This is a genomic window from Gilliamella sp. ESL0232, assembly GCF_013346885.1.
In the GTDB taxonomy this organism is placed as follows: domain Bacteria; phylum Pseudomonadota; class Gammaproteobacteria; order Enterobacterales; family Orbaceae; genus Gilliamella; species Gilliamella bombi.
Genome location: NZ_JAAEDW010000007.1, coordinates 57,672 through 115,342 on the forward strand (window position 1 = coordinate 57,672; position 57,671 = coordinate 115,342).

Genomic DNA, 57,671 nt, shown 5'->3' on the forward strand with positions numbered 1-57,671 from the left:
AATAATCGACAACATGCCATTGCTAGAGCTCGCCGTGCTTTGGCTGAGTTTTCTATTGAAGGGGTAGCTAGTGTGTTGCCATTTGCTCGTGCGGTTATTGAACATTCTGATTTTTGTGATGATTTTAAATTACATACACGTTGGATTGAAACTGAATTTACTACAACAATAGCACCAGCCAAAAGGCAAATACCACAAAAAGAAGCAGCGTTGACACGCACATTTATTGAGATTGACGGTAAACGTTGTAAACTCGGTTTACCTGCACAACTCCTTGCAGGGTTATCCTTGCAAACGGAAGCTAATTTAGATACATCCTCAAGCGTGAAAGAAGAATTATCTGAATTGATTGTCCAGTCACCTGTTTCTGGTAGTCTTTTTAAATGGGTGATCAATGATAATCAAAGCGTAAACGCAGGCGATGTCATTGCTATTATGGAAGCCATGAAAATGGAAGTTCAAGTTATTGCACATCGAAATGGTGTGCTAAAACAAATACTCAAAGAAGGCAATTATGTTAATGCAGGATCACCTGTTGCAGAAATCATTTAGATAACGCTGATAAAACAAGAATGTTTTTCATCAAAATAGCAAAAAAACATCAAATATAGACAATATATTTTGCTTATTTTATACTCATGAGCATGATATTTTGTCTATTTTTAATGTGTTAGGATGATTTATATTGAAGTTTTCTCAGCAATCAAAACTCACTAATGGCGCATTAGCCTTAGCGTTATCGCCAGCCTTAACACCAGATGGAATTATTGACAACCCTCAATTTTTTGCTGGTTATGCACTTTACCCACAGATTCTTGCTAGATCTTTACTGGTTCTAGCTGATATTACTGCGACCCGATATTTTAAACCGGTGCCGGTGACTTTGCGTGATCCTGTTTTATCTGCGCAAGGGAATCAATTAAGAGCAGAAGTTTTTTCTGCCTGCAATAGTGTTTATGCTCGTTTAGATTTGTTACAACAAGGGTTTGATGGACAAATATTACGAGGCACAACCAATGTAGATATTGGTATTAGCTTAAGGCAAGCGCTAACTCAGGTTAATTATAAAGATAAACTTCATCTTAATATTGGCAATCAAGGTTTGGCAACGCACCATATCCAAAAACAAGATGAAGATGTAATTGGAATAAAGGCCATTATTGAGCGCCCTGTTGCAATGCCAGATAGGTGGATTCGAGCACTTGGTAATGTAGCTGAAATTCATACCAAAATGGTCGCTGTTTTTACGGTAACGGGAATACAAGCACAAACCTTTATTGCAGGATTGCCAACCGTGACTAGTAAACATCAATCAAGCTGGCTAGTGCCATCTAATACTGGTATTAAATTGATGGCTCAAGGCGGTCTCGATAGTGTGTATATTTCTGGGCTACATCGGTTAAGTGCACTTAAGCGATTAACGACCAATGTTAAGCGTTTAACTTTTTATCAGCTAGCAAGTGGCGAACAAGGACCCTGCATGGTTGAAGTTGAACTCGACGGTGCAAGACTTACTTTGAGCTTAACTGCACAGCCATGGCAAGGCTATTCTGGCGAAGGTGCCTTACTTGAGCTGCTTGCACCAAAACAGCAATTACAAAATGCTCAACTTGTTCAATCTATTTTACAATTTGATTCGCTGATCGATCTGACTCAGCTAGCGATAAAAACAGGTTTAGATACTCAGCGCATTAATAGTTCGCTGGCGTATCTAGCTGTTTCAGGTAAGTTGGGTTTTGATGTACACCAGAATGGCTATTTTCATCGTCAATTGCCTGAAGATCCTAATCGACTTATCAAAGATAATCCGCGTTTAAAATCGGCCTATAAATTGATTGAATGTATTGATCGGGTTGATGAAAACACATGGATGGTTCACTCGAATAACGAAGACTATCGTGTCCGTTTTGTTAGGCAGAATAGTAAAATGACATCACAATGTACTTGCTCATGGTATCTGAATTATCAACTCAAAAAAGGACCATGTAAACATATTTTAGCAGTACAAATTAAGGAAAATATTTATGAATGCTAACTTAGCGAAAGCCGAAGCGATTTTTACTTCTTTGAATTGGAACAATGTCACAGCTGACAATATTTTACAACAACCGCTAGGTAGCAAAGAGCAGCAAAAGATTGCACTTTTAGGATTAAAAAATGGCAAATGGGGTGACTATGTCAAAGTTGGTAACGCTTTTCAATGGCAAGATTATGTTAAGTGTAATAAAGCATATTTAGCTTTGTACGCCATTCGGATTGGGGTATCAGTGAGCCGAGCGTTAAAACTTGCTCATTATACTTATTCATCTTTGTTATTGCCGGTTATTATTGAACGAGGTGAAAATTACGCACAAAATTTTGTGCAACAAGCATCTGCACCAACAGATCTTGCTGTTCAGTTGGTTGATCGTTTAAATTTGGTTATTCCTAAAAATCAGAATTATATCGGCGGTTGGACGTTGTATGCGGCGGTTGCTATGCGTGGTGATGATGTTGTAAAGCATTTTTCAGTTGCTACTCATGATGCAGATGTTGTCAACCCTTTTTACGATAAAATTCCTCCAAATATAGCTCAATGTCAGCGTCGATTTATCGAACATATTCATATTGCTATAGCGATAAATACACCTGCTACACGGTCATTTATCGAGGTGTTTTGCTTGGGGGTAACATTAGGTTGGCTTGACCGAGAGCAAGCAAAAGAGTTACTTTTTTTAGCTTTAGATATCGCTATTCGTCCTATAGATCGTAAAGTATGGTTAGATACACTTTATGATTTAGGTATTACCGATGCTGAATTGTGCCAGCGAGTACCTGCTTTAATTCCATTACTAGCCATGGGTGAATCTGCAATAATTAATCGATTAGCACCTGTTTTAATTCCCTTTGTTGATGATGAATTATTAATCGAAGTGATGACGGCATGTTTATCATCTAAAATAAAATCGGTCAAAAAATTAGTGTTAAAGATAGCCCTAAATCGCAAAGCGCCCCAAAATACTGATTTGTTTATGCCTTTGTTAAACCTATTACTTGACCAAACTGATGAATCAATTGTGGCTTTAACTAGCAAGCTAATTACACAGTGGCATCTTGATGATCATACCGTACAATCTAATTCCTCCGAATTACAACAACTTTGGCAACCAACACCGCCACTTTGGCAATTGCCGCCTTTTGAATTAGAGCCTATTTCCCCTGATGTATTAACTGAGTTAGCCTCTGAATTAGTAAAAAGAAACATATCTGGTCATGATAGTGTGACGGAAAGATTTTTAGCTGTAGCTAATATTATTGCTTATCACGATCCTCAAGCAGCAAAAGCGAGTTTAGCGGGTATAAAATTACGGGTTGATCAGCTTCTTGGTTTTCTATTTTATTGGCGTAAAGGCGAAGAGATTCCGTATCATAAATATTTGTCTGATTTATTAACAGCACGCGATTATATTGTTTGTAAAAATTTAGGCAAAATACCTTGTTTACTGTCGACACCAAGCATGAGTGATCTTTCAATAACAGTGGATGATCTTAGTCAACGATTAGCGATTTATCAACAGTTGAAAATTGATGCATTAGAGGCGGATCTGTTTTTAGCCTTGACTCGTCTTGATGTTTCGACACAAACATCATCAACGATAGAAAAACTCAAGAAGTTAAATGTTGCAGTCGTTTTGCAATCAGGACAAAAAATGCCAATTGATGCAGGCTCTTTAGTATTACAGTATCTGGACGATCCAGTAATCGAACCTAAATTAGCGTTAAATACTTATATTGAAGACGTACTGTCCCTGCCACAATCATTAAATTATTTTCCTAAACGTATTGGAAATAACGGGTTTACAAAAATTCTTGCTATTTTCCCGTTATGGAACGATAGTGCAATACCGTCAGATATTGATTGGGCAACATATTACCATCAAGGTTTTGAGTTCCAGCAAATTGTTAACAGACGTTCTCCTTTTGATGCACGTTCTGCAATGACATTGTTAGCTATGCAACGCGCTAATTCGCCTTATGTGGCTAGCAATATGGCTCAAGCCGTGAATGATGCATGGCAAAGAGGTTTGCTTATTCCTGGTGTGGCGGATGTTTTGTTACTGGAGCGATTTAGTCAGGTTCCTTGTCGTATAGCTAGTTTGGTGTCAGTATTAACCGATATTGCAAAACAAGGCATTCTTTCGGTGGTTTGGCCTATTTTGGATCAATTAATCATCGCATCATGTAAAGCGCCGAGACTGTTATCTGGCACGCTTGAAACTGTTGATGCGATAGCTGAATTTTTACCAGAAGTGCAATATGCTGTCGATCAAGGCATAGCCGATGCCAATCAATTGCAATTACTTGGCATCAGAATATTAGCCAGTAAAGAGGGTAGTGCTAATGCGATTAAGAAAGCAAAAGCCATAGTTGAAAAACTTCCTAAAATAGCCCTTTTAACACAAGACGTATCGATGCGAGCTCCTGATGATTTTGAACAAGTATGGTCAAAACCGCAAAAGGCTAAAGTTGTGCCTGAAGATAATGTTTCAATTACTATTAGTAAGCCTGTAATAGATCAATCATCACGATTTTCTAAAGCATTGGCTAAATCACTAATGTTTACTTTAAAACTCCCCAATGTGTCTAATCAAGTTTTCCACATAGTAAAAAATGATTGGTATTATGATTTAGAATACGAATTCCAATGCGAAGCTTACCCTCCATTATCAAAAGATCAACAAGTTATACCTAATTTTCAATCAAGAGTTTGGTTACATTGGTGTATTAACAAACAGTTACTTGTTGTTGAAAAAACACGTAATTGGCAAGAAAATAACGATGGACCATTATCAAGTAAATATAATTTGATTTTTTTAAACACAGATAATCTGATTTTTTCAAAATCGTTAGTGACAGTGATTATCGGATTGTTGGCTCAAGACAGTGATACTTATAAAGCAAATTTTATTTTTGAAAAAAATGTTAAAAAAGGAATCATTGATGCAGATACCATGCGCAAAGCTATTATCTTGTTTCTCGATTATCCTGATTTAAGCCCCGCTAAATTAATTCGATTACTAGAAAAAAAGCCAAGTTTATTGCCAATATTTTGTCCAGTATTAATTGAATGCATTAAGTTTGTTGGAAATCAAGTAAAACAAGGTGAAAAAATACCTGCTTGGATTAATCGGATTTTAGATATGTCATTAAACTATGCTCCTTATTTGAAAGAGGCAACTAGGCGCGGTTATCTAACTGAACCTGATTCTAAATGGCAAGGCTTAGCGGATATTGCCCAAGCAAAAGCAAAATCAGTAGCAGTAAACAAAGCAAAACAACTACTTGAATTACTTAAGTAAGATGGTTATTTTTGGGAAATGATTAGAACACTTAAAATAGGTCTAATATAAAAGCAATAAATAATTAAATTTAATCATCATGTAAAGTGATATATAAAAAAACATTATAATGATGTTTATTTTCTATAAACACAATGTTGAATTATGTTATTGTTTTACCTTTATTTTAATAAGAAAGGAATATTATGACTCATTCTTCACATCCTTTGGTGCGTTTTTATTTTAAAATAGGGCTGATACCGCAGATTTTGTTGGGTTTAATATTTGGTATTATTCTCGCTGCGGTGTCGAAAGATACCGCATTAGCGATGTCACTTATAGGTGGGCTATTTATTAATGCTTTAAAATCAGTTGCTCCTATACTAGTACTCATTTTGGTAATTGCATCAATATCAAATCATCAACATGGCAAACAAGCCAATATGAGACCGTTAATTACTCTTTATTTTGCCGGAATGATGTTAGCCGCATTATTAGCAACCATTGCTAGTTTTTTATTCCCATCACAGATTTCATTTGGTGATACGTTAAATAACCTTGAACTTACACCGCCTAGTGGTATTGCTGCTGTTTTAAAAACCTTATTAGAAAAAATGATCGACAATCCGATAAATGCACTAATTAATGCAAACTATATTGGTCTTATCATTTGGGGTGTTGGTATCGGTTTGGCATTAAGACACTCTAGCCAAAGTACTAAAACAATGATGAATGATCTGTCTTATGCTATTTCTTTTATTGTAAGAATTATTATCCGCTTTGCTCCTTTAGGGGTATTTGGATTAGTTGCCTCAACGCTAGCTGAAACGGGTTTTGGTGAATTACTGAAATATGCACATCTATTGGTTGTGTTAGTTTCTTGTATGCTGTTTGTTGCATTGGTGATTAATCCATTATTAGCTTATTTAGTTATGCACAAAAACCCTTATCCATTAGTATTTACCTCTTTAAAAGAGAGTGCGATCCCAGCCTTCTTTACCCGAAGTTCAGCAGCAAATATTCCCGTTAATATGGAGATCTGTAAAAAATATAAAATGGATGAAGATACTTATTCGGTTGCTGTACCGCTAGGTGCTGCAATTAATATGTCAGGTGCTGCCGTTACTATAACAGTTTTAACTCTAGCCACCGTCAACTCAATGCCAGCTAGTGCTGGTATACATGTTGATATCTATTCTGCGGTATTACTTTGTATTGTAACTTCAGTATGTGCTTGTGGGGCATCAGGGATTGCGGGTGGATCGTTACTGCTTATTCCTGTCGCATGTAGTATGTTTGGTATACCTAACGAAATTTCAGCCAAAGTGATTGGCATTGGAATTGCAATTGGCGTTATTCAAGATTCGGTTGAAACCGCATTGAACTCATCAAGTGATGTTGTGTTTATTGGTGCGGTTTCATCAGCCGCGCAGAAGAAGAAAAATAATACGACTAAAAATTAAGTATTCAAGCCTATTTAATTGGTAACTCTGATTTATAACTGAGCATGGTAATTTGTTATTATCAGCTCAGTTTTTATTTATCCCTCACAACCAAACATATCACATTGCTTTTTCTCGAATGACTCTTTATTATTAAAAAAACATCTAATATTTAAGTGGATTATTATATTATTTAGATGTTCCGATACTATATGTGATGAGGAGACACTATGCCATTTAATGCCATTGTTTTATCGAAAGAAGAAAAAACGGGGTTTTCATGCTCCTTAAAGAGTATTAGTAAACAGCAGTTATTAGCGCAAGAAGGTGATACCTTAATCCAAATAACCTATTCAAGTATTAACTATAAAGATGCGCTAGCTTTAACTAATAAAAGTCCTGTTGTTAGACAGTGGCCAATGGTACCAGGTATTGATGGTGTTGGTATTGTGCTAGAGTGTCGTAGTGGTTGCTATCAAAAAGGCGATATAGTTATATTAAATGGGTGGGGGTGTGGCGAGACTCATTGGGGATGTTTGTCACAATATGCTTATTTAAAATCTGATTGGCTAATACCCTTGCCCAACAAACTTACAGATTATCAAGCAATGGCAATTGGTACGGCAGGTTATACAGCAGGCCTTTGTGTCCAACGTATTGTTGATTTAGGTGTAAAACCACAAGATGGTATGGTTTTGGTAACAGGTGCTAGTGGTGGAGTTGGCTCAATTGCCGTTGCATTACTTACTAAACTTGGTTATCAAGTCACCGCATCAACGAGTAAAATTGAAGAAGATCATTATTTACGACAACTTGGCGCAGTTAATATTATTGATGGTCAAACCTTAAAAGAAACGGGTAAACCATTACAAAAAGAACTGTGGTCAGCTGTTGTCGATGCGGTTGGTTCGCACACTTTAGCAAATGCTTGTGCCCAAACTCAATATGGCGGAATTGTGGCGTGTTGTGGTCTTGCTCAAGGCATGGACTTACCAGCAACGGTTGCGCCGTTTATTTTAAGAGGTGTTTCGTTAGCTGGGGTGGATAGTGTGATGGCAAATTATGATAAACGTGTGGCAGCATGGAATTTATTGGCACACAATCTGGATGAAAAAGTGTTATCTCATATTAGTAATACAATCACACTAAATGATTGTGTTGAGGTGGCAAATAAAATGATTGCAGGGCAAATAAAAGGGCGTTTTGTTGTTGATGTAAACAAATGAATCTAGGTTTGACTAAACAGTAGTATTTTGATAATTACTGTTAATTACTTGTCCTACTCATTTGCTATAAAGTTAAAAAAAACAGCGATGTAATATTACACCGCTTTTATTTATACCACTATTTATTGTCATTGATAATGACTAAAATGTTAGCAATGAAACGATGTTTATCTATTTTTAATTGATTACTTGATTATAGCCTTTAATTACACTTTTAAGTTCCCCATTCAAAGAATCAACTTCTCTTTCTACAGTATTGGTCTGTAAATTTTTTAAAACTACTTTCATTTGATTAATCAATCCAGGTAAACAATCAACAAAACCGTCATAATACATATCGTTTAAACCTTGTTGTTTAATCAATTTATTTTTGCCTTTATTCGTCATTAATTCATTAGCTATGGATTCTATTTGTTGAATTTTTTGTTCAAGGGCTGATTTATCGAGATTTTTAAACTGGTTGTCTTCGTTAAAGCTTTCATTGATTAAATCGATAACATCTTCAGATAAATCCATGATTTCCATGCAATTGTAGTTAAGTGTTAACCCTTTGTTTTTTATTTCTGATTTTTGAAATGCATGGATTTCTTTGTATAATTTACCATAATCCGCTAAAGCCACACTTTTTGCTTCAATATATTGGTTATAAAGCGTGTTCAAATTATTTAACAGTTCAGGTAATTTGGCAAAGTCATCCAATTTATACTCATTATCTAAATAATATTTAGCTATCTGATCATAAGCTAATCCTATTTCAATATATTTATCACTTAATGCTTTGCCTGCGGCATCAAGTTCGGGTAACTCTGGTTTAAATGCTAATAACTCAGTAATCAATTGTTTATATTCATCAAGCTCTTTTGGTCCTGGGTGATAACCGATAAAAAGTTTCGTTGGATTTTTTTTCACATAATTGACATCAATTTTACCGTTTTTATCACTGATACCTCTTAAAAAACCCTCAACACTGCTATCAAGATGATAAAGAGAAGAAGTCATCCTGCCATGTCCATTCCCTCTTAATTTATCTGCAGCTTGGGAGACATTAGCATTAAAAACATCTAGCCATATATTACCTTTACGTGCTTTCAGTGCAAATTGCCGTGAAACATCTTCAGTAGTTTTAGACTTAGAAGATTTAACTTCTGAAGCTGCTGTTGGTTGTTGCGTTTTGTTTTCAGTTGGTTTGTCATCACAGCCAATCATCAAAAATCCAGCAATCAATACGCTTAAAAAATTTTTTTTCATTGTTTATCCCTTCATTTTTGTGTTCTAAATTCATTGAATTAATACTTTATTATCTTTTAAAGATTATTTCTAATAAAATATGAAATGAAATAAAAATTGTGATATTGGGGCTTAATTTTGTAATAAGCCTTATATTGTAGGAAAACACCGAGTTGCTTATATTTCATGGTTAAAATGATTCTTTAAAAACTCATAAGGCATTTTGTTGGAAATTATTTAACCTTTTGTTTTTTATCTTTGAATGGTGAACTATTTGCTGATCATTCCATTAAGGTATGTATTATTTTTTTGATTAACCCATTTATTTGAGGAATACCTGTTTCGTGAGTTTTTAATTGATATGATGGTGATCACACGCTTTACTAAGAAGGATTCTGAGAAGTTTTAATTATCAAATGATATTGACTCCTGAATCTGTTTACAAAAATATAATCTAAAAAGTGAATATTTTTGTAAATACCCTATAGTGCTTATCTGGAAAATTACGCTTACGCTGTTTGTTTTAGTGTTTTATATTTTATAGAAGTTGTGGTATTCAATATTTAACAGCACATTTCAGCGCTTAAATGGTTGTAAGGTTAACTATAATTTTTAGTCAAATTAGTGACAGTTATTTTTTGATAAAATTGAATTTATATTTTTTAAATTGTAGTTTATTGATTTATATTTAAAAAAGATGGAGGAAGCGCAGGAAAAGTAAAATTCGAGCAACTCAATTGTTAGGATTAATTACTCTCTAGGTCTTTTAGCTGGAAGAAATCTTTTTTATTAACTAATTCTTTTTGTAATAGTGCTATAAAACTTATACTCCACTAAACGGTTATCATCTTGCAAATGTTGTTCAATGGTTCGTGTTTACATTAGGATTCATCATTTCAGCCTTTACAGTCATAATAATAGAAAAATTAAAATACAATATTAAAATAAATAGTCTATTTTTCATGTCCAGTTGACCTTATTAATTGATTCAAAAGTTGCTCTTGTAGATAGTGTAGCACGTTGTCTAAACTAAAAAAGTTATTACACTCTGTATTAATCGCTTTGATATATCCAATTTTATTCCTTGATTTGACACTATCAAGCTAACTTATTCACATAGTGCTTTGTTTACACTTTTATATTTTTTTACACTAAAATCTGTTGAAGTTCGCATTATATGCTGTATATTTATCCATGTTCGTTTTTTGCCACGATAACTAAAAAAACAGTGGTGATGTTCTTTCGTTTAGTTTTTAGGAGTATTTTCTTGCACAAATTCAGTTGTATTGTGCTTGGCTGTGTTGATACATCTATTATTAATCAACTACCGTTGGTGGATATACCAGTTAGAGCTGGTTTCCCTTCGCCAGCTGATGATTATTTAGAAGCGAAACTCGATTTAACTGAGCATTTAGTCAAACACCCTAGTGCGACCTATTATATCAAGGCAATGGGTGATTCAATGGTGGATTATGGTGTTTTTAGTGGTGATTTATTAATTGTTGATCGCTCTTTAGAACCAGTAGTCGGTGATGTGGTCATTGCAGCCATTGATGGAGAGTTAACCTGTAAATGCCTTGGCGTAATTAATGGTCAATATCATTTATTAGCTGGTAATGCGCTTTATCCACCGATCTCATTAGCTGGTAAAGAAGTGCATATTTGGGGAATAGTGATTCATACGATCCACTCTCTCAGAGGTCGTGGCTATTTGTGATTGGGTTAGTGGATTGTAATAATTTTTACGCATCTTGTGAGCGAGTATTTAATCCTAAGCTTGAAGGACAACCGATTGGTATTTTATCCAATAATGACGGCTGTGTCATTGCGCGATCGAATGAGTTGAAACCACTTGTTCCGATGGGTATGCCTGCTTATCAAATTTCCCCGAGTGTTCGTAAAAAAATCACCTTGTTGAGTTCTAATTATGAGCTATACGGTGATATGAGTCAGCGTGTTTTTAATACAGTGCGTGATTATACAGCAGATGTAGAACTGTATTCGATTGATGAAGCCTTTATTTCCTTAACAGGGTTCTCAGATGTTATTTCGCACTGTCAAACAATAAGAACCAAAGTCAAACGTGATACAGGTATCCCCGTCAGTATCGGTATTGCGTCAACACGAACTTTAGCCAAAATAGCCAATTATGTTGCTAAAAAACAACCCACTTATCAAGGAGTTTGTTATTTACCGAATAATAAACCTTTATTGAGTCGAGTCTTGCAGCAGTTTCCTGTGAGTAAAGTGTGGGGTGTTGGAAGGCGTATTTCAGAGAAACTACAATCGTTAGGCATCCAGACTGCATGGGATTTGCGGCAAGCAAACACTAAACAAATTAGACAGCAATTTTCCGTGATGCTTGAACGGACGGTGTTAGAGCTACTAGGTACACCTTGTATCGAATTGGATGATTTATCTATTCCTAAACAGAATATTATGGTTTCGCGTAGCTTTGGTCAGTTAACTGGTGAGCTATTTGATGTGCAAGAAGCTATTCGCGTTCATGCTAGTCGAGGAGCTGAAAAGCTCAGAAAGCAAAGTTCTGTGACTAGTGCCGTACAGGTCTTTTTAAAAACTAATCGATTTCGTGAGGATATCGTGCAATATCATCCTTCTATCGTGGTTCCACTGCATTTGCCTACAGATGATTCACGGCTCATTATTCAAGCCGCACAAAAGGGATTACAGGCTATTTATAAACAAGGTTTTTTGTTTATGAAGGCCGGCGTGGTGTTACTTGACTTACAGGTTAAGCACACCGATACGCAGTATGAGTTATTTGAAACGTTCAATAATATAGAGCAAAAGCAAAAAAGTGATAAGTTGATGCAAGCACTGGATTCCATCAACCAGAAGATGGGTAAACATACGGTGCAATTAGGTACCGTAAGAAAGCAAGCCCCTTGGCAGATTAAACGTGAATTACTGACTCCGCGTTATACTACTCGGTGGGAAGAGTTGTTAATCGTTAAATGATTATTTTTTAGTTTGATTTAGTAAAACTATGATATTATCGATATAAATGTTTGAATTTAAGTCATTAAAGCAAACACAATTATTCTTATCTCGATTTGGCAATATCTATGATCATTTCAATTGTGTAAGGTGCTTGTGCTCTGCTAAAACCTTTCGAGTTTTAGTCACATGTCAATTTACCGAATGGTCTCTATTACCCGAGTTTCACCCAAAATTATAAATAAAAAATTAGTTATCAAATTTAAACTCATATTAGAAAGTTAATTTGACAGTACCTTTGGAATTTATATACACAATTAATCACCTCTTGAATTTTTTTAACAACGTAGACGTAATGTACTAACAACTGATGATATTGCAGCAATCACACAAGCAATAGAAAAAATATATACACCAAATTCTGCGTTGGTACTCTCCATTAATCCATTTAATAGCGCAATTACCATAGCTACCAAAGCAGCACCGATTGACTGCCCAGTCGTTCTGGCTGTAGATAATACTCCAGACGCTGTGACTGTTCGATTTTTTGAAACATTGCTAAACATTTCCTTATTATTTGGCGGGAGAAAAAAACCATAACCAACGCCACAAATGACCACTCGCCACAAGAAGTCACTCACTGTTGCAGCTTCCGATAACAAAGCTAATGAACCTAAACCTATACAAAAAAACATCACGCCAATAGTAGATATATGGGTAGGATTAAAACGGTTTGACAGTCTTCCTGCAATAGGTGCGCAACAAGCTACAGCTAGTGGCCACGGTGAAAAGATAAAAGCAGACTCTAGCACAGAATAGTTATAAGTATGTTGTAAAACAAAAGGTAAGCTTACCAACGCAATTCCTTGAGCAACAAACATAGATAGGGAAGAGAGCACCGCAAAAGTGTATCGGCGTGAACAAAATATATCAAGCGGTAATAAAGGATGCTTTGAACGAGTCTGGACAGCAATAAATAGGATAAATAAGATCGTTGAAACCACTGCGCAAAATATCAACGAATGATTTTCCCAGCTACCAATTTGATCAACTGTAATCACCATCAAGCCTAATGCTCCTGCCGAGCTAATTGCTCCTGCTAAATCAAAGCCTTTTTCATTTTCATTATCTTTCCCTAATGAGATAAACGAAAAGATTATAGCAAACCCTCCAAGTGGAATGTTGATATAAAAAAGCCATGGCCAAGATAAATAAGAAATAATAATTCCTCCTAATGCTGGGCCGACAGCCGTACCCACCGCAAATACCATCGCATTTAGCCCAAATATTGTCCCCAACTTATAAGGTGGAAATATAACTCTGTACAGCCCCAACCCAACGCTAATCATTACAGCGTAACTAATTCCTTGTAGTATCCGCATAGTGACCAGAGCACTAAAGGTTGGAGAAAGGCTACAACCTAAGGATGAGAGCGTAAATAAAATCATACCAGCTGTATAAAAACGCTTTTCACCAATCCTCGATCCAAGCGATGCACAAATTAGCATCGTGGCTGCGCTGGCAACCTGATAGCCGTTGATAATCCAAATACTAGATGCAGAATCAATTTGTAACGTACAAGCAATGGAGGGTAATGCAATATTAACAATGGAACCATCTAATGCTGACATTAGCACCCCTATCAAAATGGCCGCAGCTGCAAAATAGCGCCTTGGTACATCAAAACCTTGCTCAAGAATACTGCTATTACTTACCAACGACATATTTACAGGTCCTTTATTATAATGAAATTATGCGCAAAGAATTTTTGTCTCTAAACTTTTGCTTTCGAGAAAGGTCATCATTCCAAGAGTCAATACTTCTTCTGGCCTAGCTATTACTGGATTACGAGGAGCTTTCCATTCCTACTTGCTACCGTTGATACGAATATTTCTGAGAAAGCAGTAAGCGGTGAGGACATAAAATAGATTGTGCATACTTTCACTAATCAGCGGAAGCATACCCTTAATCCCTCCTAAGGTCTTAACCATAGAGATCTATCTATAATGGGAATGCCCTGACTGTTTTTGCTGAATTGCACACTATTCATCAATCTCGAAAAATCGGCATCAGAAGAGGCAGCTATCGCACACCCTATCGAATCTAACAAACAAAAATGTGCCATGCGGATCGCATCATTATCAGAAGTTGTTTGCTCGTAGGCATAATCAACCAGATTATTCATTACTCTATCAAACTTAGTGTGCACCATATTTTATCCTATTTACGAGTAGAAAGTTTCAATAATTAGCTGTAATTAACACTAGATAACGTATCAAAGTCTATTCGGTTTATCATGCAACTATTTGATTGTGTCACTATTACGTTATAGAATAGACAAACAATATTAATGCTAAAATCATAATTCTAAGAATAATAAAAAACCAGTGAATAAAATCGTGATGTACATCGAAAAGATTGATACCCTAATAATATTATGTTGGGACAAGCTCATGGAATAGAGTTGTTAGATATGAAGGTTTATTTTTAGCCTAGTACTATTTTTGCTGCAACTATCCTACAAAAGCCCTCTTCTGATAACTAAAAATATTGTTGAAATATTTATTCAACACTTAGAAGGAGAGTTAAAATGAAGCTAGATGAACTTCTGGCGTTCGTAACAGTTGTAGACACAGGGAATATAACCCAAGCCGCAGAACGCCTAAATCGAGTGCAATCTAGTATTTCTCATCGAATACGAAGTCTGGAGGAAAAGCTAGATGTTACATTATTAGATAGGAAAATCGAAGGATGTCTACCTACTACACAGGGTAAGATACTTTATGAATACGCACTTAAAATGCTGAACCTAGCGAATGATTGTAAAAATAACATTTCCTACTCCAAAGATGGTCAGTTGACCATAAGAATTGGAATAATTGAGTGCTTACCCCCCTATATAATTACTTCTTTGATTGATTTTGGTGAAGAGTTGGGTTGGAACATCGATATTTCAATAGGAAACACGATCAGTTTGCTCAACGCTTTTGATAAAAACGAATTTGATGCAGTCATCGTTGGAGCAGGTTTTTCTAACAAACGGCATACATGTTTCACATTACTCTCCAGCGAATTAGTGATTGTCACAGAAAAAAATCATTTACCAATCACAAATATATCTAGTCTAGACGGGGAAGTTTTTTTGTTAAGTAGTAAAAAATGTGCCACATCAACTCGCAATTTCAGTGTACTGTTTAATGAAGGTAACATTACGCCTAAACGAGTAATTGAATGTGGATCTTATCCTGTTTTGTTTTCAAACATAGCCACTGGCAAAGGGGTCTCGCTGGTTTTACGTTGCTCAATCAGTAATGAAATTAAGAACAAAATAAAAATTCATCAGCTAGCTAGAGAGTTTAATGATTTTAAAATTGAGCTTATCTACCGTGTTGATTGTCCCTATTTGGATACTGATAAATTCATTGATATGATGATATCAATATTCCAAGATCCTCGGTTGCACGATATCGGTTATTAACTGACCTGCACGCATGATACTAGCTCAGACTATGCTATTGAAATATTTTAACACGCAAACTGTTCCACATTGCTCAGATATTAAAGGAATGGGAGAGTATCTTATTGACACAATCCCTTTCTCTCACAATACTATTATCCAAATTCAGAATATAACATTTATTCCGTTTTCAAGAAGGTGTACGTATATTGACAAAGGTTCTTTCTCGAAACTTTGCCAAAATTATTTTTATCAGAGGGACTTCAAAGTATTTCCTTTAAGCGTTTGATATCCGAAGTTTCCATTCCGCCGTATTTTTCTCGTCATTTATAGAAAGTTGAATTACCCATGCCATATTTACGGCACAGCTCTTTAACGGGAATATCAGCTTCAGCTTCTTTTAAAATAGCGACGATTTGATGTTCAGTCATTTTTTTCATCATTAAATTCCCTTTTCTTTTATCATAGAGAATTTTCTACTTTTTTGCTGTACTATTTTAGGGGATAGTTACAATTGATAGCTTAAAAAATTATTAAATATGATTTGAAAAAACATTAGTTAATTAATCAGTAAGTACAATTTCATATCCTCTTTTAAGCTTTTGAATATAACCAAAACCTTCACATCCAAAATGAATCCCACCAACAAGAATGTGTTTAGAACTCACCATATCAAGGATGCGAATACGGGTTTCCGCTGCCAATTTAGGATCATAATCGAAAGCAATTGAGACATTCGGTTTTAAAAGTTGGATATGTGGAAAGTGGACAATATCACCCCAAATCAATAAACTACTATTTTCTCCCTCGACTTTATAACCAGTATGTCCTGGTGTATGCCCTTTTAATGGTAATGCATGTATACCAGCAAGAACCTCACCTTCATTAACTAACCGCAGATTTTCTTGATACTGTTTTAAAACATTGCGAGCAAAAATAAAATTACCTTTGACACGATCGCTGGAAGAAAAAAACTTTTTGTCATCTTTTAGATAATCATACTCATTTTGACTAATTACTAATTCTGCATTTGGAAATACTGCCTCTCCGTAGGAGTTGATCAAGCCACCTATATGATCGGGATGAGCATGTGTGAGTAATACGGCATCAATATCATTTGGTTTCACCCCAAGTTTAGCCAAATTATTTACTATCCTTCCTCCCCATCCTTTAAAACTACCTGCGCCACTATCAATTAAGATATTTTTACCTTTGTGTTGAACTAAAAAGGCATTAATGTGCACTGAATTAGGTTCATCTTGGCAGGCGTTTTGTTGAATGAAATAACACTCTGTCTCACTAATATTCGCCAGCATTCCAAAATCAACTTTTAAGTAGCCATCACTAACAGCAGTTACTTGTACCTCTCCAAGGTCCTTCATTGGCAATTTATCATTCATACAGTTACCTTTTAGTTTTTTGCGAAAATATTATTGGAATCATAAAGAAAGCAACGAATTCTCGCAATTACGCCGAACTTTTCTCTAATTAATAAATCAACCTGACGTGAGAATTCATTCATGACTGACTCACTACGAAAAACTTCTTGTCTAAGTTTAGCCTCAAAGTATACAGATTCCCCATAACCTACATCCGCAATTAGATAAGCTATATGGATATTATTATCTTTAGCTTTCAGAATCTCTTTGGTAAGTTTGGTCAAAGAAGTAGAAAAATCAGCAAAATCACAAGTTTCTAGGTGATGATCTGATGTTGTATAAATAGTAATACTGGGCATCGAATAACTTTTCCTATATGTAAGTATTTTAGTAATTGTGTGACTATATTATCCTTGATATTAATAAACGCATGCTTTTAATAACATCTAGATACCATTCCGAATTCGGCATCACTACTCCTTAGTTGATCAACATATCCAACCTGACTACCCGATAACGCTCGGTTAATCGCGGCATTTGCAAATCCCATAGGTGCAAATCCGTTCCCAGAAAGTGTAGAAGAATCAGCGTTGTTGCATTTTCAGGACCCTGTACATCATCGATATGCTGAGTTAATTTCAGTGGTCTAATAAACATTTATACCTCCATATAATTATTTTTACTTATATCATGTGGTTCCATATTGTTAATATTATTAGAATAATTTCTTTTCTTACGCTAATGGATAATTTCGATATCCGCATCGAAATGGTTGATGACCGGAAAAGAATTCATTAATTACAGTGGTACTGTCAAATTAATTTTTTCTGACTTTTTTAATAAACAGTTTAGCCGTTTTACTCTCTCTTTTTCTTGTATTAACAAATCAGAAGCAGATAATGTAAGATACTCTAACTGTGTTGATATTGCTGTTGTGCGCTTGAATCTATTGAGTGATGGAAGCATGATACATTACCCTCACAAGGGAAAGAGACGGGTGTCGCCGCCAAACAGGACTATTTCATTTGTATGTTTTTTACAAAAATCCACGAAAAAACTAGCCAACTATTTTTTAAACGGCTATACTTTTACCGTTATAGGAAAACAAGCTTATTAAATAAGCAGACAATTATAAAAAATCTAAATAAAACAAAATATTACTTGACAGGTAGACAATAATGCATTATCATTTCTGGCACAAGGCACAAGGCACAAGCACTGGCAAACCTACGATTTAAATTTATTAAATAATCCTCTTCGCCGAGTTTTTGCACGAAACTCATTTATATTTTCCAAATTATCTCTCAAATTACCCCGAAAACTCTTGTTGGTGTTGGGCGTGTTATTATTGCCATATTCATGGAGTTTAGAAGCATTAACTAGTAAAAATGGTCGCGTAAAAAATCATCGTAGTGATGCCATAATATTACCGTCGTTCGAAAACCCGTGTTTAAAATATGGTACAGACGGAGATGCAGGTTCAGTTGATTTATGGATATGGATATCGAATCCTGATTATTTTGAACCAAGTGCGCCATTGGTTTGTTATGCTCAACCTAATTTATCAAACGATTCCAGTAATAATACTGAATATAAAGATTTAGATGGTCCTGATTGGGTAAAAGGAAAAGGATTTGTACCACAAGATATAAACAATCCACAACGTAATTTCCCATCGACAGGAACAAATAATGTTTATTTTTATTTATTATTAGCAAACGTAACGCCCGAAGAGATTATCTCAGCTAATGGCGCTAGAGTATTCCCGGAATCAGGGAGTGGAGTTAGTTTAGCTTTATCATCTGCAATAACACCAGGTTGGGGAAAAGGCTCACGAGATGTAGCTTTAAAGATAGTACTAAAAGGACCAGTAAACAGTAGTGCTAATAAAAATTTTAGTCCCTCTACATTTAAGCTTTATTCAGATAGAGCCAAAAGTAACGTCTTGTATAGCTTTAAAATTGAAAGATGGTATATAGCACAAGGGGTTGGTATAAATGCTTCAGCTAGTAAGACAAAAGATTATTGCAATCAAATTGGTTATCGGATGCCGAGTGTTGCAGATTATACTAATGCAAATAATGATGATATTTGGACAGGAGGTATTCCTGGAAGAAATATCAATGGTTATCGCCGACAATTAAGCTATCGCGGAGGTAATGGCAAGTGGATTGGTGGACTAATTAATGAATGGGGAACTTTGTTTAATCATCCTAATCACTATTTAGGTCTTGACGACTGGGAAACTAAGCATCCTTATGATTGGTATTGGACAATCGATACATACAAGGGAAAATCAATTCGAGTCGATCTAGGGGATGGGGATTTAGGTTATGAATTAACTTTTAACCTATATAGAGCTGCTTGTGTTAAGCCTTAGTTAAATTTGTTTTATCTGTTCTGTAAATAGTTTGACTCCGTAACTTTTTATCGTGCTTATGGTACAAGGCGTCTGCAAGCAGAGCTGAGAAAGCAAGGCATAACCGTATCTCGACGCCGAATAGGTCGAATCATGGCGAAAAATGGCTGGGTTTCGAAATACACCTGTAAAAAATATTGTATTCATACAGAAAAAAGCAATGAATCGCTGGTAGGGAATGAACTGAATCGAGAATTTGATATAGGTCAACCACGAAAGATATTGGTGACCGATTTAACCTATGTAAGGGTTAAACAACGTTGGCACTACCTTTGTGTAATTGTTGATATCAGTAATCGAGAAATAGTGGGGCGAAGTGCTGGCAGGCATAAAACAGCGGCACTGGTCATGCAAGCTATGAGTCAAATTCCAATGAACTTACAGACGATTGAGTTGTTTCATTCTGATAGAGGAAAAGAGTTTGATAATCATTTGATTGATGAATGTTTAACAGCATTTGGAATTAAACGGTCGTTAAGTCGCAAAGGCTGCCCTATGATAATGCAATTGCAGAAAGCACATTCAAAGCAGTGAAAACAGAATTTGTGTCAAATACTATTTTTGATTCACTGGCGCAACTTAAATTGGAATTTAATCACTATGTGGATTGGTTTAATTATAATCGACTTCATTCAACATTAAATTACCAGTCGCCGATTGAATACAAAAGAAATCGATGACCTTATCTTTTTGGTACTAAAAAGTGTGGACATACCAATGATAAATTGTAGTTGCTGTGCCCACGTTTTACGTGCCTTTGTGGGCACTAAAGCTTTTTTATAATTTCTTCTTGAAGCTGGGATTTTAAACTCAGTTCGGCAAATATCTGCTTAAGCTTGCGGTTTTCAGCCTCCAGCTCCTTTAAGCGTTTGATATCCGAAGTTTCCATTCCGCCGTATTTTTCCCGCCATTTATAGAAAGTTGAATTACCCATGCTATATTTACGGCACAGTTCTTTAACGGGAATACCCGCTTCAGCTTCTTTTAAAATAGCCACGATTTGAGTTCAGTCATTTTTTTCATAATTAATCCCCCTTTACTTTTATCATAGAGAATTTTCTACTTTTTTGCTGTACTCTTTTAGGGGATGGTTACAGTATTTGATGAAAAATACAAAATAATTCAAGTATATTTCGGTGGGCGTTTAAATAGTGGATTTAAGTGGACTTCTATGGACAACTGTGGAATTTGCCACAATAAGAAGATGGCGGAAGCGCAGAGATTCGAACTCTGGGAGGGTCGCCCCTCGCCGGTTTTCAAGACCGGTGCTTTCAACCGCTCAGCCACACTTCCGCAATGGCTGTGAATATTAAAGTAGACTTGCTTATTTGTAAATAGCTATTTTAATTTTTTTTATCGTTTGCTTTAAATTTCATCAAATTTCGAAGAAATTAAACAAACAATAACGTATTCGCCTGCAAAATTAGTGTTGGATTTTGATTAATTGAGTATAATACAACGCAAATAAAATAACGTACTTTGAAAAAATGTTAGAGCAGATAGAAACTGATGAGAAAGGCTATTTAAAAAATTGGCAGGATTGGACTGTTGATTTGGTTCCAGAATTGGCATCCAAAGAGTCCATTGAATTAACCGATGCCCATTGGGAGGTTATTTTATTTGTTCGTGATTTTTACTTAGAATATAAAACCTCACCAGCTATTCGAGCTTTAGTCAAAGCAATGGAAAAAAAGTTTGGTGCAGAAAAGGGTAATAGTCGTTATTTGTATAAATTATTTCCAGACGGTCCTGCTAAACAAGCAACTAAACTTGCAGGCTTACCAAAACCAGTTAAATGCATATAGATAAAGGATAATACTAAATTCATGAGAAGATGGAAGCTACCTTTATTGTTATTAGCTGTACTGGGTTATCTGCAATATTCTTTATGGTATGGCAAAAATAATGTGTACGATTATCAAGATAATGTAGAAATGTTAGTCAATTTGCGTGCCGATAATGAGAAGTTAAAGACTCGTAACGAACAGATGTTTGCTGAAATTAACGATTTGCAACGTGGCTATGAAGCAATAGAAGAGCGTGCTCGTAGTCATTTGGGTATGGTTAAACCTGATGAATATTTTTATCGAATTATAATTGATTCGGATACTAAAAAACGATAATGCATAACTTGAATAATCTTAATGATATCATTGCTATTGTACCGGCAGCAGGAGTTGGTTGCCGTATGAATAGTCAAATCCCTAAACAATATCTAAAAGTTGGTTCGAAGACCGTTTTAGAACATACTCTAAATAAATTATTAACGCATCCTCAAATCGCTCAAGTTATTGTTGTGATTAGCTCAGAAGATAATATATTTAATACCCTTTCAATTGCTCAGCACGATAAGATTAAAGTTGCTTTAGGTGGCAAAACTCGAGCTGATTCTGTTTTAGCCGGATTAAAATTGCTAAATGATGAACAGTGGGCTTTAGTTCATGATGCGGCAAGACCTTGTGTGACTCATTGTGATATTACTCGGCTGATTGAAACAGTAACAACTAAAAAACAAGGCGGTATATTAGCCACTCGTGTTAGTGATACGATTAAGCGAGCTTGTCAAAATAATGATACCATTATTGATTCTTCTGAAGATCGGAATTATTTATGGGGCGCTGCTACTCCTCAACTGTTTAATGCTGGCGAACTAAAATCATGTTTGCAACAAGCTCTAAATGATCATGTTGCCATCACTGACGAAGCTTCAGCCATTGAGTATTGTGGTGGGCATCCTTTATTAATTGAGTGTCGTGGGGATAATATAAAAATAACCCGTCCTGAAGATTTAGCATTGGCTACTTTTTATTTAACTAAGCAGATTCTAAATAGGTAAAAGTATGAGAATAGGTCATGGATTTGATGTTCATAAGTTTGGTGGAGAGGGTCCTATAACTCTTGCTGGGGTAAAAATTCCTTATCAATATGGTCTTGTTGCTCACTCTGATGGTGATGTTGTGTTACATGCAATAACCGATGCTTTAATTGGCGCATTGGCATTAGGTGACATCGGTAAGCTATTTCCTGATACAGATCCTAAATATAAGGGTATAGATAGTCGAATATTATTGAAAGAGGTGTATACCCTTGTTCAAGCTAAAGGTTATGAATTAGTTAATTTAGATACTACTATTATTGCCCAAGAACCTAAAATGCGTCCGCATGTTGATCAAATGCGAGTTAATATAGCAGAAGATCTGAAAGTTCATTTTGATCAAATTAGTGTAAAGGCAACAACAACTGAACAATTAGGCTTTACTGGGCGTAAAGAAGGTATTGCTTGCCAAGCGGTAGTGTTATTAAGTAAAAAATCCGAAACAGTTTAAATTATACAATAGGCAATAATAGTGTTAGCACAACTTAATTATTTATATGGCAAACCGACCACTAAAGGACAATACAAGCAACAATACGAAGATTTTAATGTGACAGAAGATCTTGGCTTTGAGTTGACTGGTGAAGGCGAACATGTTTTAGTTTTTTTGCAAAAACGTGATTGTAATACCATTTTCGTGGCTGAGCAGTTGGCTAAATATGTGGGAATTTCAACCAAGCTAGTAAGTTATGCCGGTTTGAAAGATCGCCAAGCGGTGACTGAGCAGTGGTTCAGTTTACATATGCCAGGTCAACAAACACCAGACTTTTCAGCATTTAATTTGGCGGGTTGTAAAATATTAAAAGTCACGCGACATAATAAAAAATTAAAAATTGGCGCATTAAAAGGTAATTATTTTAAAATAATTTTAAAATCGTTAAATAGTCAATCTGAAATTGAATCTAAATTAGCATTAATCAAACAGCATGGCGTGCCTAATTATTTTGGTGAGCAGCGTTTTGGTCGCGATGAAAATAATATTACTCAGGCTATAAAATGGGCCAATGGCGAAATTTCGGTTAAGGATCGAAAAAAACGTAGCTTTTATCTTTCTGCGGCGCGAAGTGCGATTTTTAATAATATTGTCAGTCAACGCATTACCCAAAGTTTGCATCAAACCGTGCTCAATGGCGATATATTACAATTAGCGCATCGTGGTAGCTGGTTTATTGCTCAAGCAGGCGAATTAGTTCAGTTACAAATGCGTTTAGAACAAGGCGAGATCAATATTACTGCACCAATGGTGGGGGATTCACCACTAGGTACATTATTTGATGCGCTGGAGTTTGAGCAAAAATGTTTAGAAAGTTGGTCTGAATTTAATGATCTATTTAAAAAAGAGCGAGTAGCAACAGCAAGACGGTCAATATTGTTACGAGCAGAGCAGCTTAATTGGCAATGGTTAGATGAGCATAGTCTCGAACTCAATTTTTATTTGCCATCAGGTTGTTATGCAACAAGTGTGATACGTGAACTAATAATAGAAAATGAGTAGCCCAAATGCAAAATCTAAAAATGCAATCCCTAATTGAATTCTTACGGCAACAAGGAATAAAAGACGAGCGCGTTTTAGATGCTATTGCGTCAATTCCTCGTGAATATTTTGTTGATGAGGCGCTTTCGCATCAAGCTTACGATAATCGTCCATTGCCAATAGGAAGCGGTCAAACTATTTCTCAGCCTTATATCGTAGCAAAGATGACTGAACTATTAAAATTAGAGCCTAATTCAAAAGTACTTGAAATTGGAACAGGGTCGGGATATCAAACGGCTGTTTTAGCAAAGTTAGTCGAAAATGTCTGCTCGGTAGAACGAATAAAAAGTCTACAATGGAATACCAAACGCCGTTTAAAGCAACTTGATATTCATAACATTGCAACACGCCATGGTGATGGTTGGTTAGGTTGGCCTGAACGTGGACCATTTGATGGTATCATTGTTACAGCCGCCGCATCTGAAGTGCCACAAAGCTTACTAGAACAGTTAGCCGATAAAGGACGTTTAGTTATCCCTGTTGGCGAAAATAAACAGGTTTTACAATTAATTGAGCGTGATGGCGATAATTTTGTAGCTAAAAATATGGGCGAGGTTATATTCGTGCCTTTGGTTAAAGGGGATGTTGAATAATTAGACTGCATCTCAAATAAAAAATAGAAAATAAAGCACTTATTTTCTATTTTTATACTTAAACACAGTCTTTCCTGAAACTTTTTAACAAAATTGGAATATTTATTCTGGCTGCTCAGAGCGTTTCCATTCACAAATTCCATAAATGGCATTAAACAGGTAGATTAAATATTGTGTTGCGATAATGATATTGTCGGTATAGATATTTAAACCAATTACCAGTACATTTAATATAACCCATAAATACCAGTTAAACGCATATCGCATCATCAATAATAATTGAGCAACAATACCTAGACCAAATATAAAACAGTTAGTTATGAGCTGGTAGGTTGTATTGGTTGCACCAATTTTATCCGTTAAATAAATATTAATAAAAGCGGCAATAATAAGAAATATGATTGTATATAAAAATGTGGTTTCATTAAGTGAGCGAACTTTAACGTTTTTATTATTATCAAGGTTCTTTTGCCAAGTGAATAAACCATAGATGTGTGAACAAAAATAGTAGACAGGCGGTAGTCCTGCACCAATATTGCCGCCAAGAATATTTGCACAACATTCTGCAACAACGGCAAACATACCTAATACATTTCCCATGTTTTTACGTTTTGCTAATAAGATAACGCATAGCAGACCGCAAAAAGCGCCTATGTAAGAAGTAGCATAGCGTAAATCAAATTCAGTAAATGGGTCAGTGTATAAAAATGCTAGTGTTACACATAATATACAAAAAAATGGATAGAATTTATTACGTCCAATTAAAATGGCAAGATTGCTTAATTTATTCATAATTTATTACTCTTCATCATTAATAAGTTGATTAACTAGTTCAATGCAGCGTAAATAACGTTCTTCGTAATCGGGCGATTCTATTTCTATATATTTGATATTATTTTTTTCTAATAACGTTATTAATAGTTTTTGAAAATCTTTACGTTGTTTTGGACTGCCTAAATGACGTAAACCATCAGCGACCCATGGCGTGTTATTGCCGAGTAAAATTACTAAATCAAAACGATAGTTATTGATCATAGCTTGTAAAAATGGATGTTCTTTACCTTCATATTTTTTACAAAAAGCTTGAGTTGTCACAAAATCGGTATCAATAAACGAAACTTTATTGGCATGTTTTATGGCAAAATCGATATATTGTGCATGCCCTAATGCGATTTTATCGTAGTCAGCATACTGTAATGCGCGTTCGTCCCCGCCAAGTTGAGAAAATACATAATCCCGACCATATTCCCATGCACTGGTTGTGTTAAATACGTTTGCTAGTTTATTAACTAAAGTTGATTTACCACTAGATTCTCCCCCTAAGATGGCAACGGTTCTAACAAAAAAAGGTCTAACTTCGGTTGGAATGTATTGCCAGTTTTTCAGCGGTGCTTGACGGATTTGAGTACCACTTATTTGCATAAATTGTCGTTTTGGATCAATTAAGACAGTTTCTAGATCAAACAAATCTTTATACATAGCGACATCTTGCGGTTCACTTGAGTAAACATAATCTGGTTTTATGCCTTTTTCTTGAAATAGTTTCTTTACTCGTTCACTCCACTCATGCCAGCCATTTGGGTAAGCTGGAATGCCGTCTTCTTCTAATAATTCAATGTGGATATTTTTTTGATATTTAAAAGTTTGCAGTAGCCAACGAATTCTATCATTAATAGTTGGTTGGCGAGACATAGCACTTTGTTTAAAAAGCGCTTCGTCGCGTTGAGTATCAGAGCAAAGAATAACATATAACTCATCAACCTGACTAATTGCTCGCTGAATAAGATAAATATGCCCAGTATGTAAAGGATAAAATTTGCCAAAAATCACCCCTACTTTTTTATTTTTGTTTGGTTCTTCAATTTGTAAATATTGATGGAGTGATTGTAATTTTTGTGCGCTCGGATTTTTAATTTTATCATTAATGAGTTGACTAAGATAACCTTTAGTCATTTGGCAAGCATCGGCGACAGTTTGTAAAGATATATTCTTACGTTTGATTGCTTTTTTTAGATAACTGAAGTTACTCATGGAGTCTCCTTATTTTGTTTTTTATTTTAAACAAAATATAAATCATTTTTATTTTTTGTTCAATATATTAAACGAAAAATAATTTATTTTTTTACAACTATGCTAAAATTAATAGCAATTAAACAGATAGAATAATTACTTTATTACCATTGTTAGAGAGAATCATGTGCCATTTAACTTATAACATAATTATTTTTAAATAGTTATGAATTAGTTTTTATTTCAAAGGAACTATATGAAAATTCAGGAATTAGCTTTTTTAATTGCATTTGCTTCTAGCAGTGTTTTTACAAACAATAATGTAACACTTAATAAAGTCAAGTTTTTTTTGCAAGGTGCAGAATTACAAGGGCAATCAAAAGTATTGTTGACCAAAGGTGAAAATAAAAATCTTAACTTAAGTTTTAAACTGACTTATCCAAAAGATAAAGTTAACGATATAATTGGCTTATAAATAAGTTAATAACAGAAATAGAATATGTTAAACGAGTGGTTAAGCCAATTTAAACAAGATAGCCAAATTAGTTTGCTAGATATTCATTTGGCAACGTTTTTGACGAATAAAGCAATGTTAAATGATGATATTACTACCAAACGTTTTAGTTTTTTGGTTCTATCACTAAGTAAAGAGGTTAGATCGGGACATGTTTGTCTTGATCTTGCTTATTTAGATGAATCAACGATTGAATCACAGCTTTGGTTACAATTAGATTCGCCAAATGCGCAAGATTGGAAAATTGCTCTTGAACAAGCTTATGATAGTCAGGTTGTGAGTGATGGAACAAATTTGTCTCCGCTTATTTTTATTGAAAATAAACTTTATTTTCAAAGAATGTGGTTAGATGAACAAAATGTAGCTCAATATTTCAATCATACAGCTTTAGATAAAGAACTTAGCTACAATACTGATTTAACCACTGTACTTAATCAACTTTTTATTCAGAATCAAACCGAAATTGATTGGCAAAAAGTAGCAGTTGCTGCTGCGTTAACACGCAAAGTTGCTATTATTTCTGGTGGACCAGGTACGGGTAAAACAACTACTGTTGCCAAAATTTTAGCCGGAATTTTGTTAACCAATCCGCATGCTCGAATTATTACATCGGCACCTACAGGAAAAGCGGCATCAAGGTTAACCGAATCACTGAGTCGCACAATCGAGCAACTCGATTTTGCACCACTAAATATAAAAGCAGAAGCAATCACTTTACATCGTTTATTAGGTGCAAAAGCAGATAATCGTTCATTTAAGCATGATAAGAATAATCCATTGCATGTCGATGTGTTAGTCATTGATGAAGCATCTATGGTTGATTTAAATATGATGGCAAGAGTAATTGAAGCATTACCTAATTCTGCTCGTTTAATTTTGTTAGGTGATAAAGATCAACTCTCATCAGTTGAAGCGGGAGCTGTGTTTGGTGACCTTTGTACCTTTATTTCGCATGGTTATAGCAAAGCACGGGCAAAAGAGCTAAGTCAATTGACTGGTTATGATGTACCAGCTTGCCAGCAAACAGCAAAAATTACTGATAGCATTTGTTTATTACAAAAAAGTTATCGTTTTAACGAATCATCTGGTATTGGATTGTTGGCTAATGCAGTCAAAGCTGGGTGCTCAACTTCTGTTAAAAAATTATTATTAGATGAATCATTAAGTGATATTCAGTATCATGCTCTTTCTTCACAACAGGCTTATGAAGATGTTTTACACGATAGTATTAATCATTATAAACATTATTTAAATGTGATTAAGCAGAATGGCACTGATGATATAGCGTTGGTTTTATCTAAATTTGCTGAATATCGCTTACTTTGTGCTGTCAGAGAAGGACATTTTGGTGTCGAAGGTTTAAATAAACAAATTGAATTACTTTTAGCCAAAAACAAATTAATTTATTTGAAAAATAAAGAAGCATGGTATGTTGGTCGACCCATCATGATATTACGTAATAGTGCTTCATTAGGGCTATATAATGGCGATATTGGCATTACATTAAAAGCCGAGCATGATAGTTCAAAATTGCGTGTTTATTTCCCTTTTGCTGATGGATCTATTAAAGGATTTTCTCCATTTCGATTACCCGAACATGAAACGGCTTATGCCATGACAATTCATAAATCACAAGGTTCAGAATTCGATGATGTAAATATTATCTTACCAACTGATAATTCGCCGTTACTTAATCGTTCTTTACTTTATACTGCTATTACCCGTGCTAAAAAAACGGTTTCAATTTATGCGACTGAAGCTATCTTGTTACAAGCAATTAAATCACAAACGCAAAGACATAGTGGTTTAGTCAGTTTATTGCAAAATAATAGCTGATTCTGTTTTGATAAGAATATTTGAGTTTATTTTTTGAAAGATGATGTGTAATTCGAGGAAGAAATAATAAAACAGGGCTAAAAGCCCTGTAATAATTAAATTAATGGATAATTTTAGCTAAGAAGTCTTTAGCACGATCTGATTGTGGATTAGTAAAGAACTGCTCTTTTGAGGTATCTTCAATAATTTCACCAGCATCCATAAAGATAACTCGGTGGGCTACCTTACGCGCAAAGCCCATTTCATGAGTAACCACCATCATAGTCATACCTTCATAAGCCAGTTCAACCATAACATCTAGCACCTCGTTTACCATTTCAGGATCTAGTGCTGAGGTTGGTTCATCAAACAACATAACAATAGGATCCATACATAACGCACGAGCGATCGCTACACGTTGTTGTTGACCACCAGAGAGCTGAGCAGGGTATTTATCTGCATGGGCAAGTAAACCAACACGCTCTAAAAGATTAAGCGCTTTTTCTCGAGCTTCTTCGTCTGTTCGACCTAACACTTTAATTTGTGCAAGTGTTAGATTTTTTAAAATAGTTAAATGTGGAAACAGTTCAAAGTGTTGAAATACCATACCTACTTTGGAGCGTAATTTAGCTAAGTTAGTCGCTTTATTTGTAACTTCTGTTCCATCAATAATAATTTTGCCTTTTTGTACAGGCTCTAAACAATTTACAGTTTTTATCAGGGTTGATTTTCCTGAACCTGAAGGACCACAAACAACAACAACTTCGCCTTTACCAACTCGAGTGGTGCAGTTTTTTAATACCTGAAATTGTCCATACCATTTTGAAATATTTTCTAAGGAGATCATCGAGTAATCCTTTTCTTAAAATAATTAACTAGACGTGAAACGGTGAAGCAAATAACAAAATAAACTGCTCCTGTAAATAATACCATTTCAACGATTAAACCATCTCTATTGCCTACAATATTAACCGCACGATAGAAGAAATCCGCTAAATTTAATGTATAAATAAGCGTTGTATCTTGGAATAATATAATCCCCTGCGTTAATAATAATGGAGCCATAATACGAAATGCTTGCGGTAAAATCACCATTCTTAATGCCTGACCTTTAGTCATGCCTAGTGCTAATGATGCACTGATTTGTCCTTTAGATACACTTTGAATACCAGCCCGAATAATTTCTGAATAGTAAGCTGCTTCAAATAATGCAAAAGCGATCAATGCTGACACAAAACGTATATCTGTTGTAGGCGGAAGATTTAAAATTTTTTCTAATAGTTGAGGCACAAGCAAATAAAACCAGAGCAAAACCATCATTAATGGAATTGAACGGAATATATTTACATAGCATAAAGCAAACCAATGTAGCACTTTAATCGAAGAAAGTCGCATAATGGCAAGTAGCGTTCCCCAAATAATACCAAAAATTACAGCGGTAAGTGTTATCTCTAAAGTTAATAACATACCTCTCATGATATAAGGTAAATTAGGTAGGATTTGTCCCCATTCTAAATCCATCATGATTTACCTCCTAATACGCCAGGAAGTCGTACTTTTTTCTCAATATATTGCATAGTAAACATTATAACGACATTGATAAGTACATACCCAAATGTTATAGCTATGAATGATTCATAAGGTTGGCCTGCATGTTCAAGCAGTTGGTTTGCTTGTTTGGTTAATTCGACGTAACCAACAGTTGAAGCAACAGCCGAGTTTTTAACCATATTTAATATTTCAGATGTTAACGGTGGTAGAACACGTCGATAAGCGTTTGGTAATAAAATATATAAATAGGTTTGTTTTAGGGTTAATCCTAATGCAATTCCTGCACTTTTCTGACCTGTAGGGATTGACTGAATAGCAGCTCTCACTTGTTCACAAATACGTGCACCTGTGAATAATCCTAATCCTATGGTTGACATTAATAAAGTAAATATCATAGGGTCAAGGCTATATAACCAGTCACGGATAGATTCTGGTACCAACGCTGGTACAACTTCAATCCAAAAGAATAAGTGAATGATTAACGGGATATTCCTAAAAACTTCAACATAACATGTACCTAAGCCAGATAAAAAGCGGTTAGGTAATGTTCTCAGCACACCAAATAGCGAACCAACCAAAAAGGCAACAGTTCCTGATGTAATAACTAGCAATATGGTCATTTGGAAACCTAACCACAACCAGCCTAGATACGTTGTATCCCCAAATGGTGCTGGTTGAAGAAAAATCCCCCAATTCCAACTTGTTGTCATAAATACTCCAACATGTAAAAAAAAATGTAAATAGTACTAAATAAGATGATGGACGCAGTTACCTACGTCCTTATGGGAAAATATCTGCGTATTAATCTAATGCTTTATCATTAGGATGAGCGAAAAGTTCTTTCATCTCAGAAGACATATCAAAGTTCATATTTAACCCTTTTGGTGGAATAGGTTGTTTAAACCAACGGTTATATGACTTTTCGGCGACACCTGATGTTTGTGCTTCTGAAATAGTTTTATCGACTAAAGCTTTAAATTGTGGGTCTTGTTTACGCAACATACAACCATAGGCTTCATAAGATAATGGTGTACCTACAATTTCCCATTGTTCAGGTTTTTTTGCTTTGGAGCGCTCACCTGCTAATAATGCATCATCGATAAGAAATGCTGCTGCTCGTCCACTTTCAAGTGTGCGAAATGCATCACCATGATCTTTGGTTGCAATAATACGAATATTTAACCCTTTTTCAGTATTGATTTTGTTGAGCATAACTTCGGATGTTGTACCTGAAGTTACGACCACATTTTTACCTTTCAGATCGTCAATATCTTTAATATTGCTACTAGTTTTAACTAAAAAACGAGTGCCAACAATAAAGATCGTATTTGAAAAATCAACTTGTTGTTGACGAGAAAGATTATTGGTTGTTGAACCACATTCAAAATCGTAAGAACCATTTTGTAACAGTGGAATACGGTTTTGAGAAGTCAGCGGTAAGTATTTAACTTGCAAGTTAGGCATGTTTAACTCTTTTTTTACCGCATTAATAATAAGATCTGAGTAATCTTGAGAATAACCAACAACTGTTTGGTTATCACCATAATATGAGAATGGGACTGATGATTCTCTATGTCCTACGACAATCACACCATTTTCTTTTACTTTAGCTAGTGTACCAGTTAATTCATCGGCAAATGCGGTACTACTTACTAGACCTAACATTGCAAATGATAACACTAGTTTGGTTAATTTTGTCTTTTTGTTCATACTCATCTCCTACTGTTTATTTTGTATCATATTAAATAATTTTAACATTTTTACAAAGGGCATATATTATAACTTATTTTTTAGCATAAAAGTACTTTTTACTGTTTATTTATCTATTTATTGGAGTTAGATGTAACCAGCAATTAACGCAATATTAGATTGCTGATTACATCAAGACTTATTAAAACCCAATTATATTTAAGCAATAATTATGCCAGTATAGTGAACTATAAACGTTTTTTTATAAAAAGTGAGATAAACATTAATGACATCACAACTAAATAAGGCCAATTCCCCCATATAGCATAAGGCGTTAGGCCAGTTGTTGGTGATACAGATGCAGATAATGCGCCTGTTTCAAATTGCGGTAATTTTTTAACAATATTACCATGTGGATCAATAATGGCTGTAATCCCTGTATTAGTACTACGAATTAAAGGTCTACCAAATTCAAGCGCTCTAGCTTGCGCCATTTGTAAATGTTGTTTAGGTCCAATACTATCACCAAACCAAGCATCGTTTGAAACAGTAAGTAAAAAATCTGTATCTGGAGAAAAATTTTGCCATATTAAATTAGATAAAATCACTTCATAACAAATGGCTGGGGTAAATTTAAAGCCTTTTATTTGTAATTGAGGTTGTTTTGTTTCGCCAGATTTCATTGAGGACATAGGAATGTTGAGCAGTTCAGCAATTGGTTCAAGTACTGATTCTAACGGTGTAAACTCCCCAAAGGGCACTAGATGGTGTTTTTTATAACGGTTGATAGTTGGATATTGATAATGCTCCTTTTCTCCTAATACTAATAAAGTATTGTAGATATATCCATTAGATTGATACCCATCTTCGCCAAAACGGTAATCAATAATACCAACAGCTATTTCAGAATCATGGGCTCGGGCTTCGTTATCTAGATATTGTAAAAAAGATTGTTGATTTATTTCGTAATCGGTGATGCTAGCCTCTGACCAAATGATAATTTTATCTTTACCAAAGTTTTGTTTAGTCAGTTTTGTATAGGTTTGTAGTGTGTTGTTAAGTTGTTCTCTTGTCCAACGAATTGACTGCGAAATATTTCCTTGAATTAAAACAAAATTAGCTGAACGAGTGTCATTAATTTTAGTCCAATTAATATTATTGAATAAAATTGGTGCAAATAAGATCGCAAGTAGTGCAATAAATGCACCAAGCGTGTGCCTTTTTGGCGTTTTGCTATTTATTGTCTTTATGCAATAAACAAATAATCCGCATAAAATTGTTAGCAGTAAATTAACACCATCAATCCCCAATATAGGAAAATAGCCTTTTAACGGACTATCTAGTTGGCTATAACCGAGTTGCAACCAAGCAAATCCGGTTAAAATATACCCTCGTAAGAATTCGGTTAATTGCCAAAGCACAGGAGCAAGAAATATAAGTTGTTTAAATGAAAATTGTCCAGCAAAACGATTTGCCATCCTTAATAGAAAAGCAAATAGCATAGGATAGAGTGACAAGTATAGGATTAAAAAACCTAAAATGATAATAGCAATGGGAGCGGGTAACTCTCCATATTGCTTAATACTGATATAAACCCAATGGATCCCAGCGGCAAAATAGCCAATGCCCCAACTTAATCCCAGTAACATAGCTTGTTTTTTAGATCTATCAGCAATAAGCCATAAAAGACCGGCAAACGATACAAAAGCTAGAGGCCAAATATGAAATGGAGCATAACTAAAAACTGCTATACCACCAAAAATTAGGCTTAATAATATTTTTTTAAGCATTTTCAGATAACTCTAAATTAGGCACGGTAGCCCCATCAGGAATAGTCACATGCAATTGAATGATTCGTCTTCGATCTGCAATGGTAACTTTAAATTGATAGCCGTCAATGGTAATGGTTTCACCGCGTAAGGGTAAGCGTCCAAAATGTTGCATTACCAGTCCTCCAATGGTATCCATCTCATCATCACTAAAATCAGTTGAAAATATTTCATTAAAATCTTCCACTAGAGTGAGGGCTCGCACAGTATAAACCGATTGCGTTAAGCGACGAATATCGCGATCTTCAACTTCATCATACTCATCTTCAATATCGCCCACGATGAGTTCTAAAATATCTTCAATAGTCACAAGCCCCGAAACACCACCAAACTCATCAATAGCCATTGCCATATGGTAACGCTGCATACGAAACTCTTTTAGCATATGATCAACACGTTTACTTTCAGGTACAACAACGGTTGGTCTAAGGATTTTTTTCAAATCAAAATTATCGACGCCTTGGCGAATAAAAATCAACAGATCTTTTGCCAATAAAATTCCTTCAATATGATCGCGATCTTCACTAATAACAGGATAACGGGAATGCCCATGTTCAGAAATAATATCTAGACACTCATCAAGTGAATAATTGTCTTTTATGGTAACAATTTGAGAGCGGGGAATCATAATATCGCGAACGCGTTGTTCTGCTATATCCATTACCCCTTCAATCATATCCAAGGTATCAGGATCGATAAGTTCGTTTTCTTCGGCTTCGCGAATTACTTCGATCAATTCTTCTTTATCTTTGGGTTCCGAATTAAATAACTGACTTAACCATAATGCAAACCCTTTTTTAGGTCTCCGGTGATTATCATCACTCATTTGTGCTTTTCCTTTCTTACTTTATTATTAATTTACTATTTTTGGCTTAGTTTACTTAATTTACTTACTAAAAAGTTTGCAAAATAGCATATAACTAAACGACCTATCGTACATTTCTATTCATCAATGGGTTGATAAGGATCTTCAAACCCCAACTGCAGCATAATATCAATTTCGATATTTTCCATTTCTTCAGCTTCTTCGTCAAGAATATGATCATAACCGAGTAAATGCAAACAACCATGCACAATCATATGTGCCCAGTGTGAAGTTAATGATTTATGTTGCTGATCTGCTTCCGCTTCAACCACTTGCTTACAAATCACCAAATCGCCAAGCAAAGGAACATCAATTTCAATGGGTGACTCAAATGGAAAAGATAATACATTGGTTGGCTTATCTTTATGACGATAGGTATTATTTAATTGCTGACTTTCTTGCTCATCAACAATACGAATAGTTAGCTCGGCATTATCCACAAATTGCGGCAAAATAACCTCTAACCATTGCATAATTTGCGCTTCGGTAGGCAAATTTTGGTTATCTTCTGTAGCAATTTGCAAATCTAAAATAATTGCGCTCATCATATTTACCTTACTTTATTATTCACGATGATAAGGATGATTAGTGGTTAAACTCCATGCACGGTAAAGGCTTTCAGCTACAATAACCCGCACTAAAGGATGAGGTAGGGTAAGTGGCGACAGTGACCAACTCTGTTCCGCCGCCGTTTTGCAAGAAGGAGATAACCCCTCAGGTCCACCAATTAATAAACTCACATCACGGCCATCTACTTTCCAACGTTCTAATTGTTCAGCTAAATTATGCGTTGTGTAAGGTTTACCTGGAATATCAAGAGTAACAATGCGATTGCCTTTACCACAGGCACTTAACATTGCTTCGCCTTCTTTATCTAAGATCCGTACAATATCTGCATTTTTGGTACGTTTTCCAGCGGGGATTTCAATAAGCTCTAAAGGCATATCTTTAGGAAATCGTGATTGATAATCATTAAAAGCAGTGGTAACCCAGTTTGGCATTTTATTGCCAACAGCAATAAGCTGTATCTTCACGTGATTAACTCCAAAGCTTCTCAAGTTCGTAAAGCTGACGGCTTTCTTCTTGCATTATATGTACAATGACCGCATCCATATCAACTACGACCCAATCGGCATCACTTTTACCTTCGCTACCTAACACCAAATGGCCTTGTTTTTTTGCTTCATCAAGTAAATGGTTAGCAATAGAGGAAACATGACGGTTTGAAGTGCCAGTACAAATAATCATATAATCGGTAATACTTGATTTGCCACGAACATCAAGGGTAACAATGTCTTTTCCTTTTAGATCATCAATTTTATCAATAATAAAATCTTGTAACGACTGCTGCAAAATAATCTCTCTTTTTATTAAAAATAAAGCGCCATTATAGCATATATTTTAAAAATAACGGTGATGATAACTTACACATATTTTTATTGATTATTGGGATTGCTTTTTTCTTTTCTTTTTGCTAGTTTATCTTCACGCATTTTTTTATTTGTTCTTTTCTGTTTTTCTTTATTTGGTCTCTTTTCGCTTTTTTTCTCTATTTATGCTAAATTCCTCTAGCACCTCTGTTAACGACGATATACCCAACAAGAATAAAAGTCCTAAAAATAAACCTAATAAAGATGGATATATTGGGTTGTAATCGTGACCCACGCGCGGAAGGATTCTAACCGTTGCTGCTTCTACAAAATTGGTACTAAATAAAAAAAGTAAGAAAAATATCGCTTTCATAATATATGCAATTTAATGGAATAATTTCCACGTATTTTATCTTATACAAATATATAGATGTTAAAGGAAATTTGAACAATAAAAAAGCAAAGTTTTATATTTCAATGGCACACATTTTCAAACAAAAAATTAGCGTTGCTGATCCAATTTTTGTAAAAATATTCAGGATTCTATACCGTCTTGAGATTAAAAAATGAAAATAATAATACGAAATTTGAATTGAGATGTGGAATAATCTAGGAGTAAACAAATAAAAACTTTAATAAAATTAATTCTAAATCTGAGGTGTTTTTAGTCAAAGCCCACGGGCAAGTAAAATTGCTCACGTGGGTTTATTTCAGTTACGTACAATCTTATTTATATAGATTTATAAAAACAGTTTGTGCAGTGCTTGCGGGGTTAGATGATACTTCTTTTACATAATAAAAGTGCGCACCATTAGCAACTGCATGTTTTTGTGCGGCGGCACTGATTTCTGCTGTATTGTTAAATACACCATGGAAGCTAATAGTACTAAATGGCGTCATGTGTTTAAATGCTTCGCTACTAATTTCGTAGGCATCTTGACCTGCTATTGCTGTTGTGACGATATAATCCCTAACGGGTGCGTCTTGTTTGTATAAAGCAACTTCGATATTTTCTGCTTGGTTTCTAATATCATCAGATGAAATTGAATCGATATAAAACGCATAGGCATTTTTTTCAGCGGCTAATTTACTTGCAGTTTCGGTAATTTCGGAAGTGTTATTGTAATTACCTTTAAATTTAACAACATCAAATGGTAAATAGTAAAGAGCTTTTGAACGTTCATAAGAAACCACGCCATTATAAATAGTTTCATCTTTCTGTACGGCTATTGGTGCGTTAGATTTGTAAATATTGGCATAAACAATCGCACGATCTGAAGAAGTTCCATTAGCTGGACTTTCCATTGCAGTAATATAGTAATATTTAGCACCTGCTTCATCGGCAGCACGAGAAATATCTTTAGCAGCATTTTCGGCTTGTAAATAACTTCCAGTTACTGAAATTTCTTTTAATGGTACTAAATGACTACTTTCTTTAGCAGTTAATGGCTCAGCAGCATAAAGACTAGCAACAGGTAATGATAACAATACGGCTAATGCAATAGAGGATTTGGTAAAACGTTTCATAATATATTCCTTCATTTTTGAATTATTAAAATAGAAAATCGTTGTTTAACGCTTATTTTATTTGCAAATATATTTATTGATATTACTTCGAAAATATTCGAACTGGCAGAGCTCCTGATGTGTTGTCCTTGTCTACTTGTAAAAAGCGTTAAGACATTAATAGTTGTTTTGGTAGGAAAAAATAGTAAAACAACTTGTTATTGTTATAAGACGTTCAGTAATAATCCTCAAGTTCTTTTAATCAAATAGAAGGGTGCCTAGCATTAATTGTTTAAAATGAAATGAATTGTCAAAAAAAGAGTTAATTTGAGCTAATTAAGAATGTTAATATTTTCTAAATTATATTTTTCCTACAGATTATTCTCTAATTCTTTCAATAAAGAATTTAAGGATTTGTGCAGTTAATCCCCAAATAACCCGATTGTGATACTGATAATAATAGACAGAATACTCAGCTCTTTTTTGCCATTTAGGTGATCGGTTTAAAATGATATCAAAAGGGAAATCATCAGAAGGTTTATGCCCGACAAACATTGTTGCACGCTGAGGGGGATTTTGAATAAACCACTCAATAGGAACGGTAAAAATCTGTTCGACTTCATCATGATTTAGTTTCAAATCATCAAGTGAATTGATTGTGCCAACAAATGGATAAATAGCCATACCTAATGTTGCAATTAACTTGGGTAATGCTCCTAAAATTATTATGTGCTTAAAGGGGATACCCAATTCTTCAACTGTTTCACGTTTAGCTGTGTATTCGGGATTGGTATCAGATAATTCCACACGCCCACCAGGAAAGCAAATATCTCCAGGTTGCCATTTTAATTTTCTAGATCTAATTTGAAATAAAAGATGCAATTGATGATCAATATCAATAATCGGCAATAATACTGCAGCTTTATTATCGATAAATTTTGTGTTTTCTTTTTTTTGCAACTGTTTAGCAATATTTTCAATTGTTATCATAATTATTCATTTTATTTAGGGTTTAAATTTTTGTTCTATTTACCTTACACAAATAACATGCTAGATTTAATAGTAGCGTTAAATTAATACGCGTGTTTTATCTAATTGAAGCCATGCAATATTATATCAATAACATAAAAAAAGAGCTTGAAGATCTTGCCAAATTGAAACGTGAGCGTGCTATCATTGGTATGTCTCCTGAATTTCAGCAGGTATTTTTATTACTTCCTGCGCTTTTTCATTATCACACACCTAAATTACCAGGATATATGGAAGGCGATATACCTTCAGGTATTGCTTGCTATCAATTGTCTGATGATGTAAGTAAACGGCTTAAAACTGAATTCGATTTTATTCCATCCACTAACGAAAATAAAATAATTAACATCCCAGCCATATCCGCTTTATATACAATGGGAAGTACCTGTTCTATTGGACAGTCAATTCAATCTGATCTTGATATCTGGATATGCATTGAAAACAATTTAACAGATCAACAAAAAGAAGCCTTACAACAAAAATGCCGTTTGATCGAAGACTGGGCAGCAAATTTGCAAGTCAAATTAACGTTATTTGTGGTAGATGCTGATCGTTTTATTAATAAACATCATGAATGCCTAATGGGCGAAAATTGCGGAACTGCACAGCATATTTTGTTACTTGAGGAGTTTTACCGTTCCGCAAATTTATTAGCTGGCAAATACTTGTTGTGGTTTGCAATACCTTATAATTTCACCGTAAATAACCTTACTTATCCTACTTATGAAAAGTGCGTTCAAGCGATGGTTGATCTTAATTTAATCGAGCGAGAGCAATGGATTGATTTTGGTCCACTAACTGGATTATCAGCTCAAGAGTATTTTGGCGCAAGTTTATGGCAACTTTATAAAAGTATTGATTCACCTTTTAAAGCGGTACTTAAAACCCTGTTATTAGAAGCGTACTCATGGATTTACCCACAAAATAAACCAGTTGCTTATCAAATGAGGGAGCTGATTCAAAAAGGCGAAATTCATAAAGGAATGTATCTTGATTCGTATTACATGCTGTTGGACAGAATCAGTAAATACCTCATTGAAATTAATGATTATGAACGACTTGAATTAATTCGTAATTGCTTTTATTTAAAAGTGAACGAAAAACTTTCTATCCCAATGCAATCGTCGTCATGGCGACGCTCTATTTTAAGTGACCTAGTTAAAAGTTGGGGATGGGATGAGCAACAAATTGCAAAATTAGATTCTTGTCAAACTTGGAAAATAGGGCAAGTCCGAGAAATACACGAAATCTTATTACACACCATGATGTCCGGCTATCGAAATTTACTCAATTTTGGTCGTCGTAATAATTTAGACTCATTAATTAGTCCTCAAGATCTGGCGATATTAACACGAAAGCTCTATGCTGCTTTTGAAGTATTACCGGGAAAGATTACAACTTTAAAGCTCAATATATCTGATAATTTACAAGAAGAAGCATTAACATTTATTCATGTTGCAGAAGATCGTATCAATCGAGCAGGATGGTACGTTTACAATCAAAAACCCATGTTACACTCAATTATTGGCCATCAATATCTTGAATATAGCAAATACTTAGTAAAACTAGTAGGTTGGTGTTATTTTAACGGCTTAATTGCTGATAGCACTCACTTTTATTATCATGATGGTGAAAACAGAAATAATTCGAAAATTAATAAATTGATCGTTGATCTAAAAAATTACTTTCCTATTGATGTGCCAGCAGCAACTGAAGAACAGCTATATGGACCATGCGAAATTCGTCACTTAGCTATTATTTTAAATTTAGAAGATGATCCGACCGCTAACATTGAATTAGACGATGAAGTGACCAATAGTGTACTTAATTATGGTAAAAATGAGCTAAGTTTAGTGGGATCAATTGATCTTCTTTATCGCAATTCGTGGAACGAAATTCGTGTTCTCCATTTCAGCGGTGCACTATCAGTGCTTCAGGCGATTAAGGAATTACTAAATCGAATGCATAAAGATGCTGATTTGCCTAATTTGCTAGAAATATTTTGTTATAGCGAGTACCAGAGTGATGAAATCAAACAACAAATGAAAAAGTTAATGGATGAATGTATCGATTTACGTTTAACTACCACTCAAAATAACTCAACGCAAGTAAAACCATTAAGGATCGGTGGAGCTTCATGGTATCTATTTTTTGAGCGATTAGGGGTATCATGCCATCAATTTGAAAGTGCGATTGATTTTTATGGCGCTGTATCAAATAACAAAATACAAGGCAGACCACTAAACATTTTAGACGAAACTAACGAACTACCAAAAGAAATTGATAGCGTGGCTTATGCCGGGATCATACAATTCTTTTTTGAAAATACTGATTCAGGTTTTGATCTTTACATTCTAAATGAACATAACCAAGTTGAAATATACCGTAATTGCAACGGTTCAATAGATAATATGGTTAAAGATATTAACGAATTTTATATCTTATCTGACGATCGTTTTTCATTTACTACCAGTAGCTCAGTTAATTTTAATCTACCTCAATTTTATCAAATCACCTATAATGAGCATGATGAAAGACAGATTATCCCGCTTAATTAAAAGATCGGCAAACGATCTTACTTGAATGTAATCATGTCAAAAAGTTTCAGGTAACTATGTGTTTTAGTATAAAAATAATAAAAGTTTACAATTAATAAGTAAAATAATTAAATTTCTATTAAAATAATGGGAACTTTTTTCTAATTTAAGAATCTAACTGTATGTCTGCACAACTTTGGGCCGATTGACAGTTATTAACAAAATAAGGAAAGGCCTTTAATGGGGGAGCAAGTAACAGACCAAGTATTAGTAGATCGCGTTCTTAATGGAGACAAAAACGCATTTAATTTACTTGTTGTTCGTTATCAAAATAAACTGGCTCATTTGGTTTCTCGTTATGTATTAGCGTCCGAAGTTCCTGATGTTGTGCAAGAGACTTTTATTAAGGCATATCGATCATTAAGTCTTTTTAAAGGTGAAAGTGTTTTTTACACATGGCTGTATCGAATTGCAGTCAATACAGCAAAAAACTACTTAACGTCTCAAGGACGACGGCCACCATCATCAGATATAGATGCTAGTGAAGCCGAAAGTTACGAAGGTGCAGATTCATTAAGAGATCTTGATAATCCTGAAAATTTAGCGCTTTCAGACGAAGTAAAAAAAACAGTATTTGCAACGATCGAAGCATTACCTGATGATTTAAAAACAGCAATTACATTGCGCGAAATCGAAGGGTTAAGCTACGAAGAAATTGCTCAAATCATGGATGTACCAGTTGGCACAGTGAGATCCCGTATTTTTAGAGCTCGTGATGCAATTGATGAAAAAATTAAACCATTACTCAGTTAATGGCTACAAACAAATGAATAAAGAGTAGTCATAAATTTAAGGTATTTACTATGCAAATAGAACAGAAAGAGCAACTTTCATTACTTATGGATGGTGAGTTTACAAATGACCATATTGTTGATGAAGTATTAAATGATGAAAGTTTGCAATCATGCTGGCATCGTTACCATATTATCAGAGATACAATGCGAGGTGAATTACACAGTAATTCATTAAATCATAGTAGTTCACTAAATTTAGATATCTCTAGCCAAATTGCACAAGCGATAGCAACTGAAGATTTATACAATCAACCAACTGATCAACCTAATATTGACACAACCTCGCCACCAAAAGCTGAAAACCTAATTTGGATTCACGTTAAGGACTTTATAGGCAAAGTAAGCCAAGTTGGGCTTGCAGCTTGTGTCACTCTTGGAATTATTGCAGGTGTACAATATAATCAAGGACAAACAGATAGTACCAGTGCAAGCCCTACACTAAATACAGTACCAGTTGGTGTAAGTGTGGCTCCTGTAGGTGGCATTCATCAACAAAACGATCAGCAATTACTTGAAAAACGACAATACGACAAAATTAGATTGCTTGTACAAGATTATGAATTGCAAAAAAGATTAAATGCACACTAATTTTAAATGAAATCATCAAATTATTTTATCAAATATTTTATAAAACAGAGCCGAAAAATAATATTCGCTCTGTTTTTTGCATTTTTTTCAGTATCGATTTATGCCAACGATACAGAGGATGCCTTTGCGTTATTAAACAAAATGAATCACGCTGTACAAACGCAAGATTACCGTATTTACTTCGTATCTGAAGATAAAAATCAATATGTAACCACATTCGAATATAGCCATATAGGTGCGCCTGTAAAAGAAGATATTAATGCTTACTTGCGCTATCTGGAAGGTCCTGATAAAGAGATCATCTTACATAAAGGCATAACCAGTTACTTTCAGCCTAATAGTTCATCATTTTCTATCACTAGCTCACGAATTATCGAAGCTTACCCCGATGTTGTTTATAATAATTTTAATGACCTTAAAGAGGTTTACGATTTTATTTTTTTAGGCAAAGCAAGAACAGCTAATCGAAGCGCAAAATTAGTTAAAATCATAGCTAAAGAACAGGACCGTTATAGCTATGTAATTTGGATTGATGATGAAACCAGTTTACCAATTAGGATCGATTTATTAGATCAAAATAGCGACATCATTAATCAGATAAAAGTAATCCAACTAGATAAAAATTTTGATAAGAAAGAACAGCTAGATTATATCGCTAGTCGAACTTACCCAATCTTATTATCGATTGAAAAACAAAATAATGCTTTTGACCAATGGCGACTAGCTTGGTTACCTAAAGGATTTAAAGAAGTGGCTGCTTATAATTTGAATTTTTATAGTTCTGACATCGCGACTAAATTGTTTTCGGATGGCGTATTTTCGTTTACGGTCAATATCTCATCTGAACAAGCTAAACAAGCTAATCAAATTATTCAACAAGGTGGAAGGACTATTTATTCAACCAACTTAGGTCACAAAAACATTATCATCATAGGTAATTTACCTCGTACTACTATTGAACGTATTGCACAAAATATTGTTCAGAAATAAGTGCAAACTACTTAATAACGCTATGCTTGGTAGCGATAAAAGTGTAAAATATTTTACTTTCTGACTATGTAATTATTAGCAATATTGGTCATAACCAAAAGGCATTTTAGATAGTTAACCGTTAATAACCAAGATACTAATTATAATTTATTAATATGAATAAAAATATCCGCAATTTTTCAATTATTGCCCATATTGACCATGGTAAATCAACGCTTTCAGACCGCATAATACAAATTTGTGGTGGGCTTTCAGATCGTGAAATGGAAGCTCAAGTACTTGATTCAATGGATCTTGAGCGTGAGCGTGGCATCACAATCAAAGCACAAAGTGTAACCCTTGATTATCATGCTAAAAATGGCGAAACATACCAGCTCAATTTTATTGACACACCAGGTCATGTTGATTTTTCTTATGAAGTGTCACGCTCGCTAGCTGCTTGTGAAGGGGCGTTATTAGTTGTGGATGCGGGGCAAGGTGTTGAAGCTCAAACACTGGCAAACTGCTACACTGCGTTAGATATGGATCTTGAAGTTGTCCCTGTTCTAAACAAAATTGACTTACCTGCGGCTGAACCAGAGCGCGTTGCAGCCGAAATCGAAGATATTGTAGGTATTGATGCTAGCAATGCAGTGCGTTGCTCGGCAAAAACTGGCGTTGGCGTTGTTGATGTACTTGAGCAATTGGTCAGCGATATTCCACCACCAGAAGGTGACTCGACAGCACCATTGCAAGCACTTATTATCGATTCATGGTTTGATAATTATTTAGGTGTAGTTTCATTAATTCGCATTAAAAATGGCGAATTAAACAAAGGTGATAAGATCAAAGTAATGAGCACAGGTATGACTTATAACGTTGATCGACTTGGTATTTTTACCCCTAAGCAAATTGACAAACAATGCCTGCATTGTGGTGAAGTGGGTTGGGTTGTTTGTGCGATCAAAGATATACTAGGTGCGCCGGTGGGCGACACCTTAACTTTAGCAAAAGCACCTGCGCAAAATCCATTACCTGGTTTCAAAAAGGTCAAACCACAAGTTTATGCTGGATTATTCCCAACCAGTTCTGACGATTACGAAGCTTTTCGTGATGCCCTTGGCAAATTAAGTCTAAATGATGCCTCGTTGTTTTATGAGCCAGAAAATTCTGGAGCTTTAGGATTTGGATTCCGTTGTGGTTTTCTTGGCTTATTGCATATGGAAATCATTCAAGAACGCTTAGAGCGTGAATACAACCTTGATTTGATAACCACTGCACCGACGGTTGTTTATGAAGTACTAACTACATCAAATGACATTATCTACGTTGATAGCCCTGCCAAGTTACCAGCAGTAAATAACATTCAAGAATTACGCGAACCAATAGCAGAATGTAACATATTAGTTCCGCAAACTTATTTAGGCAACGTCATCACACTTTGTGTTGAAAAACGTGGTGTGCAAACCAATATGGTTTATCATGGCAATCAAGTTTCTTTAACGTACGAAATCCCAATGACCGAAGTTGTATTAGACTTTTTTGACAAACTAAAATCGACTTCGCGTGGGTATGCATCATTAGATTACAGTTTTAAACGATTCCAAGCTGCCGACATGGTAAGGTTAGATGTATTAATTAATGGTGAACGAGTTGACGCATTAGCCTTAATTACCCACAAAGACAATGCACCATATCGTGGACGAGAATTAGTTGAAAAAATGAAAGATCTTATTCCTCGTCAACTATTTGATATTGCCATACAAGCGGCTATCGGTAATCATGTCATAGCAAGATCAACGGTCAAACAACTACGCAAAAATGTATTAGCCAAATGTTATGGTGGCGATGTGAGTCGTAAAAAGAAACTTTTACAGAAGCAAAAAGAAGGTAAAAAGCGCATGAAACAAATAGGTAATGTGGAATTACCGCAAGAAGCCTTTTTAGCCATTTTGCATGTAGGAAAAGATTAACCAATTAAAAACAAATCAATAAAAAGATTTATTTAAAGAGGGAAAAAAATGGCTGGAACATTTGCCATCATATTAACACTAGCAACACTCATTACTGGTATCTTTTGGTTTTTAGAAAAATTCAAATGGAAACCAGCAAGACAACGTAAAGTTGAAGAAATCCGCACTCAAAGCAATGGCGAAGTTGATGGAAAGATACTGGCTGAAGTTGGTAAACCCAAAGGTTGGGTTGAAAATTTGGCATCGTTTTTTCCGGTATTGTTTGTCGTGTTTGTTATTCGTTCATTCATCTATGAACCGTTTCAAATTCCATCAGGATCAATGATGCAAACATTACTAATTGGCGACTTTATTGCGGTTGAAAAATTTTCTTATGGTGTGCGTGATCCTATTACTAACACCGTCATTATTCCGACAGGACAACCAAAACGTGGTGATGTTGCCGTATTTAAACACCCAAATGTGCCTCAAATGGATCTTATAAAGCGGGTTGTCGGCTTGCCAGGTGACAAAATCGTCTATTTAGTAAAAGAAAAGCAAATCTTAATCTATCCTGCTTGCCAAGCAACAGATGCAAATTGCGAAGGGCAACAATCACAGCCGCTCAATTTGCATTACAGCGAACCAAGGCCAAGTAACTGGAAAGAGGTGCATGAACAGTTCAAATCAAACCCTAATTTTTACACGCTAGAACAATATGCGGATAAAGGTATTGTTGATTCTCAGTCTATCATGACATTAAATATGAATATTCAACAAGAAACTCTTGGTGACACACCGCATGATATTCTAACCACTCAAGGTTCACAAGAAAATCCTAGCTATTTTTATCATCAGGATGGACAACCGATAGCCACTTGGGTTGTACCACAAGGTCATTACTTTATGATGGGTGACAACCGTGACAACAGCGGTGACAGTCGATACTTTGGCTTTGTACCCGAAGGTAATTTTGTGGGTAAAGCAACTGCGATTTGGATCAGCTTTGAAAAACAACCAAACGAATGGCCAACAGGAATCCGCTTTAGTCGTATTGGCGGTATACACTAATAGCTATAATTATGAAAAAATTTAGTCAAATTCAACAATCAATCGGCTATATGTTTCAAGATACATCCCTACTTGAATTAGCCCTTACTCATCGAAGTGCTAATAAATTGCATAACGAGCGTTTAGAGTTTTTAGGGGATTCTATTTTAAGTCTTGTCATAGCCGATGAACTTTATCACCGTTTTTCCAAACAAGATGAAGGCGATCTAAGCCAAATGCGCGCAACACTTGTTTGCGGGCAAACACTTGCCGAAATTGGTAAGGATTTTAAATTGGGCGATCACCTTATTTTAGGACAGGGTGAACTCAAAAGTGGTGGTTTTCGTCGCGAATCGATTATTTCTGATGCTGTAGAAGCCATAATCGGTGCCATTTATCTAGATAGCAACCTAGACACAGTTCGTTCACTTATCTTATCATGGTATCAAAGCCGCTTGACCCAAATTCAACCTGGTATTAAACAAAAAGATGCCAAAACAAGATTACAAGAATACTTACAAGGAATTCATCGTCCGCGCCCATGTTATTTAATTCTTGAAGTAACTGGCGATAACCACGAACAAGAATTCTTAATTCAATGCAAAATTGACAATGATAGCCATGAATATTTAGGTCGTGGCTTAAGTCGCCGAAAAGCAGAACAAGCTGCCGCACAAGAAGCACTCAACCAATTAGGTATAAAATGACAGAAACAACACAACATTGTGGATTTGTCGCCATTGTCGGGCGACCAAATGTAGGTAAATCAACGCTACTAAACCAATTGCTTGGTCAAAAAATTTCGATTACATCACGCAAAGCGCAAACGACCCGTCACCGAATTGTGGGTATTGACACGCAGGATAATGACCAAATTATCTATATCGATACTCCCGGACTTCATATTGAAGAAAAAAGAGCCATAAACCGCTTAATGAATCGTGCTGCAAGCAGCTCAATAGGGGATGTTGAACTCGTTATTTTTGTGGTTGAAGGCACACATTGGAATGACGACGACGAAATGGTCGCCAACAAACTCAAAGATTGCAAAAGCCCAGTTCTGTTAGTGATTAATAAAATTGACAACGTCACCGACAAAACACAATTATTACCGCATATTCAAGCGATAAGCCAAAAAATTAACTTCCTTGATGTTGTGCCAATTAGCGCTGAAAAAGGAGAAGGTGTAGATATTATAAAAGATATCGTCAAAAAACACTTACCAGAAGGTGAACACCATTTCCCTGAAGATTACATTACCGACCGCTCGCAACGCTTTATGGCATCAGAAATTATCCGTGAAAAACTTATGCGTTTTTTAGGTGACGAATTACCTTATTCAGTAACGGTTGAAATTGAACAATTTAAAGTTGACGAACGTAATGGAATGTACCGCATTAACGGACTAATCTTAGTTGAACGCGATGGACAAAAGAAAATGGTCATCGGCAACAAAGGTGAAAAAATCAAAAAAATTGGTATTGAAGCGCGCAAAGACATGCAATCATTTTTCGACAATAAAGTCCATCTAGAGCTTTGGGTAAAAGTCAAAGCAGGCTGGGCTGATGATGAACGAGCGTTGCGGAGTTTGGGTTATAGTGATGATTAAAGATCTTACTTGATTTTAGTTATTCATCAGGCATAAATATGCCTGATTTTTTAATTTTATTTCCCTCTTTTCGATGTTGTAAACAAAAGACTTAAGATGTAGGAAAACGCAGAGTTGTTTACACTTCATGGTTAAAATAATCCTCTAAAAACTCATAAGGCGTTTTCCCTGAAATCGCTTTATGTGGTTTAACGGTATTATAAAAATTAATAAAGCGTTTCAGTTTTGTTTTCTATCTATTGAATCGCTAAATATATGCTGATTATGCCACATCGCAATTCAAAGTTCGTATCACTCTTTCGGCTTTCCCATTCGTTTGTGGGCAGGCGGGTTTGGTGAATTTTTGATTAATACGGTGGTTATTACACGTTTTAACAAATAAGTATTCGCTGGTGCCTTGATATTCACGTCCATTATCGGAATAAACACATTCAATAGTATAAGGACATTGGGCTAACACATCGTTTTGTAAAAATTGTGCCGCGCTAAATTGGGATTTATCAGGGTAAATACCCGCATAAAGCTCACGTGAAAAATCATCAATACCGACAAATAAATATTCTCTAGTTCGCTGTTTCGTTTCATTTTTAAGTAAAGGTAAACGTTTGGTATCAACGTGTAGCATTTCTCCCGGATAGGTTTTGTTATAGCGTTTAGCTTACCGTCTTAATTTATCTTCAATCGGGCTTTCTTTAGTACATTATAAATGGTAGGCCGACTGACCATAAAGCGTTTTGCCAAATCAGTGACCGTTATTTTTTCTTTATGATATAAGCGCCATATCTCTTGTCTGTGATAAGGCGTTAGTTTTGTTTTTTTATGTATATTCATTACAGTAGTTTCTCAAATTACTGTAAACAACGCTAGTAAATCCTATACCTAATTAATTCACTTTATTGTCTGTTTATTACCTCACTATTATCCCCAGCATTACTTAATATTTTTCTAAGATTGCGAATATCTCTTGCTAAGTATCTTCAATTATTTGCACGCTTATTTCTTCAGAACAACCTTTCAGATCGGTGTGGAAGTACAAAACCCCCTCTCATTCATTACTTCATTTATTTATATGCGCCAGTGACTCATAAATATTACGATTTTTATATTAATTAACTATTCGGATATTTATCTAAATAACCTCGGCTTGATGGGTATTTTGTAAAAAAAGAAATTTTATTTTTATCAATAAATTCAATATCAAAAATTCTAGAACAATTTTTTTCCAAACCAATATCATAAGAATATAATTTTTCCTCAATCTCATCCAAGAGAGATATTGTCATATCATTAATAATCGAATTACATTCATTAATAAAAAAAATTACTTCTTTGGTAAAATTAGATTCAATAATCACTCCTTCATAATAATGATCAAACTTTTCAATTTTTTTATATTCTATAAGAGCATATCTCTGTTTATCTCTAAATGAAACAATATAGTCTTTTATCATTACCCTTTACATCCTTTGAAAATGCCAAACAGTTTGCTTTTATTAGTATTAAAACTATTAATACCTTCTGAATGAATTAATCTTGCTGGTATACTCCCAAATTACCCTTAGATGGATCATGAATAACATCAAATCCAATTTTCCTAAGATCCACAACTTTTGCTTCCCCCATACTTATCGCAGGCCTATTAGGAAAAGCTTCATTCCATATTTTGGTGGCTTCATCGACACTATTAGCTCTAATAACAGAAACACCTGGTGGAGCTAATTTTCCTTTATTAATAGCTTCTATTTCTCGATTAATAAAATCAAATCTATAATAACCATCAGTTACTAATCCTATAAAATTTAGTAATATCAGAAAGCGGTAGGCCATTTTCTAGAAAACTGTCAGTCGGTGCATACTGATACAGATCCTCCCCCCCTAACAGCCCAATCAAATCAGACCGAAAAAATCTACCTATATCTGGATCATAATACCTAAAACTATCGTAATGTAAGCCAGTTTTTCTGTCTAATATTTACCCTGATATCTGATGATTCTATTTTACTGATTTGAGTTCAATTTCCTGAATCATTCTTATTCCGTCTTTTCAATGGTTAATGATATCCAATAAAATCTTTAATAATATAAATGTGTAGAAATATATTTTAATTTCTTATATTTAAATAATCTGAAAAAATTCTAAATATAGATAGCAATTCATCAAATGAAGTAAATTCATTCCTTTTATTAATTTTAAATTGATCAGTATTTAAATCTACTGTTTCGGACATACAACTTTGATCCTCGCCAAAAAAGTGGACAAAAGTCGCCTCTATGATATAAACAAAAATCATAGGAGACAAATATCATGGTCAAAAAATTTAGTATCGAATTTAAACAACAATCAGTGGATTATGCGTTATCTAATGCACACCTTTCTATCAGCGAACTTACCAATCATCTAGGTGTGGGTAAATCAACCCTAGATAAATGGATTAGGCAACTTTCCCCGAATAAAACCAGCCGTCGAGAGTTAACCGCTGAGCAACAGCGGATTATGGCGTTAGAAAAAGAGATTAAAGAACTGAAAATGGCTAATGATATACTAAAAAAGGCGCATGTGCATATCATCAACAATCCAAGTCGATGAAGTACGCTTATATGAAAAATCATTTAACCTGCTATCCCGTTACTAGGATATGCTCATTACTTGGTGTCAGTTCATCGGGTTATTATGCTTGGTTAAAAAGAGCAAACAAATCAGCTAAACTCAGCGAGTATATCCAAAAGCAGTATTGGCAACATAAAGCCCATCTGGGTGCACCAAGCCTGCTTCATGATGCAAGAGAAGCAGGCTATCAAGTTTCAGAAAGGACAATTAGCCGTGTTTTGCAACAAAATTGGGATTACGAAGTAAAGCAGCACGTAAATTCAAGTATAAAACAGACAAGGCTCATCACAATATTGCGCCCAACACGTTAGATAGGCAATTTAACCCTGATAAGCCGAATACGACATGGGTAACCGATATTACTTATATTAAAACGGGTGAAGGTTGGTTATATTTGTCGGTGATTATCGATTTATATGGACGAAAAGTGATTGCTAGGCAAACGAGTCGCTACATAGATCGCCATTTAGTGTGTAATACATTAAAACAAGCTTTATTTCGGCGTCACTTTCCTAAAAATGTACTCATTCATAGTGACCAAGGAAGCCAATATTGCAGTGCTGATTTCAAGCAATTATTGTTACAATATGGGCTAAGGCAAAGCATGAGTCGAAGAGGAAGCTGCTTTGATAATGCGGTTGTTGAGAGTTTTTTTCATACACTCAAAACACACATTATTCATGACTGTTACTACAAAACGAGGAAACTGGCTAATAAAGCACTATTTGAATATATTGAAATCTATTATAATCGGATACGCCGTCATTCAGCTAATGGCTGGGTATCACCTGAACAATATGAACAACAATATTACCAAAACGAAAAAATGATAGAGGTGGGCACTGTCTAATATTTTGGCGAGGATCACTTTTTTAGACCACAAATTAAATCGTCTATAGATAGTGCTCCATTCACCAAACTCTTCTGGCAAATCTCGCCAAGGAATACCGGTTCTCATTCGGAAAAGGATCCCTTCAAACGTCATCCGATGCTCGGATTTATTATAAACTCGGCCGGTATTTTTCATTATTTGTAGTAGCTTTTCCCACCGTTTATCTGTTAGCATTGTTCTTGGCATGATGAATCGAGTTATGGTTGTTTTTTGCAGAATTATTATAACTCACATCATGCCGTCTAAAAAATAATCATGAAAGATCAACACGCCCTAGTAATTATATTATTTTATAGACGATAATATATTCGATGAATGTGCTATTTTACTATTACCATTTTAAATTTTCAGCCATCAAAATTAATTTATGAGGGGGGATGTGATATGCCATATAAAACACGTGAAGATTTACCTGATTCAGTACGCCATGTCTTGCCTGAACATGCGCAAGATATTTTTAAAGAAGCATTTAATAGTGCAATTAAGGAATATCAAGATCCGCATAAACGGCGTGATAACAGTGCACCAGAAACGATTGCTTTTAAAGTAGCTTGGGCTGCTGTCGAAAAGGTTTATCACAAAGGTGAAGATGGTAAATGGGTAGCTAAATAGATATTTAAATGGTTTAAGTTGAGCAACACAGCTTAATATTTTGAAAAATTTATTTTTTGTATATTTATTTAGGAGATATATATATGTATATTTGTACACTTACTTATGTGAAGCCCATTACCGAAGTAGAAAAATATTTGTCACAGCATATTGATTATCTTGAGGATTATTACCGATCGGGACATTTTATTGCATCAGGTCCAAAAGTCCCTCGTACAGGTGGTGTGATTATTTGTCGTGCTGAGAATAAAGAGCAAGCGCTAGCAATATTACAAAAAGATCCGTTTTATATTCATCATATTGCTCAATATGAGATTATCGAGTTTGTGCCATCGAAATATGCCGATGGGTTTGAAGAATTTATTTAAAAGTTAACTTCAAATATTTAAAGTTTATCATTCATTTTTGTGATATTTATCGCATTTCGGTAAATATCACAAAAAGCTGCACATTTCACTAATAACCTTTCCTACTCAAATATACTTATATTTTTCCTGATCAATACGGAAAAAGTTGGTTAGTAATTCTATTTTTTTCCTTTTATACTAAATTTGAATTATCAATAAACACAGGTACTTAATTATGAAGAATAGAGGTTTACCAAAAGATTTTTTGTGGGGTGGTGCTGTTGCTGCTCATCAATTAGAAGGTGCTTGGCAAGTTGGTGGAAAAGGAATAAGTGTCGCTGATGTGATGACTGTTGGTTCACCAAAAAGTTATCGTAAAATTACTGAGGGTGTTATTGAAGGTGAATATTATCCTAATCATGAAGCTATTGATTTTTATCATCATTATAAAGATGATATTAAGTTATTTGCTGAAATGGGTTTTAAATGTTTTCGTACTTCTATTGCTTGGACTCGTATCTTTCCAAAAGGTGATGAACTTGCACCAAATGAAGAGGGGTTAAAATTTTATGATGATCTTTTTGATGAATGCTTAAAATACAATATTGAGCCAGTTGTTACACTTTCTCATTTTGAATTACCTTATTACCTTGTTACTGAATATGGAGGATTCCGTAATCGTAAATTAATTGATTTTTTTGTCCGTTTTGCCGAGGTATGTTTTGAACGTTATAAGAATAAAGTCAAATATTGGATGACTTTTAACGAAATCAATAATCAAGCTAACTTTAATGAAGATTTTGCACCGTTTACTAACTCAGGTATTTTCTATAAACAAAGCGACGATCGCGAGCAGATTATGTATCAAGCTGCACATTATGAATTAGTTGCTAGTGCTAAAGCGGTACAAATTGGTCATGCTATTAATCCTGATTTTGAAATAGGCTGTATGTTGGCGATGATCCCTATCTATCCAGAGACTTGTAAACCAGGTGATATTCTAATGGCACAAAAGGCTATGGAGCGTAAATATTTTTTTGGTGATGTTCATGTCCATGGAGAGTATCCAAACCATATTAAAAATTATTGGCAACGTAAAGATTTTAAACTTGATATCACCAATCAAGATCTTGAGATCTTGAAAAATGGAACAGTTGATTACATTGGCTTTAGCTATTACATGTCTAATGCAATTAGGAAGAAAGAAAATAATGAAAGCTATGAATATAACGAAAAAACCGATCTGATCGGCAATCAATATGTTAAAAAATCAGATTGGGGTTGGCAAATCGATCCTGAGGGACTTCGTTATACACTTAATTGGTTAACTGATATGTATCGTTTACCGCTTTTCATAGTTGAAAATGGTTTTGGCGCCTACGATAAAGTCGAAGCTGATGGTAGCGTGCACGATGCTTACCGTATTGATTATCTGCGTGAACATATTAAACAAATGAAACTTGCTGTTGAAGAAGATGGTGTTGATTTGATGGGATACACTCCTTGGGGATGTATTGATCTTGTTTCAGCAGGGACAGGTGAAATGGAAAAACGTTATGGATTTATCTATGTTGATAAAGATAACAAAGGTAACGGTTCACTAAAACGTAGCCGCAAAGCCTCATTCGCATGGTTTAAAAGAGTGATTGAGTCTAATGGCGAAGTCTTATAAAGCATAACTATTTTTAGGGGAATTTATGAAAAAAGCATTAATCATTTGTGCGGCAGGTATGTCATCATCATTAATGGCTAAAAAAGTAACAGAATATTTTGCTAGCAAAGATAAAACAATTTTGGTTGATGCTGTCTCGGCAACCGAAGGCGGAAATATGATTCAATGTAGTGATTTTTCACTCTTTTTAATTAGCCCGCAAACTATGATGATGCTTGATAAATTTAAAAAATTGGGGGAAGAAGTCGGTAAGCCTGTTGTGAGTATTCCTTTTCAGGCTTATATACCCGTTCAATCAGGCATTGAACAACTGGCTAAGTTAGTAGAGGAGAATATAAACTAATTTAAATCAATATATATCGGCTTTAGCGATATGATTTGGCGTTGTGAATAGATTATTAAAATAGCAGCGCCTTACTATCTTACGTTGATGTGTGGTGTACTTATGTAATAGTTAAAAGTATTCACTATATTATTAATAATATGGTTTTAGTTGACACAGGTATGGATGATAGTGATTAAAAATAAACAGCGTGACCTTATTAGTTTATTAGTTCGTTCTAAAGATATATTCAAAAGTAGTGCATTACTAGCAAATGAGTTAGCATTATCAGATCGTACTGTTCGCACTTATCTTAATGATTTGAAATCGTTAATTGAAAGTCACGGTGGATCTATTATTAGTAAACAAGGTTATGGTTACAAATTACAAATTAAAGATAGAACAGCTTTCAATTTATTTTTAATTGAGCATCATTTATTAGATCGCAATGTAGAACAAGCAAATTGTCGAGAAGTATGTCAGAGAAAACACCATATTCTTAATTTATTTTTATTAGAAAGCCAAAAAATCGATATAGAAGCATTAGCTGAACAATTATTTATTAGTTCTTCTCAACTAAATAAAGATATTTTAGAAATCAAACACCAACTCCAACCTTATGGGCTTACTATTAAAAAAAGTCAATCTCTGTTTTATATTGAAGGTGAGGAAAAAGCAAAACGACATTTTATTTTGAGCTATTTTTTTCATGAAGAATCGATTAATTTTCTGCAGCATCTAACTTATTTAAACAAGTTCAATGATGTAATTGGCTTAGATACGTTAACCATTATTATTTTAGATGAGTGTCGTGAGGCAAAAATAAAATTATCTGATGTAATGATACAAAATATCGTCTTACATTTATCATTAAGTATCAAACGGTTACAGTTAGGGCTTTCTATTCAAAATCTTGATATGCCACAATCGACTAAAAAGAAATTGGAATATCAAGTCGCTAAAAAAATCATCAATAGAGTAGAGAAAGTGATTGGTTTTTGTTTTCCCAAAGAAGAACAAATGTATTTAACATTGCATTTGATTAGTAAATCAAATTTTATTCAGAATGATTTTAACTCCGAGCTGTATTTATCTTTGACTAATTTATTATTTAGAATACAGCAAGAAATTGGATATTTATTTTTAAACGATGAGCAATTGAAAAATGGAATTATTCAGCACCTAAAACCGATGATTGTCCGTTTAGAACAGCATATAAAATTGAAAAACCCATTGCTTGATGAAATTAAAACAAACTCTCCAGAATTGTTTGAGTTAGTTAAAAAATACCTTAACCAGCTTCCTGAACTTAAAAAATTTACGATTCCTGATGATGAATGGGGTTATTTGACTTTGCACTTTTTAGCTTCGATAGAAAAGTTAAAAAATGAACAAAAGGCTAAAGTGTTAATTATTTGTGCAACTGGGCAGGGTAGTGCTCAACTACTAAAAAATCGCGTTGAATGCGAGTTTAATGAAAGAATCAAAATCGTTGCAACGCAAGGCTATTATGAAATTGAACCCAAAGTATTGGATAAGGTTGATTTTATTATCTCGTCAGTTGATCTATCATCAAAAGTATTTAAAGTCCCTGTTTTTCACGTCTCTGTATTTTTTACAGAAGATGATATACAAAAAATTCGTCGTCATTTATCGTCACCAATTATGCTTATCTCGGCACATACAGAGCCAATATCAACATTTGCATCATCAAATACTTTAGATCATCTTAGTAATGTTGAACAAATGGTAGATGAATTATCCGCTGATTATTTCTACCAATGCAGTGGTACCCAAAGTAAAGCACAAGTTTTAGATGGTTTGCTTGATCTTTTAGTACTAAATGAAGATAACAATTATAAACAAAAGATGATAGAGCAAATGGAGAATCGTAACATATTAGGTGATATTTTCTTTAGCCCAACTATCGTAGTGCCACATCCGGCAATGCCTGTGGGAAAATTGTCTAAAATTGGTATTGCAATTATTCCTGATGGATTATTTTGGGATCACAATTATCCAAAAATTCACTTTATCTTTATGATTTCACCATCTATTTATCAAAACCCGACTTTATCAATGATGACAAAAGCTATTGTCAAATTGATTGACGATTTAGAAATGCAAACAAAACTGTTAAAAACACAAAACTTTAACCAATTTAAACGACTTTTTATCCAACTTATTGAAAAAGAGGTATAGCAATGAATAAAGAAATGAGCCCAGAGGATATTCAACTTATTGCTTTTAATATTATTTTGTATAGTGGTAATGCTAAAACTAAAATCCACGAGGCTTTTAAGACGATGAGACAAGCTGATTTTATTGGCGCAAATCAGCTTCTTGAAGAAGCGAATAAAGAAATCTTACAAGCACACCATTCCCAAACAGAACTACTGCAAAATTATGCCAATGGTATCAAAATCACAATGGAAATTATTATGGTACATGCACAAGATCACTTAATGACAACCATGAGCTTTCGAGAAATGGCAATTGAAATGTTACATCTATATGAAAAACATCATGAGTTAGAAATAAAACTAAAAAGCTAAATAAGGAGTGGCATAATGACAGAAAATCTAACAATGCATAAAAAAATCAGCCTAACTAACCTTAAGTTTAATCGATTTTTAGTGATTCGCTATACCACTGCATTTTTTTTATTTTTGAATCTTTATTGGGCAATCTTTCTAATAGGTTCATTGTCAATAGTCGCTATTTTACCGCTTACTCTTTTTGTTTTGGGAATACTTACCACATGGGAACAAATTAAGCTTTATCGTAATCATTGCAACAAATTGCCTTATGCAAGATTATTTTATCGTACTTTAGCGATAGTCTTTACGGCACTCATTATTACTCTCTATACCCCTTTGTATCAAATTTTCTATCCATTTTTAAAACAGACGCAAGATACATTACATGTATTGGCGATATTACAGGTATTGAGTTTAATTATTACGTTTTTAATGCTTAAAAAGCTAAATAATATTCAACATAATCGGGATCAGCATTTTAAAAGAATCCAAGCTTACGAAAAATTTATTAAT

General features: G+C 34.7%; 59 protein-coding genes, 1 tRNA gene and 5 pseudogenes (2 of these 65 cut by a window edge). 37 read left to right on the forward strand and 28 right to left on the reverse strand.

Annotation, left to right across the window (positions count from 1 at the left end):
- The 5 genes from GYW75_RS08415 to acuI form a co-directional block, all read left to right on the forward strand.
- Positions 1-552, forward strand: partial view of an acetyl/propionyl/methylcrotonyl-CoA carboxylase subunit alpha gene (locus tag GYW75_RS08415; RefSeq protein ID WP_202983952.1) — the end only. The gene continues 1,197 nt to the left of window position 1, outside the view; only the last 552 of its 1,749 coding nucleotides appear in the window; its start codon lies off the left edge, out of view; it ends in the stop codon at positions 550-552.
- Between the two features lie 133 nt (positions 553-685).
- The gene (locus GYW75_RS08420) at positions 686-2,035 is read left to right on the forward strand and encodes an SWIM zinc finger family protein (protein WP_194240454.1); all 1,350 of its coding nucleotides are present in this window, start codon (positions 686-688) and stop codon (positions 2,033-2,035) included.
- Positions 2,025-5,339, forward strand: coding sequence for a hypothetical protein (locus tag GYW75_RS08425; RefSeq protein WP_174799028.1), 3,315 nt, complete (start codon positions 2,025-2,027; stop codon positions 5,337-5,339). Before GYW75_RS08420 ends, GYW75_RS08425 begins: the two co-directional genes overlap by 11 nt.
- A 185-nt stretch (positions 5,340-5,524) precedes the next feature.
- On the forward strand, positions 5,525-6,781 hold the full coding sequence (sstT, locus tag GYW75_RS08430; protein ID WP_174799029.1) for a serine/threonine transporter SstT: 1,257 nt from the start codon (positions 5,525-5,527) through the stop codon (positions 6,779-6,781).
- Positions 6,782-6,990: 209 nt separating this feature from the next.
- Positions 6,991-7,986 (forward strand): acrylyl-CoA reductase (NADPH), encoded by a 996-nt coding sequence (acuI, locus tag GYW75_RS08435; RefSeq protein WP_174799030.1) that lies wholly within the window; start codon positions 6,991-6,993, stop codon positions 7,984-7,986.
- Between the two features lie 177 nt (positions 7,987-8,163).
- Here acuI and GYW75_RS08440 read toward each other — a convergent pair whose 3' ends face one another.
- Positions 8,164-9,234, reverse strand: coding sequence for a DUF3829 domain-containing protein (locus GYW75_RS08440; protein WP_174799031.1), 1,071 nt, complete (start codon positions 9,232-9,234; stop codon positions 8,164-8,166).
- 1,246 nt (positions 9,235-10,480) lie between these two features.
- On the opposite strand from GYW75_RS08440, the gene GYW75_RS08445 reads away from it, so the two are divergent.
- Positions 10,481-10,930, forward strand: a complete 450-nt coding sequence (locus tag GYW75_RS08445; protein WP_202983953.1) for a LexA family protein — start codon at positions 10,481-10,483, stop codon at positions 10,928-10,930.
- On the forward strand, positions 10,927-12,192 hold the full coding sequence (locus GYW75_RS08450) for a Y-family DNA polymerase (protein ID WP_174799032.1): 1,266 nt from the start codon (positions 10,927-10,929) through the stop codon (positions 12,190-12,192). Before GYW75_RS08445 ends, GYW75_RS08450 begins: the two co-directional genes overlap by 4 nt.
- Before the next feature lie 317 nt (positions 12,193-12,509).
- Here the strand turns inward: GYW75_RS08450 and GYW75_RS08455 are convergent, their stop codons facing one another.
- Entirely contained in the window at positions 12,510-13,895 is a 1,386-nt protein-coding gene (locus GYW75_RS08455; protein WP_174799033.1) for an MFS transporter, read from the reverse strand.
- Positions 13,896-14,146: 251 nt separating this feature from the next.
- On the reverse strand, positions 14,147-14,383 hold the full coding sequence (locus GYW75_RS08460; RefSeq protein ID WP_174799034.1) for a hypothetical protein: 237 nt from the start codon (positions 14,381-14,383) through the stop codon (positions 14,147-14,149).
- Positions 14,384-14,761: 378 nt separating this feature from the next.
- Here GYW75_RS08460 and GYW75_RS08465 point away from each other — a divergent pair, with 378 nt between their 5' ends.
- Positions 14,762-15,649, forward strand: coding sequence for a LysR family transcriptional regulator (locus tag GYW75_RS08465; RefSeq protein WP_065590833.1), 888 nt, complete (start codon positions 14,762-14,764; stop codon positions 15,647-15,649).
- 302 nt (positions 15,650-15,951) lie between these two features.
- On the opposite strand, the gene GYW75_RS12645 is transcribed toward GYW75_RS08465, so the two are convergent.
- The 4 genes and pseudogenes from GYW75_RS12645 to GYW75_RS12790 form a co-directional block, all read right to left on the reverse strand.
- Positions 15,952-16,071 (reverse strand): transposase, encoded by a 120-nt coding sequence (locus GYW75_RS12645; protein WP_141671687.1) that lies wholly within the window; start codon positions 16,069-16,071, stop codon positions 15,952-15,954.
- A 120-nt stretch (positions 16,072-16,191) separates the two neighbouring features.
- Positions 16,192-17,028: an MBL fold metallo-hydrolase gene (locus GYW75_RS08475; protein WP_174799035.1), complete on the reverse strand. Its 837-nt coding sequence runs from the start codon at positions 17,026-17,028 to the stop codon at positions 16,192-16,194.
- 11 nt (positions 17,029-17,039) lie between these two features.
- Positions 17,040-17,366: a hypothetical protein gene (locus GYW75_RS08480; protein ID WP_065590835.1), complete on the reverse strand. Its 327-nt coding sequence runs from the start codon at positions 17,364-17,366 to the stop codon at positions 17,040-17,042.
- 133 nt (positions 17,367-17,499) lie between these two features.
- Positions 17,500-17,664, reverse strand: a pseudogene (locus GYW75_RS12790) (alpha/beta fold hydrolase); the annotation flags it as partial.
- A gap of 118 nt (positions 17,665-17,782) precedes the next feature.
- Here GYW75_RS12790 and GYW75_RS08485 point away from each other — a divergent pair.
- From GYW75_RS08485 to GYW75_RS12795, 5 genes and pseudogenes are all read left to right on the forward strand, one after another.
- Positions 17,783-18,124, forward strand: a complete 342-nt coding sequence (locus GYW75_RS08485; protein ID WP_174799036.1) for a hypothetical protein — start codon at positions 17,783-17,785, stop codon at positions 18,122-18,124.
- Positions 18,125-18,346: 222 nt separating this feature from the next.
- Complete coding sequence (locus tag GYW75_RS08490) at positions 18,347-19,387, forward strand: hypothetical protein (RefSeq protein WP_174799037.1); 1,041 nt, start codon at positions 18,347-18,349, stop codon at positions 19,385-19,387.
- Positions 19,388-19,447: 60 nt separating this feature from the next.
- A pseudogene (locus GYW75_RS12565) lies at positions 19,448-19,540 on the forward strand (IS3 family transposase); the annotation flags it as partial.
- The gene (locus GYW75_RS12280; RefSeq protein WP_194240456.1) at positions 19,520-19,960 is read left to right on the forward strand and encodes a DDE-type integrase/transposase/recombinase; all 441 of its coding nucleotides are present in this window, start codon (positions 19,520-19,522) and stop codon (positions 19,958-19,960) included. The pseudogene GYW75_RS12565 and the gene GYW75_RS12280, both read left to right, overlap by 21 nt.
- A gap of 11 nt (positions 19,961-19,971) precedes the next feature.
- Positions 19,972-20,106, forward strand: coding sequence for an IS3 family transposase (locus GYW75_RS12795; RefSeq protein ID WP_160409289.1), 135 nt, complete (start codon positions 19,972-19,974; stop codon positions 20,104-20,106).
- 92 nt (positions 20,107-20,198) lie between these two features.
- Here the strand turns inward: GYW75_RS12795 and GYW75_RS08505 are convergent.
- Positions 20,199-20,426: pseudogene (locus GYW75_RS08505) on the reverse strand (transposase); the annotation flags it as partial.
- Between the two features lie 205 nt (positions 20,427-20,631).
- Positions 20,632-20,719: transfer RNA gene (locus tag GYW75_RS08510), tRNA-Ser, on the reverse strand.
- A gap of 194 nt (positions 20,720-20,913) precedes the next feature.
- Between GYW75_RS08510 and GYW75_RS08515 the strand changes: the two genes are divergently transcribed.
- Genes GYW75_RS08515 through GYW75_RS08540 form a run of 6 tightly spaced genes read left to right on the forward strand, consistent with a single transcriptional unit; the run spans position 20,914 to position 24,428 of the window.
- The gene (locus GYW75_RS08515; RefSeq protein WP_034910032.1) at positions 20,914-21,231 is read left to right on the forward strand and encodes a TusE/DsrC/DsvC family sulfur relay protein; all 318 of its coding nucleotides are present in this window, start codon (positions 20,914-20,916) and stop codon (positions 21,229-21,231) included.
- A gap of 21 nt (positions 21,232-21,252) precedes the next feature.
- Positions 21,253-21,549, forward strand: a complete 297-nt coding sequence (gene ftsB, locus GYW75_RS08520) for a cell division protein FtsB (protein WP_065590839.1) — start codon at positions 21,253-21,255, stop codon at positions 21,547-21,549.
- Positions 21,549-22,262: a 2-C-methyl-D-erythritol 4-phosphate cytidylyltransferase gene (gene ispD / locus GYW75_RS08525; protein WP_174799039.1), complete on the forward strand. Its 714-nt coding sequence runs from the start codon at positions 21,549-21,551 to the stop codon at positions 22,260-22,262. The genes ftsB and ispD overlap by 1 nt, the downstream gene beginning before the upstream one ends.
- 4 nt (positions 22,263-22,266) lie before the next feature.
- On the forward strand, positions 22,267-22,752 hold the full coding sequence (ispF, locus tag GYW75_RS08530) for a 2-C-methyl-D-erythritol 2,4-cyclodiphosphate synthase (protein ID WP_174799040.1): 486 nt from the start codon (positions 22,267-22,269) through the stop codon (positions 22,750-22,752).
- 18 nt (positions 22,753-22,770) lie between these two features.
- A complete protein-coding gene (gene truD / locus GYW75_RS08535) occupies positions 22,771-23,796 on the forward strand; it encodes a tRNA pseudouridine(13) synthase TruD (RefSeq protein WP_174799157.1) in 1,026 nt (341 codons plus the stop codon).
- Positions 23,797-23,801: 5 nt separating this feature from the next.
- Positions 23,802-24,428 carry a protein-L-isoaspartate(D-aspartate) O-methyltransferase gene (locus tag GYW75_RS08540; RefSeq protein WP_174799041.1) on the forward strand — a complete coding sequence of 209 codons (627 nt, stop codon included), beginning with the start codon at positions 23,802-23,804 and terminating at the stop codon, positions 24,426-24,428.
- A 102-nt stretch (positions 24,429-24,530) separates the two neighbouring features.
- Here GYW75_RS08540 and pnuC read toward each other — a convergent pair whose 3' ends face one another.
- Together pnuC and nadR are read right to left on the reverse strand one after the other, a co-directional pair.
- Positions 24,531-25,220, reverse strand: a complete 690-nt coding sequence (gene pnuC, locus GYW75_RS08545) for a nicotinamide riboside transporter PnuC (RefSeq protein ID WP_174799042.1) — start codon at positions 25,218-25,220, stop codon at positions 24,531-24,533.
- Positions 25,221-25,226: 6 nt separating this feature from the next.
- On the reverse strand, positions 25,227-26,459 hold the full coding sequence (gene nadR / locus GYW75_RS08550) for a multifunctional transcriptional regulator/nicotinamide-nucleotide adenylyltransferase/ribosylnicotinamide kinase NadR (protein ID WP_174799043.1): 1,233 nt from the start codon (positions 26,457-26,459) through the stop codon (positions 25,227-25,229).
- Positions 26,460-26,694: 235 nt separating this feature from the next.
- Here nadR and GYW75_RS08555 point away from each other — a divergent pair, with 235 nt between their 5' ends.
- Both GYW75_RS08555 and recD read left to right on the forward strand, forming a co-directional pair.
- Positions 26,695-26,913 carry a hypothetical protein gene (locus GYW75_RS08555; protein WP_174799044.1) on the forward strand — a complete coding sequence of 73 codons (219 nt, stop codon included), beginning with the start codon at positions 26,695-26,697 and terminating at the stop codon, positions 26,911-26,913.
- 24 nt (positions 26,914-26,937) lie between these two features.
- Positions 26,938-28,788, forward strand: coding sequence for an exodeoxyribonuclease V subunit alpha (recD, locus tag GYW75_RS08560; RefSeq protein ID WP_174799045.1), 1,851 nt, complete (start codon positions 26,938-26,940; stop codon positions 28,786-28,788).
- A 100-nt stretch (positions 28,789-28,888) separates the two neighbouring features.
- Here the strand turns inward: recD and GYW75_RS08565 are convergent, their stop codons facing one another.
- The 11 genes from GYW75_RS08565 to GYW75_RS08615 form a co-directional block, all read right to left on the reverse strand.
- The gene (locus GYW75_RS08565) at positions 28,889-29,614 is read right to left on the reverse strand and encodes an amino acid ABC transporter ATP-binding protein (RefSeq protein WP_034910011.1); all 726 of its coding nucleotides are present in this window, start codon (positions 29,612-29,614) and stop codon (positions 28,889-28,891) included.
- On the reverse strand, positions 29,611-30,291 hold the full coding sequence (gene gltK / locus GYW75_RS08570) for a glutamate/aspartate ABC transporter permease GltK (RefSeq protein ID WP_065590846.1): 681 nt from the start codon (positions 30,289-30,291) through the stop codon (positions 29,611-29,613). Before gltK ends, GYW75_RS08565 begins: the two co-directional genes overlap by 4 nt.
- Complete coding sequence (locus tag GYW75_RS08575) at positions 30,288-31,028, reverse strand: amino acid ABC transporter permease (protein ID WP_065590847.1); 741 nt, start codon at positions 31,026-31,028, stop codon at positions 30,288-30,290. The genes gltK and GYW75_RS08575 overlap by 4 nt, the downstream gene beginning before the upstream one ends.
- Positions 31,029-31,119: 91 nt before the next feature.
- Positions 31,120-32,028 carry a glutamate/aspartate ABC transporter substrate-binding protein gene (locus GYW75_RS08580; RefSeq protein WP_085164646.1) on the reverse strand — a complete coding sequence of 303 codons (909 nt, stop codon included), beginning with the start codon at positions 32,026-32,028 and terminating at the stop codon, positions 31,120-31,122.
- 227 nt (positions 32,029-32,255) lie between these two features.
- Positions 32,256-33,797 (reverse strand): apolipoprotein N-acyltransferase, encoded by a 1,542-nt coding sequence (gene lnt / locus GYW75_RS08585; RefSeq protein WP_174799046.1) that lies wholly within the window; start codon positions 33,795-33,797, stop codon positions 32,256-32,258.
- The gene (gene corC, locus GYW75_RS08590) at positions 33,790-34,662 is read right to left on the reverse strand and encodes a CNNM family magnesium/cobalt transport protein CorC (RefSeq protein WP_174799047.1); all 873 of its coding nucleotides are present in this window, start codon (positions 34,660-34,662) and stop codon (positions 33,790-33,792) included. Before corC ends, lnt begins: the two co-directional genes overlap by 8 nt.
- A 116-nt stretch (positions 34,663-34,778) precedes the next feature.
- A complete protein-coding gene (gene ybeY / locus GYW75_RS08595) occupies positions 34,779-35,246 on the reverse strand; it encodes an rRNA maturation RNase YbeY (RefSeq protein WP_174799159.1) in 468 nt (155 codons plus the stop codon).
- An 18-nt stretch (positions 35,247-35,264) separates the two neighbouring features.
- Positions 35,265-35,735: a 23S rRNA (pseudouridine(1915)-N(3))-methyltransferase RlmH gene (rlmH, locus tag GYW75_RS08600; protein WP_065560955.1), complete on the reverse strand. Its 471-nt coding sequence runs from the start codon at positions 35,733-35,735 to the stop codon at positions 35,265-35,267.
- A gap of 4 nt (positions 35,736-35,739) precedes the next feature.
- Complete coding sequence (gene rsfS, locus GYW75_RS08605) at positions 35,740-36,057, reverse strand: ribosome silencing factor (RefSeq protein WP_034909992.1); 318 nt, start codon at positions 36,055-36,057, stop codon at positions 35,740-35,742.
- Positions 36,058-36,797: 740 nt separating this feature from the next.
- A complete protein-coding gene (locus GYW75_RS08610; RefSeq protein WP_174799049.1) occupies positions 36,798-37,598 on the reverse strand; it encodes a YdgH/BhsA/McbA-like domain containing protein in 801 nt (266 codons plus the stop codon).
- Positions 37,599-37,955: 357 nt separating this feature from the next.
- Positions 37,956-38,567, reverse strand: coding sequence for an NUDIX hydrolase (locus tag GYW75_RS08615; RefSeq protein WP_085164869.1), 612 nt, complete (start codon positions 38,565-38,567; stop codon positions 37,956-37,958).
- 92 nt (positions 38,568-38,659) lie between these two features.
- Here GYW75_RS08615 and GYW75_RS08620 point away from each other — a divergent pair, with 92 nt between their 5' ends.
- From GYW75_RS08620 to era, 8 genes are all read left to right on the forward strand, one after another.
- Positions 38,660-41,164, forward strand: a complete 2,505-nt coding sequence (locus tag GYW75_RS08620) for a class I adenylate cyclase (RefSeq protein ID WP_296317887.1) — start codon at positions 38,660-38,662, stop codon at positions 41,162-41,164.
- Positions 41,165-41,383: 219 nt separating this feature from the next.
- A complete protein-coding gene (rpoE, locus tag GYW75_RS08625; RefSeq protein WP_034909980.1) occupies positions 41,384-41,956 on the forward strand; it encodes an RNA polymerase sigma factor RpoE in 573 nt (190 codons plus the stop codon).
- Between the two features lie 50 nt (positions 41,957-42,006).
- Positions 42,007-42,585: an RseA family anti-sigma factor gene (locus tag GYW75_RS08630; protein WP_174799053.1), complete on the forward strand. Its 579-nt coding sequence runs from the start codon at positions 42,007-42,009 to the stop codon at positions 42,583-42,585.
- A gap of 6 nt (positions 42,586-42,591) precedes the next feature.
- Positions 42,592-43,575, forward strand: a complete 984-nt coding sequence (locus GYW75_RS08635; RefSeq protein ID WP_174799059.1) for a MucB/RseB C-terminal domain-containing protein — start codon at positions 42,592-42,594, stop codon at positions 43,573-43,575.
- A 155-nt stretch (positions 43,576-43,730) separates the two neighbouring features.
- Positions 43,731-45,527, forward strand: coding sequence for a translation elongation factor 4 (gene lepA / locus GYW75_RS08640; protein ID WP_174799062.1), 1,797 nt, complete (start codon positions 43,731-43,733; stop codon positions 45,525-45,527).
- A 48-nt stretch (positions 45,528-45,575) separates the two neighbouring features.
- Positions 45,576-46,577, forward strand: a complete 1,002-nt coding sequence (gene lepB, locus GYW75_RS08645) for a signal peptidase I (protein ID WP_174799064.1) — start codon at positions 45,576-45,578, stop codon at positions 46,575-46,577.
- Between the two features lie 8 nt (positions 46,578-46,585).
- The gene (gene rnc / locus GYW75_RS08650) at positions 46,586-47,263 is read left to right on the forward strand and encodes a ribonuclease III (RefSeq protein WP_370738304.1); all 678 of its coding nucleotides are present in this window, start codon (positions 46,586-46,588) and stop codon (positions 47,261-47,263) included.
- Positions 47,260-48,165: a GTPase Era gene (era, locus tag GYW75_RS08655; protein WP_174799066.1), complete on the forward strand. Its 906-nt coding sequence runs from the start codon at positions 47,260-47,262 to the stop codon at positions 48,163-48,165. Before rnc ends, era begins: the two co-directional genes overlap by 4 nt.
- A gap of 262 nt (positions 48,166-48,427) precedes the next feature.
- On the opposite strand, the gene GYW75_RS12375 is transcribed toward era, so the two are convergent.
- From GYW75_RS12375 to GYW75_RS12800, 5 genes are all read right to left on the reverse strand, one after another.
- A complete protein-coding gene (locus GYW75_RS12375; RefSeq protein ID WP_202983956.1) occupies positions 48,428-48,790 on the reverse strand; it encodes a DDE-type integrase/transposase/recombinase in 363 nt (120 codons plus the stop codon).
- A gap of 41 nt (positions 48,791-48,831) precedes the next feature.
- Positions 48,832-48,996 carry an HTH domain-containing protein gene (locus GYW75_RS12380; protein ID WP_202983957.1) on the reverse strand — a complete coding sequence of 55 codons (165 nt, stop codon included), beginning with the start codon at positions 48,994-48,996 and terminating at the stop codon, positions 48,832-48,834.
- Positions 48,997-49,274: 278 nt separating this feature from the next.
- The gene (locus GYW75_RS08665) at positions 49,275-49,616 is read right to left on the reverse strand and encodes a hypothetical protein (protein WP_174799067.1); all 342 of its coding nucleotides are present in this window, start codon (positions 49,614-49,616) and stop codon (positions 49,275-49,277) included.
- Positions 49,617-49,692: 76 nt separating this feature from the next.
- Positions 49,693-49,992 carry a hypothetical protein gene (locus GYW75_RS08670; RefSeq protein ID WP_174799069.1) on the reverse strand — a complete coding sequence of 100 codons (300 nt, stop codon included), beginning with the start codon at positions 49,990-49,992 and terminating at the stop codon, positions 49,693-49,695.
- On the reverse strand, positions 49,943-50,137 hold the full coding sequence (locus GYW75_RS12800; protein ID WP_411578461.1) for an RHS repeat-associated core domain-containing protein: 195 nt from the start codon (positions 50,135-50,137) through the stop codon (positions 49,943-49,945). The genes GYW75_RS08670 and GYW75_RS12800 overlap by 50 nt, the downstream gene beginning before the upstream one ends.
- Before the next feature lie 333 nt (positions 50,138-50,470).
- On the opposite strand from GYW75_RS12800, the pseudogene GYW75_RS08680 reads away from it, so the two are divergent.
- A pseudogene (locus tag GYW75_RS08680) lies at positions 50,471-51,623 on the forward strand (IS3 family transposase).
- On the opposite strand, the pseudogene GYW75_RS08685 reads toward GYW75_RS08680, so the two are convergent.
- A pseudogene (locus GYW75_RS08685) lies at positions 51,624-51,851 on the reverse strand (transposase); the annotation flags it as partial.
- A 198-nt stretch (positions 51,852-52,049) separates the two neighbouring features.
- Here GYW75_RS08685 and GYW75_RS08690 point away from each other — a divergent pair.
- From GYW75_RS08690 to GYW75_RS08720, 7 genes are all read left to right on the forward strand, one after another.
- Entirely contained in the window at positions 52,050-52,277 is a 228-nt protein-coding gene (locus GYW75_RS08690) for a ChaB family protein (RefSeq protein WP_065590864.1), read from the forward strand.
- Between the two features lie 83 nt (positions 52,278-52,360).
- Entirely contained in the window at positions 52,361-52,645 is a 285-nt protein-coding gene (locus tag GYW75_RS08695; RefSeq protein ID WP_174799071.1) for a YciI family protein, read from the forward strand.
- A gap of 214 nt (positions 52,646-52,859) precedes the next feature.
- Entirely contained in the window at positions 52,860-54,296 is a 1,437-nt protein-coding gene (locus tag GYW75_RS08700) for a 6-phospho-beta-glucosidase (protein WP_174799073.1), read from the forward strand.
- A 25-nt stretch (positions 54,297-54,321) separates the two neighbouring features.
- Complete coding sequence (locus GYW75_RS08705) at positions 54,322-54,639, forward strand: PTS cellobiose transporter subunit IIB (RefSeq protein WP_174799074.1); 318 nt, start codon at positions 54,322-54,324, stop codon at positions 54,637-54,639.
- A 165-nt stretch (positions 54,640-54,804) separates the two neighbouring features.
- Positions 54,805-56,820, forward strand: coding sequence for a BglG family transcription antiterminator (locus GYW75_RS08710; RefSeq protein WP_194240458.1), 2,016 nt, complete (start codon positions 54,805-54,807; stop codon positions 56,818-56,820).
- A 14-nt stretch (positions 56,821-56,834) separates the two neighbouring features.
- Positions 56,835-57,173 carry a PTS cellobiose transporter subunit IIA gene (locus tag GYW75_RS08715; RefSeq protein WP_174799163.1) on the forward strand — a complete coding sequence of 113 codons (339 nt, stop codon included), beginning with the start codon at positions 56,835-56,837 and terminating at the stop codon, positions 57,171-57,173.
- A gap of 15 nt (positions 57,174-57,188) precedes the next feature.
- A protein-coding gene (locus GYW75_RS08720; protein WP_174799076.1) for a hypothetical protein crosses the window boundary here: on the forward strand, positions 57,189-57,671 show its 5' portion. 3 nt of this gene lie beyond the right edge of the window; 483 of the gene's 486 nt are visible here — the first part of the coding sequence; it begins with the start codon at positions 57,189-57,191; the stop codon falls past the right edge of the window.

Excerpts from the sequence above, each read along its gene's own strand:
- ispF (WP_174799040.1), top strand. The coding sequence starts at position 22,267 with ATGAGAATAGGTCATGGATTTGATGTTCATAAGTTTGGTGGAGAGGGT.
- GYW75_RS12645 (WP_141671687.1), bottom strand. The coding sequence starts at position 16,071 with ATGATGAAAAAAATGACTGAACATCAAATCGTCGCTATTTTAAAAGAA.
- pnuC (WP_174799042.1), bottom strand. The coding sequence starts at position 25,220 with ATGAATAAATTAAGCAATCTTGCCATTTTAATTGGACGTAATAAATTC.
- ftsB (WP_065590839.1), top strand. The coding sequence starts at position 21,253 with ATGAGAAGATGGAAGCTACCTTTATTGTTATTAGCTGTACTGGGTTAT.
- GYW75_RS08715 (WP_174799163.1), top strand. The coding sequence starts at position 56,835 with ATGAGCCCAGAGGATATTCAACTTATTGCTTTTAATATTATTTTGTAT.
- GYW75_RS08665 (WP_174799067.1), bottom strand. The coding sequence starts at position 49,616 with ATGATAAAAGACTATATTGTTTCATTTAGAGATAAACAGAGATATGCT.
- GYW75_RS08710 (WP_194240458.1), top strand. The coding sequence starts at position 54,805 with ATGATAGTGATTAAAAATAAACAGCGTGACCTTATTAGTTTATTAGTT.
- GYW75_RS08635 (WP_174799059.1), top strand. The coding sequence starts at position 42,592 with ATGAAATCATCAAATTATTTTATCAAATATTTTATAAAACAGAGCCGA.
- ybeY (WP_174799159.1), bottom strand. The coding sequence starts at position 35,246 with ATGAGCGCAATTATTTTAGATTTGCAAATTGCTACAGAAGATAACCAA.
- GYW75_RS08540 (WP_174799041.1), top strand. The coding sequence starts at position 23,802 with ATGCAAAATCTAAAAATGCAATCCCTAATTGAATTCTTACGGCAACAA.
- lnt (WP_174799046.1), bottom strand. The coding sequence starts at position 33,797 with ATGCTTAAAAAAATATTATTAAGCCTAATTTTTGGTGGTATAGCAGTT.
- GYW75_RS08610 (WP_174799049.1), bottom strand. The coding sequence starts at position 37,598 with ATGAAACGTTTTACCAAATCCTCTATTGCATTAGCCGTATTGTTATCA.
- GYW75_RS08695 (WP_174799071.1), top strand. The coding sequence starts at position 52,361 with ATGTATATTTGTACACTTACTTATGTGAAGCCCATTACCGAAGTAGAA.
- GYW75_RS12280 (WP_194240456.1), top strand. The coding sequence starts at position 19,520 with ATGGCGAAAAATGGCTGGGTTTCGAAATACACCTGTAAAAAATATTGT.
- nadR (WP_174799043.1), bottom strand. The coding sequence starts at position 26,459 with ATGAGTAACTTCAGTTATCTAAAAAAAGCAATCAAACGTAAGAATATA.
- lepA (WP_174799062.1), top strand. The coding sequence starts at position 43,731 with ATGAATAAAAATATCCGCAATTTTTCAATTATTGCCCATATTGACCAT.
- rpoE (WP_034909980.1), top strand. The coding sequence starts at position 41,384 with ATGGGGGAGCAAGTAACAGACCAAGTATTAGTAGATCGCGTTCTTAAT.
- GYW75_RS08690 (WP_065590864.1), top strand. The coding sequence starts at position 52,050 with ATGCCATATAAAACACGTGAAGATTTACCTGATTCAGTACGCCATGTC.
- GYW75_RS08580 (WP_085164646.1), bottom strand. The coding sequence starts at position 32,028 with ATGAACAAAAAGACAAAATTAACCAAACTAGTGTTATCATTTGCAATG.
- GYW75_RS08480 (WP_065590835.1), bottom strand. The coding sequence starts at position 17,366 with ATGCCCAGTATTACTATTTATACAACATCAGATCATCACCTAGAAACT.
- GYW75_RS08465 (WP_065590833.1), top strand. The coding sequence starts at position 14,762 with ATGAAGCTAGATGAACTTCTGGCGTTCGTAACAGTTGTAGACACAGGG.
- GYW75_RS08670 (WP_174799069.1), bottom strand. The coding sequence starts at position 49,992 with ATGGCCTACCGCTTTCTGATATTACTAAATTTTATAGGATTAGTAACT.
- GYW75_RS08555 (WP_174799044.1), top strand. The coding sequence starts at position 26,695 with ATGAAAATTCAGGAATTAGCTTTTTTAATTGCATTTGCTTCTAGCAGT.
- corC (WP_174799047.1), bottom strand. The coding sequence starts at position 34,662 with ATGAGTGATGATAATCACCGGAGACCTAAAAAAGGGTTTGCATTATGG.
- GYW75_RS08565 (WP_034910011.1), bottom strand. The coding sequence starts at position 29,614 with ATGATCTCCTTAGAAAATATTTCAAAATGGTATGGACAATTTCAGGTA.
- GYW75_RS08455 (WP_174799033.1), bottom strand. The coding sequence starts at position 13,895 with ATGTCGTTGGTAAGTAATAGCAGTATTCTTGAGCAAGGTTTTGATGTA.
- GYW75_RS08700 (WP_174799073.1), top strand. The coding sequence starts at position 52,860 with ATGAAGAATAGAGGTTTACCAAAAGATTTTTTGTGGGGTGGTGCTGTT.
- GYW75_RS08460 (WP_174799034.1), bottom strand. The coding sequence starts at position 14,383 with ATGGTGCACACTAAGTTTGATAGAGTAATGAATAATCTGGTTGATTAT.
- GYW75_RS08440 (WP_174799031.1), bottom strand. The coding sequence starts at position 9,234 with ATGAAAAAAAATTTTTTAAGCGTATTGATTGCTGGATTTTTGATGATT.
- GYW75_RS08425 (WP_174799028.1), top strand. The coding sequence starts at position 2,025 with ATGAATGCTAACTTAGCGAAAGCCGAAGCGATTTTTACTTCTTTGAAT.
- GYW75_RS08515 (WP_034910032.1), top strand. The coding sequence starts at position 20,914 with ATGTTAGAGCAGATAGAAACTGATGAGAAAGGCTATTTAAAAAATTGG.
- lepB (WP_174799064.1), top strand. The coding sequence starts at position 45,576 with ATGGCTGGAACATTTGCCATCATATTAACACTAGCAACACTCATTACT.
- sstT (WP_174799029.1), top strand. The coding sequence starts at position 5,525 with ATGACTCATTCTTCACATCCTTTGGTGCGTTTTTATTTTAAAATAGGG.
- GYW75_RS08630 (WP_174799053.1), top strand. The coding sequence starts at position 42,007 with ATGCAAATAGAACAGAAAGAGCAACTTTCATTACTTATGGATGGTGAG.
- GYW75_RS12380 (WP_202983957.1), bottom strand. The coding sequence starts at position 48,996 with ATGAATATACATAAAAAAACAAAACTAACGCCTTATCACAGACAAGAG.
- GYW75_RS08575 (WP_065590847.1), bottom strand. The coding sequence starts at position 31,028 with ATGACAACAAGTTGGAATTGGGGGATTTTTCTTCAACCAGCACCATTT.
- era (WP_174799066.1), top strand. The coding sequence starts at position 47,260 with ATGACAGAAACAACACAACATTGTGGATTTGTCGCCATTGTCGGGCGA.
- GYW75_RS12375 (WP_202983956.1), bottom strand. The coding sequence starts at position 48,790 with ATGCTACACGTTGATACCAAACGTTTACCTTTACTTAAAAATGAAACG.
- recD (WP_174799045.1), top strand. The coding sequence starts at position 26,938 with ATGTTAAACGAGTGGTTAAGCCAATTTAAACAAGATAGCCAAATTAGT.
- GYW75_RS08705 (WP_174799074.1), top strand. The coding sequence starts at position 54,322 with ATGAAAAAAGCATTAATCATTTGTGCGGCAGGTATGTCATCATCATTA.
- GYW75_RS08615 (WP_085164869.1), bottom strand. The coding sequence starts at position 38,567 with ATGATAACAATTGAAAATATTGCTAAACAGTTGCAAAAAAAAGAAAAC.
- GYW75_RS08475 (WP_174799035.1), bottom strand. The coding sequence starts at position 17,028 with ATGAATGATAAATTGCCAATGAAGGACCTTGGAGAGGTACAAGTAACT.
- gltK (WP_065590846.1), bottom strand. The coding sequence starts at position 30,291 with ATGATGGATTTAGAATGGGGACAAATCCTACCTAATTTACCTTATATC.
- ispD (WP_174799039.1), top strand. The coding sequence starts at position 21,549 with ATGCATAACTTGAATAATCTTAATGATATCATTGCTATTGTACCGGCA.
- GYW75_RS08485 (WP_174799036.1), top strand. The coding sequence starts at position 17,783 with ATGACCGGAAAAGAATTCATTAATTACAGTGGTACTGTCAAATTAATT.
- acuI (WP_174799030.1), top strand. The coding sequence starts at position 6,991 with ATGCCATTTAATGCCATTGTTTTATCGAAAGAAGAAAAAACGGGGTTT.